Genomic DNA, 57,671 nt, shown 5'->3' on the forward strand with positions numbered 1-57,671 from the left:
TCGGCGACATCTGCAATCTCTACAAACCCGAAGAATGCTGGAATTACTTCAAGGCTGCAGGATATGCACCACATTAACGGCGCGACGCTCTAAGCTCTTTTTTCCTGCAAAAACACTTGCGGTTAAAGTAACATCTGAAAAGAGCCAAAGGTCGTTGCCTTAAGGCTCCCGCATAAATGCATTGCTGCGTTGCACAAAAATCATTTGTGAAACCTTTCCGGACTAGGCAGCATCATTCTTTACTCCAGCACTGATGGTAGCCGTCCATGCCCTTGCCGATTCTCGCCCTTGCCATTGCTTCCTTTTGCATTGGCACAACTGAATTCGTGATCATGGGGCTTTTGCCCGAGGTCGCGGCCGATCTACAGGTCAGTATTCCCCATGCAGGCCTGCTGGTGACTGGCTATGCACTGGGTGTTGTTATCGGCGCACCCATCATTGCCATTGCGACAGCGTCGCTGCCGCGCAAGCCGGTTCTCATTGGCCTCGCGATGCTGTTCGTCATCGGTAATCTGTTCTGCGCTATCGCTCCCAATTACTGGATGCTGATGATCGCCCGCGTGGTTACGGCTTTCGGCCACGGCGCTTTCTTCGGTATCGGCTCTGTGGTCGCTGCCAGCCTCGTGCCGCGCCACAAGCGCGCCAGCGCCATTGCGCTGATGTTTGCAGGACTGACGCTCGCCAACATTCTCGGCGTGCCGGCGGGAACTGCTCTGGGTGAGATCTACGGCTGGCGCTCGACTTTCTATGCCGTCGTTGCCATCGGCGTGGCTGCAGTCATTGCCATTGCACTGCTTGTCCCTGCCGCCAAGGAAGAAGAGAAGGGTGGTGGCATTCTCAGCGAGATCAAGGTTCTCGGTAAATTGCAGGTCTGGCTTGCGATGCTGATCTCGGCGCTTGCGTCCGGCAGCCTCTTTGCCGTCTTTACCTATATCAAGCCGATTCTTACCGATGTCTCCGGTCTGTCCACTTCGTCGGTCACGTGGGTTCTCCTGCTGTTTGGTGCGGGTATGACGATCGGCAATGTCATTGGCGGCAAACTTGCCGACTGGAAGCTAATGCCCACCGTTATCGGCACATTGGTCACTGTGGTCTTCACTCATGCCCTGCTTGCCGAAGTCAGTGGTACGGCGGTGGCAGCGATTGCCGTGGTGTTCCTCTGGGGTGTCCTGACCTTCGTCATTGTACCGCCATTGCAGATGCGAGTCGTCGAGACAGCCAGCGAGGCGCCGAATCTGGCCGCCACGCTCAACCAGGGCGCGTTCAATGCGGGTAACGCCGCGGGCGCATGGGTTGGCGGTGCGGCGCTCACATGGGGTGTGTCCTATCAGAATCTTCCCTTCGTGGGTGCGGTATTGGCTTTGCTTGGGCTCGGTGTGGCTGTCTGGTCGTTGTTGCTCGACCGCAGGGCACAGCGCAGGCAGTTTAATTCCAACGAGGGCGAACGCCTCAGTCTGGAGCCTCTCGCTGGCATCTAGGCGGCTCGTTAATCTTGAGTCAAAAAAGCAGCATTTGTGCTCTGGCACAGGTGCTGTTTTGACGCGCGCGGCATATCTGTGGTTTGCTCTAAATCGGTTATAGGACCGAATGTCGCAGTTCTGAAATCCACGTCGCGAACGAACAGCGCGGCAAGTCACATTAATATCATTCTAAAAAGCGATTCAGGCATGTTTTGTTGATGAAATCAGCTCATAACCTCGATTTTTGTGGCTTTTTGGCAATTGGCGTCAATAAATGACAGTACATAAGTGGAACCGGAGGGACGATTGTTGCACTTGCGCGCATGACGCTAACGCGCTAACCCTCGCCGCATCGTACCGGTGTCAATGCTGGTGCGGTCTGTCGCGTATTGGTGGCAGTCATGTGCATAACATGGCATTCTTGTCAGCCTGAGTTCACAAGGCGGAAAAAGTCGGATCATGAACGAGCTTTTAAGTTCCTACCTGCCCATCGTTATCTTCATCGGGGTAGCGCTGGTAATCGGTTTGGCACTGTTGGTTGCGCCTTTCCTGGTCGCATACAAGTCGCCAGACCCGGAAAAATTGTCGGCCTATGAGTGCGGTTTCAACGCATTCGATGATGCCCGTATGAAATTTGATGTCCGCTTCTATCTTGTCTCGATTCTGTTCATCATCTTCGATCTGGAAGTAGCCTTTCTCTTTCCGTGGGCCGTGGCCTTCAGCAAGATCGGCTGGTTCGGTTTCTGGTCGATGATGATTTTCCTCGGCGTTCTGACAATCGGCTTTATTTATGAGTGGAGAAAGGGAGCGCTGGAATGGGATTGACCGACAGCAACACCACCCTCGTTGCACCGAAACCCAAGGGCATTCTTGATCCCAGCACGGGCAAGCCTATCGGTTCCAATGATGCGTTTTTCGGCGAGATCAACAATGAACTTGCTGATAAGGGATTTCTCGTCACATCCGCTGATGCGCTGGTTACCTGGGCGCGCACCGGTTCGCTGATGTGGATGACCTTCGGCCTTGCCTGCTGCGCGGTCGAAATGATGCATACGTCCATGCCGCGTTATGATGGCGAACGTTTTGGTTTTGCGCCGCGCGCATCACCGCGTCAGTCGGACGTGATGATTGTTGCCGGTACGCTGACGAACAAGATGGCTCCGGCGCTGCGCAAGGTCTACGACCAGATGCCTGAGCCGCGCTACGTCATTTCCATGGGCTCCTGTGCCAATGGCGGCGGTTATTATCATTATTCCTATTCGGTGGTGCGTGGCTGTGACCGGGTTGTGCCGGTGGATATTTACGTGCCGGGCTGCCCGCCCACGGCCGAAGCGCTGCTTTATGGTGTTCTGATGCTGCAGAAGAAAATCCGCCGCACCGGCACGATCGAGCGATAGGAGAGAGCGATGTTTGAAGAAGCATTGAATGAACTCTCCGGCTATGTCAGGGAAAAGCTCGGCACATCGCTGAAATCTGCGGCGCTGGCCTATGGCGACCTGAGCGTTGAAGTCGATGCCACGAAACTGCTGGATGTCCTGACCTTTCTGCGTGACGATGTGCAGTGCCAGTTTATCTCGCTGATCGATATCAGCGGCGTGGACTATCCATCACGCACGCACCGCTTTGACGTGGTCTATCATCTTCTGTCCCCACGCCAGAACCTGCGCATCCGCGTCAAGGTTGCCACGGACGAGGACACGCCTGTACCGTCGGCAACTCCGGTTTACCCTGGTGCCGACTGGTACGAGCGCGAGACCTATGACCTCTACGGTGTACTCTTCTCGGGCCACCCGGATTTGCGCCGCATCCTGACCGACTATGGTTTTGAAGGCCATCCGCTGCGCAAGGACTTCCCGCTGACAGGCTTCGTTGAGGTCCGTTATGATGACGAGGTCAAGCGTGTGGTGTACGAGCCCGTCGAACTGCGTCAGGAATTCCGTAATTTCGACTTCCAGTCGCCATGGGAAGGCACGGATTATGTGCTGCCGGGTGATGAGAAAGCCAAAGCGAATTGAGTGCGTGCGAATACAGACGTGTAAGACGCCAGGAAGCGAACAATGACTGAACACAGCGTCCGCAACTTTAACATTAACTTCGGTCCGCAACATCCTGCGGCACACGGCGTTTTGCGCCTTGTGCTGGAATTGGATGGCGAGGTGGTTGCCCGCGTTGACCCGCATATCGGTCTTCTGCATCGCGGCACTGAGAAGCTGATGGAAGCCAAGACCTATCTGCAGGCCGTGCCCTATCTCGACCGCCTCGACTACGTGGCGCCGATGAATCAGGAACATGCCTATGCGCTGGCTGTCGAGCGTCTGCTCGGTATCGAAGTACCGAAGCGCGGCCAGCTGATCCGCGTGCTTTTTTCGGAAATCGGCCGCATCCTGTCGCATCTGCTCAACGTGACGACGCAGGCCATGGACGTTGGTGCCCTGACGCCGCCGCTCTGGGGCTTCGAAGAGCGCGAAAAGCTGATGGTATTCTACGAGCGCGCTTGCGGTGCCCGTATGCACGCCGCTTACTTCCGTCCCGGTGGTGTGCATCAGGATCTCCCCGACAAACTCGTCGAGGATATCGGCAAATGGTGCGATCCTTTCCTGCAAACCGTCAAGAATCTCGACGACCTGATAACGCCGAACCGTATTTTCAAACAGCGTAACGTCGATATCGGCGTCGTAACGCTGGAAGACGCATGGGCGTGGGGTTTCTCCGGCGTCATGGTGCGTGGATCGGGCGCTGCATGGGATTTGCGCAAGTCGCAGCCCTATGAATGCTATTCCGAAATGGAGTTTGATGTTCCGATCGGCAAGAACGGCGATTGTTACGATCGTTATCTGATCCGCATGGAAGAAATGCGCCAGTCGGTCCGCATCATGCGCCAATGCGTGGATCTCCTGCTCGGCAAGGAGCGGGTAGGACCGGTTTCCAATATGTCCGCCAAGATCGTCCCGCCGAAGCGCGGCGAGATGAAGCGGTCGATGGAAGCGTTGATCCACCACTTCAAACTCTACACCGAGGGCTATCATGTGCCCGCCGGTGAAGTTTACGCAGCTGTCGAAGCGCCGAAGGGCGAATTCGGCGTGTTCCTTGTTTCCGATGGCTCCAACAAGCCGTACCGCGTCAAGCTGCGCGCTCCGGGCTTTGCCCATCTCCAGGCCATGGATTTCCTGTGCCGTGGTCACATGCTGGCCGACGTCTCCGCTGTCCTCGGCTCGCTCGATATCGTATTTGGTGAGGTTGATCGCTAATGTCCGTCCGTCGTCTTGCAGAAGATAGCGTCCAACCAGCAGCGTTTGCGTTCAATCGCGAAAACACTGCCTGGGCCAAACTGACCATCAAGAAATATCCCAAGGGCCGTGAACAGTCGGCTGTTATTCCGCTGCTGATGCGTGCGCAGGAACAGGATGGCTGGGTTACCAGAGCTGCCATCGAGCATGTTGCCATTATGCTCGATATGCCGTTGATCCGCGTGCTGGAAGTGGCAACATTTTACACGCAGTTCCAGCTGCAGCCAGTCGGGACGCGTGCCCACATCCAGATTTGCGGCACGACACCATGCATGCTGCGTGGCGCCGAGGACCTGAAGAAGGTCTGCCAGCACCGTATCCATCATGATCCGTTTCACACCAATGAGTCGGGCACTTTGTCGTGGGAAGAGGTCGAGTGCCTCGGTGCCTGCGTCAACGCGCCGATGATCATGGTGTTCAAGGACACTTATGAGGATCTGACGCCGGAACGTCTCGAAGAAATCATCGATGCCTTCGAAGCCGGCAAGGGTGACACGATCACGCCCGGACCGCAGATCAACCGCCATTTCTCTGCCCCTGAAGGCGGCGCGACATCGCTCATCGAAGGCAATGGCGCAGCCAAGCCGAAACGCGCAGCGAAAAGTGCGGCAGGCGAAAGTGCTGCCATTGCGCCGACCAATGCCGCCAAGCCTGTTACGCACGATGTAACAACCAGCGACGCAATCAGGTCACCATCGAAAGCCAAGGCATCAAAGGTCGTGGAAGATGCGGCATCGAAGCCCGCTGAACCCACGCCGGCTGCCGCCCGCACCATCAAGAATCCGCCGATTGCTGAGGGCTCGCTGGGCGAAAAGCCGCCGGTCCAGACCATCAAGGCTCCGGCAGCTCAATCTGTATCGCTGGAAGACAAGAACCGTCCGGCAGCGATCGAAAAACCAGCCGTCACGGATAATCTCGAACTGATTTCCGGCGTAAGCCCGAAGATTGCGGGCATCCTGCACGAACTTGGCATCTATACATTTGCCCAGGTTGCCAGCTGGAAAAAGGCTGAGCGCGAATGGGTGGACGGCTACCTGAACTTCAAGGGCCGTATCGAACGCGACGACTGGGTGAAGCAAGCCAAGGCCTTGGCCAAGGGCGGTGAAGCCGAGTACATCAAGGTTTTCGGCAAGAAGCCGAGATAAGATCATTGGCGGAAACGATACGCGTTTTCGCTGGAGAATGGACGAAGAGAGTAGGACGGGTGCGAAATGCTCGCTGACAAAGACCGCATCTTCACCAATATTTACGGCCTTTTCGACAAATCGTTGAAGGGTGCGATGTCACGCGGCTGCTGGGATGGCACCGCAGGGATCATTGCCAAGGGCCGTGACTGGATCATCAACGAGATGAAAGCCTCCGGCCTGCGCGGCCGTGGCGGCGCCGGCTTCCCGACGGGTCTGAAGTGGTCCTTCATGCCCAAGGAAAGCGATGGCCGCCCGCATTATCTCGTCATCAACGCGGATGAATCCGAGCCGGGCACCTGCAAGGACCGCGACATCATGCGTCACGATCCGCACACGCTGATCGAGGGCTGCCTGATCGCCGGTTTCGCCATGGGCGCCAACACCTGCTACATCTATGTCCGCGGCGAGTACATCCGCGAGCGTGAAGCGCTGCAGGCGGCCATTGACGAGTGCTACGACGCCAAGCTGCTCGGCAAGAACAACAAGAACGGCTGGGATTACGACATTTATGTCCATCATGGCGCCGGTGCGTATATCTGCGGCGAAGAAACCGCATTGCTGGAAAGCCTTGAAGGCAAAAAGGGCCAGCCGCGCCTGAAGCCTCCATTCCCGGCCAATATGGGTCTCTATGGCTGCCCGACAACCGTCAACAACGTTGAATCGGTTGCCGTTGCTCCGACGATCCTGCGTCGTGGCGCTGCCTGGTTCTCCGGTATCGGTCGTCCCAATAATGTCGGCACCAAGCTGTTCATGATCTCCGGCCACGTCAACCGTCCATGCACGGTCGAGGAAGCCATGGGCATCACGTTCCGTGAACTGGTCGACAAGCATGCGGGCGGTGTTCGCGGCGGCTGGGACAATCTTCTGGCCGTTATTCCTGGTGGCGCGTCCTGCCCCGTCGTTCCGGCTGCTGATATCATCGATTGCCCGATGGATTTCGATGGTCTGCGCAACGTCAAGTCGTCGTTTGGTACGGCGGCGGCGATTGTCATGGACAAGTCCACGGATATTGTTCGCGCCATTGCGCGCCTGTCCTACTTCTTCAAGCACGAGAGCTGCGGCCAGTGCACGCCCTGCCGTGAAGGCACCGGCTGGATGTGGCGCGTCATGGAACGTATGGCAGTCGGCAATGCGCAGAAGCGCGAAATCGACATGCTGCTCGACGTGACCAAGCAGATCGAAGGCCACACCATCTGCGCACTCGGCGATGCCGCTGCATGGCCGGTACAGGGTCTGATCCGGCATTTCCGTCCGGAGATCGAGCGCCGCATCGACGAGTTTACACGCAACGCTTCTTCGGCAAGCCCCGTGCTTGTTGCAGCAGAGTAGGGTTGAAGGGCCATGCCGGATACCAAAACAGACAAAAAACCGGGTGCGGACTGGTCGGCAGTGATGCCGAAGCAGATCGTTCCGGCTGCCAACCTGCTGACGCCGCCCATGGGCGCGATGGCTGCGGCGTCTGTTTTGAGTCTTGGCATTGCCAGTCAGATGTGGGGTCTGTGGGCCGGCGCATTCGCCGGTGTGCTTGATGCCAACACAAAGCTGAAGCCACTGGACATATCGCCGGTGGCTGAGGCGAAGCAAATGCCAGATGTTGCTGAATTGAAGACAATCATACGCGAGAAATCGGCAGAAACTGCACTAAAGACGGTTCCTGTCAAAAAAGCCAAACCAGCTGCGGTTTCAACGGAACCGGTAAAGCCCGTTGCTATCGAAAGGCCCGTCCTATCCGATGATCTGAAACGGATTTCGGGCGTAGGTCCAAAGCTGGAACAGGTTTTGAACGGTCTTGGTATCTACACCTATGCGCAGATTGCAGCATGGTCACCGCGGGAAATTGCCTGGGTCGATGATCATCTGAAGTTTGGCGGTCGTATCGTACGGGATGAGTGGGGCAAACAATCCGCTGCCTTGGCAGGGGGAAAGCCCGTATAAAGCCATGCTGGCTTGGATCGGCATGGAACAATTGAAGGTATTTCAGCGGTATCGCGGGAATGCCAAATGAAAATGCGGAATGTTCCGCGAGGTTGGACAGACGATGGCAAAGATCAAAGTCGACGGTAGGGAAATCGAAGTACCGGATCACTACACGCTTCTGCAGGCTGCAGAAACGGCGGGTGCCGAGGTGCCGCGGTTCTGTTTCCATGAGCGTTTGTCGATCGCCGGCAATTGCCGCATGTGTTTGATTGAAGTGAAGGGCGGGCCACCAAAGCCTGCCGCTTCCTGCGCCATGGGCGTGCGCGATCTGCGCCCGGGCCCGAATGGCGAAACACCTGAAATTTTCACCAACACGCCCATGGTCAAGAAGGCCCGCGAAGGCGTGATGGAATTTCTGCTGATCAACCACCCGCTGGATTGCCCGATCTGCGATCAGGGCGGTGAGTGCGATCTGCAGGATCAGGCGATGGTCTTTGGTATCGGTGCGTCACGCTACAAGGAAAACAAGCGCGCGGTTGAAGACAAGTATATCGGACCGCTCGTCAAGACGGTCATGACGCGCTGCATTCACTGCACACGCTGCGTCCGCTTCACCACGGAAGTTGCCGGTATTTCCGAGCTGGGCCTGATCGGCCGCGGCGAGGATGCCGAAATCACGACCTATCTTGAACAGGCGATGACATCGGAACTGCAGGGCAATGTGATTGACCTTTGCCCGGTCGGCGCCTTGACATCCAAGCCCTATGCCTTCCAGGCCCGTCCTTGGGAATTGACCAAGACGGAATCCATCGACGTGATGGATGCCGTGGGATCCGCCATCCGCGTTGATACCCGTGGCCGTGAAGTGATGCGCGTTCTTCCGCGCGTCAACGAAGCGGTGAACGAGGAATGGATTTCCGACAAGACCCGCTTCATCTGGGATGGACTGCGCACGCAGCGCCTTGACCGCCCCTATGTGCGCAAGGGGGGCCGTCTGGTTCCAGCAAGCTGGCCGGAAGCTTTCGAAGCGATCAAGGCGGCCGTTGCCAAGACGACAGGTGACAGGATCGGCGCGATTGCCGGCGATCTCGCCACCGTCGAGGAAATGTACGCGCTCAAGCAGCTCGTCACATCGCTCGGCTCTGCCAATATTGACGGACGTCAGGACGGAACGGTCCTGAACACGGCCAATGGCCGCGCTTCCTATATCTTCAATCCAAGCATTGACGGTATCGAAGACGCGGATGCCGTTCTGATCATTGGTTCCAATCCACGCTTTGAAGCATCGCTCCTCAATGCCCGTCTGCGCAAGCGCTGGCGCGCTGCCGGAATTCCGATCGCACTGATCGGCGAGCAGGCTGACCTGCGCTTCAACTACGAATATCTCGGCGCCGGTGCGGACACTCTGGCGGAACTCGCCAATGGTTCGCTGAAATTCCACGCGGTGCTGAAGAAGGCCAAGAAGCCGATCATCATCGTCGGGCAGGGCGCTCTCAGCCGTGCGGATGGCAATGCGATCCTCGGTCTCGCTGCCAAGATTGCTGCGGACACCGGTGCACTTGCCGATGACTGGAACGGTTTCGGCGTCATCCACACGGCTGCAAGCCGTGTCGGCGCACTCGATATCGGTTTCGTGCCGGGCGAAGGTGGCAAGTCGGTTGCTGACATGAAGGGCGCAGTTGATGTGCTGTTCCTGCTCGGTGCCGATGAGTTGAACTGGTCTGACAAGGGCAATGCTTTCACGGTCTATATTGGCACTCATGGCGATCAGGGCGCGCACAATGCCGACGTGATCCTGCCGGGTGCGACCTATACCGAAAAGTCCGGTACCTTCGTCAATACGGAAGGCCGCGTGCAGATGACCAACCGTGCTGCCTTTGCACCCGGTAATGCCAAGGAAGATTGGGCGATCCTGCGTGCACTCTCCGATGTGCTCGGCAAGAAGCTGCCATTCGACTCGCTTGCTGCCCTGCGCGCACAACTTTATGCAGAATACCCGCACCTGGCCGTCATCGACGCCATCCAGGCGGGTGATGCTGCCGACATCAAGAAACTGGCCAATGCGTCAGGCACCGTTGAAAAGACGGCCTTCGTATCGCCGGTGCAAGACTTCTACTTGACCAACCCGATCGCCCGCGCCTCAGCCGTCATGGCTGAATGTTCCGCGCTGGCCAAGGGCGGCTTCAAGCAGGCGGCCGAGTAGGCGGGGAAGAGACTGATATGGAAGAAATTTTCGCAACCTACATTGTGCCGCTGCTGATTATCCTCGGAAAGTCAGTGCTGATGCTCGTAGTGATGCTGCTGATCATCGCTTACCTGCTTTACGCGGATCGCAAGATCTGGGCGGCTGTTCAGTTGCGCCGTGGTCCGAACGTGGTGGGCCCGTTCGGCCTGTTGCAGTCCTTCGCCGATCTTCTGAAGTTCGTGGTCAAGGAACCGATCATTCCGTCCGGTGCCAACAAGGGCATCTTCCTTCTGGCACCTCTGGTTTCCTCGGTGCTTGCAATGGCGGCCTGGGCGGTTATTCCGGTCAATGAGGGCTGGGCGATTGCCAACGTCAATGTCGGTATTCTCTACGTGCTCGCCATTTCTTCGCTGGAAGTCTACGGCGTCATCATGGCCGGCTGGGCATCGAACTCGAAATATCCGTTCCTCGGCGCGCTTCGTTCAGCTGCTCAGATGGTTTCCTACGAAGTGTCGATCGGTTTTGTCATCGTCACCGTTCTGCTTTGCGTCGGTTCGCTGAACCTCACGGATATCGTCCTGTCGCAGAAAACAGGTCTCGGTACCATGGTCGGCCTGCCTAACACATTCCTTGATTGGCATTGGCTCGGCCTGTTCCCGATGTTCGTCATTTTCTTCATCTCCGCGCTGGCCGAAACCAACCGCCCGCCTTTCGATCTGGTTGAAGCGGAATCGGAACTCGTTGCCGGTCACATGATCGAGTATTCGTCGACCGCGTTCCTGCTGTTCTTCCTCGGTGAGTATGTTGCCATCACCCTGATGTGCGCGCTCACCACGATCCTGTTCCTCGGCGGCTGGCTACCGCCGGTTGATGTGTGGTTCCTCAATTGGGTACCGGGCATCATCTGGTTCATGCTCAAGCTCTTCTTCGTCTTCTTCATGATCGCCATGGTGAAGGCATTCGTTCCGCGCTACCGCTACGATCAATTGATGCGTCTGGGTTGGAAAGTATTCCTGCCGATCTCGCTCTTCATGGTCATCGCCACCGCGGCGTTTCTTAAAATCACTGGCCTGACACCGTAAGGAGAATCAGCATGGCACAACTCGCACAAGCTGCTAAATCGCTCCTGCTGGCGGAGTTCGTCGGCGCCTTCTTCCTGTCGATGCGGCAGTTCTTCGCGCCCAAGGCGACGCTGAACTACCCCTACGAAAAGGGACCGCTGAGCCCGCGTTTTCGCGGTGAACATGCGCTGCGCCGTTATCCCAACGGCGAAGAACGCTGCATTGCCTGCAAGCTCTGCGAAGCGATCTGTCCGGCACAGGCCATTACCATCGAAGCCGGTCCGCGCCGCAATGACGGAACGCGCCGCACGGTGCGTTATGACATCGACATGGTGAAGTGCATCTATTGCGGTTTCTGTCAGGAAGCCTGTCCGGTGGACGCCATCGTCGAAGGACCGAATTTCGAGTTCGCCACGGAAACCCGTGAAGAGCTCTACTATGACAAGGACCGGCTGCTCGCCAACGGCGATCGGTGGGAACGCGAACTGGCACGGAACATCGCAATGGATGCGCCGTACCGGTAAGAAATTGAGTGGATGGGGCGTCGTCCCGTCCGAGTGCGCGCATGTGTCTTAGGGCAGAGTGCTTCTACCCGCCCGGAACATGCGTTATGAGGCTGCGAATACGCGGAAACTCCGTGAATCGCTTTTAAAATGGCAGAACAGTCTGCCGGAATGGAAATCGGGGGAACCCATGCTGACAGGTATTGCGGCGGCGTTTTTTTACCTATTCGCCTTCATCACCGTCGCCAGTGCGTTCATGGTGATTGCGGCGCGTAATCCCGTGCACTCCGTGCTGTTTCTTATCCTCGCCTTCTTCAATGCGGCGGGACTTTTCCTGCTGACCGGTGCTGAATTCCTGGCGATGATCCTTCTCGTCGTTTATGTCGGCGCGGTCGCGGTTCTGTTCCTCTTCGTTGTGATGATGCTGGACGTGGATTTCACCGAACTGAAGCGCGGCGCGCTGCAGTACGCGCCGATCGGTGCGCTCGTCGGCATCATCCTGGCGGCAGAGCTGATCATCGTTCTTGGTGGCTCGGTCTTCGCACCAAGCATTGGCCGTGTGGTTGTTCAGCCGACGCCTGACATCGCCACGCGCACCAACACTGCTGCGCTCGGCGATATTCTCTACACGGATTACATCTACTACTTCCAGATTGCCGGTCTCGTGCTTCTGGTCGCCATGATCGGCGCGATTGTGCTGACGCTGCGCCACAAGGAAGGTGTCAAGCGCCAGAACATTTCGCAGCAGGTCGGACGGACGCCCGAGACTGCTATCGAGATCAAAAAGGTCGAAACGGGCAAGGGGATTTGATGATGGTAATCGGTATCGCACATTATCTGACAGTTTCCGCGCTGCTGTTCACGATGGGGATCTTCGGTATCTTCCTCAATCGTAAGAACGTGATCGTCATCCTGATGTCGGTCGAATTGATCCTGCTCGCCGTCAACCTGAACTTTGTGGCCTTTTCGGCCGCTCTGGGTGATCTGGTTGGACAGGTGTTTGCATTGTTTGTCCTGACCGTTGCTGCCGCTGAAGCTGCCATTGGTCTGGCTATTCTCGTCGTGTTCTACCGCAATCGTGGATCGATTGCCGTGGAAGACGTCAACATGATGAAAGGTTGACGGGGGCATGCTGTATCTGGCGATTGTCTTCCTTCCGCTGCTCGGCTTTCTGATCGCGGGTCTGTTCGGCTCGTCCATCGGCGCGAAGGCGAGCGAGTATGTCACAACAGGTCTGATGATCGTGGTTGCGGTCCTCTCGTGGGTCGCGTTCACAACCGTCGCACTTGGTCATGGCGAAGCATTCAAGATTCCGGTTCTGCACTGGGTTGAGTCCGGCTCGCTGAGCTTCGACTGGGCCCTGCGCATCGATACGCTGACCGCCGTCATGCTGATCGTCGTCAACACGGTGTCGGCGCTCGTCCATACCTATTCGATCGGCTATATGCATCACGATCCGCATCGGCCGCGCTTCTTCGCCTATCTCTCGCTTTTCACCTTTGCCATGTTGATGCTGGTGACCGGCGACAATCTGGTCCAAATGTTCTTCGGCTGGGAAGGCGTGGGTCTCGCGTCCTACCTGCTCATCGGTTTCTGGTTCAAGAAGCCATCGGCCAATGCCGCTGCAATGAAGGCGTTCATCGTCAACCGCGTCGGCGATTTCGGTTTTCTTCTTGGTATTTTCTCGCTGTTCGTCCTGTTTGATACGGTTCAGTTCGATACGCTGTTCCAGTCCGCTGCCCAGTATCTTCCGGCAGAGGGAGCAGGGGATGGCAAGGTCGTCCTGAATTTCCTCGGCTATGCCCTTGGCAAGCAGGAAGCGATTACGGTTGCCTGTCTGCTCCTGTTCATGGGTGCGATGGGCAAGTCCGCGCAGTTCCTGCTGCACACCTGGCTGCCTGACGCCATGGAAGGTCCGACACCTGTATCCGCGCTGATCCATGCCGCAACGATGGTGACCGCAGGCGTGTTCATGGTTGCCCGCCTGTCGCCAATCTTCGAACTGTCGCATACGGCACTGATCGTGGTTACCATTGTCGGTGCAACGACTGCCTTCTTTGCGGCTACCGTCGGTCTGGTGCAGAACGACATCAAGCGCGTCATCGCCTATTCGACCTGCTCGCAGCTCGGTTACATGTTCGTGGCGCTTGGTCTTGGTGCCTATGGCGCCGCCATTTTCCACCTGTTCACGCACGCCTTCTTCAAGGCCCTGCTGTTCCTTGGTGCCGGTTCGGTCATTCACGCCGTTTCCGACGAGCAGGACATGCGTCACATGGGTGGTCTGCGCAAGCTGATCCCGCAAACCTACTGGATGATGGTTATCGGTACGGTCGCCCTGACCGGCCTCGGTATCCCCGGTACGTCGATCGGTACCGCAGGCTTCTTCTCCAAGGATGCGATTATCGAGTCGGCCTATGCTTCGACAAGCCCGGCTGCCGGCTATGCCTTCATCCTGCTGGTGATTGCAGCATTGTTCACCAGTTTCTATTCATGGCGCCTGATTTTCATGACGTTCCATGGCAAGCCGCGTGCGTCGCACGACGTCATGCATCATGTGCATGAATCGCCTTATGTCATGCTGGTGCCACTGTTCATCCTGGCCATCGGTGCACTGTTTGCCGGTGTCGTCTTCCGCGAATATTTCTTCGGCCATGAATATGCCGAGTTCTGGAAGGGCGCGCTGTTTACAGGCAAGGAAAACGAGATCCTCGAGCTGCATCACCATGTGCCTGCTCTGGTTGCTGCCTCGCCGTTCATTGCGATGCTCGCAGGCTTCATCCTGTCCTGGTACTTCTATATCCGCTCGCCGCAGACACCAGTCCGGCTTGCCGAGCAGCATCGCGGTCTCTACCAGTTCCTGCTCAACAAGTGGTACTTCGACGAACTCTACGACTTCCTGTTCGTGCGTCCGGCCAAGGCTCTTGGCAAGTTCCTTTGGAAGAAGGGCGATGGCTGGCTGATTGACGGCCATGGTCCGGATGGTATTTCGGCGCGGGTCGTGGATATCACCAGCCGCGTGGTGCGCCTGCAGACCGGTTACCTCTATCACTATGCGTTCGCGATGCTCATTGGGGTCGCCGCACTCGTCACGTGGATGATGCTCGGGAGCAACTTCTGATGACCGACTGGCCAATTCTATCGACTGTTACCTTCCTGCCATTGGTCGGTGCATTCCTGATCCTTCTGATCCGGGATGACAGTGAATCCGCGCGGCGGAATATCCGCAACGTGGCACTGTGGACGACAGTCATCACATTCCTGCTTTCCCTGCCGATCTGGTACTATTTCGACAAGGGCCATGCCGGTTTCCAGTTCGTGGAAAAACTAGCCTGGCTCGACTCCGGAATTTCCTATCATATGGGCGTGGACGGCATTTCGATGCTGTTCGTCATCCTGACGACATTCCTCATGCCGCTGTGCATTCTGGCCAGCTGGGAAGCTATCCAGACGCGCGTCAAGGAATACATGATTGCATTCCTTGTGCTCGAAACACTGATGATCGGCGTGTTCTGCGCGCTGGATATCGTGCTGTTCTACGTATTCTTCGAAGCTGTGCTGGTGCCGATGTTCATCATCATCGGTGTCTGGGGTGGCAAGCGCCGCGTTTATGCCAGCTTCAAGTTCTTCCTCTACACGCTTCTCGGCTCCGTACTGATGCTGCTGGCCATCATGGCTATGTACTGGCAGGCTGGCACGACTGACATTCCGACATTGCTCGCGCATTCTTTCCCTGTTTCCATGCAGACATGGTTGTGGCTGGCATTCTTCGCGTCCTTTGCCGTGAAGATGCCGATGTGGCCGGTTCATACCTGGTTGCCGGATGCGCACGTGGAAGCACCGACGGCTGCGTCGGCCATTCTGGCAGGCATTCTGTTGAAGCTCGGCGGCTATGGTTTCCTGCGCTTCTCGCTGCCGATGTTCCCGGTCGCGTCAGCGGACTTCGCGCCATTGATCTACACCCTTTCGGTTGTTGCCATCGTCTACACGTCGCTGGTTGCGCTGATGCAGGAAGACATCAAGAAGCTGATCGCTTACTCCTCTGTCGCCCACATGGGCTACGTGACCATGGGTATTTTCGCGGCCAACGAGCAGGGTATTCAAGGCGCGTTGTTCCAGATGCTGTCGCACGGTCTTGTTTCAGCCGCACTGTTCCTTTGCGTTGGCGTTGTCTATGACCGGACTCATACCCGTGAAATCTCTGCCTATGGCGGCCTTGTGAACAATATGCCGAAATATGCGGTGGTGTTTCTGATCCTGACGATGGCCAATGTCGGCCTGCCGGGCACATCGGGCTTCATCGGTGAATTCCTGACCTTGCTCGGTGTCTTCCGGGTCAACACCTGGGTTGCGCTGTTTGCAACAACAGGCGTGATTTTCTCGGCCGCCTATGCGCTGTGGCTCTATCGCCGCGTCGTGTTCGGTTCACTGGACAAGGAAAGCCTGAAGTCACTTCTGGATATGTCGCCGCGCGAAAAGCTGGTCGTCTACCCCTTGGTGATCCTTACGATTTTCTACGGTGTTTATCCGATGCCCGTTTTCGATGCGACGGCGAGCTCGGTTCACGCCCTTATCAATCAATACAATAACGCGCTGTCCGCAGCCGCCACGCTGGCGCTGAAATAGCAGGAAGAGGCCAAGGCCGATGCAGACCGACATGATTGCCAACTTGACGCTTATGGCTCCTGAACTGCTCATCGCAGTGGGAGCTTTGGCTCTACTGATGATCGGGGCCTTCTCCGGTGAACGGGCGAATTCCGTGGTCAACGGGCTGGCGGTTGCCGTGCTGCTTGCAGCATTGGCGCTCGTTGTCCTGTTCCCGCATGATGGCCATGTCTTCGGCCGCGCCTTTGTCTCGGATCCGTTCTCGCGCTTCATGAAAGTGCTGACACTGGTCGGTTCCATTGTGACGCTTGTTATGTCGGTGGGCTTTGCCAAGGCAGAAAAATTCGACAAGTTCGAATTTCCGATCCTCATCCTGCTGTCGACGCTTGGCATGCTGCTGATGATCTCGGCCAACGATACGCTGTCGCTCTATCTCGGCCTCGAGCTGCAGTCCCTGGCGCTTTACGTTATCGCTGCAATCAACCGCGACAGTGCACGTTCGACAGAAGCTGGCCTGAAGTATTTCGTGCTCGGCGCGCTGTCATCAGGCATGCTGCTCTACGGTATTTCGCTTGTTTACGGCTTTACTGGCCACACCGGCTTTGAAGGTATCGCACAGGCGCTGGCGGGCGGTGAGCGTCAGCTCGGTGTTGTGTTTGGTCTCGTGTTCATCTTTGCCGGCCTTGCTTTCAAGATTTCCGCCGTGCCGTTCCACATGTGGACGCCTGACGTTTACGAAGGGGCACCAACCCCGGTTACAGCCTTCTTTGCGACTGCGCCAAAGATGGCAGCCATGGCGTTGCTGACCCGCGTTGCCGTCGAAACATTCCAGCCGATCACTCATGACTGGCAGCAGATCATCGTTTTCATCGCCATAGCGTCGATGGTTCTGGGGGCATTCGCTGCCATCGGCCAGCGCAACATCAAGCGCCTGATGGCCTATTCCTCGATCAGCCACATGGGCTATGCGCTTGTTGGCCTGGCTGCGGGTACGCAGGTCGGTGTGCGCGGCGTCGCGATTTACATGCTGATCTATCTGATCACGACACTGGGTGTGTTTGCCTTCATTCTGGCCATGCGCCGCAAACACGGCAACGTTGAACTGATCGAGGATCTGGCAGGACTGTCCCGGACCAATCCGATCATGGCGACGATCTTCACCATCCTGATGTTCTCGCTGGCCGGCATTCCGCCGCTCGCCGGGTTCTGGGGCAAGTGGTACACGTTCCTTGCGGCGATGCAGGCCAATCTTTATGCGCTTGCTATCATCGGCATCGTCGCTTCGGTTGTGGGCGCGTTCTATTATCTGCGCATCATCAAGATCATGTGGTTCGATGAACCGGTCGGCGAATTCGTGCCGGTTGCCGGTGAACTGCGTCTCGTGCTTGGTGTTTCAGGTCTGCTGACACTGCTCTATGTCCTTATCGGCGGACCAGTCAGCACCTATGCGGAAGCTGCCGCCAAGACGTTCTTCTGAGGCCGGGAACCCTGATCAATGGGATTCTCGCTCTCGCCACTGGCGCAGCAAAACGGTTTCAGGCTTGAGGCTTTTGACACGGTCGGCTCGACCAATGCCATTGCTCTGGAGCGTGCCCAGTCGGGCGATCCCGGTCGGCTGTGGATTGTTTCCAAGAAGCAGGAAAGCGGGCGCGGCCGTCGCGGCCGTGCCTGGGCTACGTCCCACGGTAACCTTGCGGCGTCATTGCTCGTTGTCGGCAGTTTCGAACTGAAGACGGCGGCAACGCTTGGCTTCGTCGCCGGGCTTTCCCTTGCGGACGCGCTTGACGCGGTTTGCCCGCAGGCCAATATTGCCGTCGGCGTGGATGGTGCAGGCTCCCGTAAAGAGCCCATGCAGATCGAGTTGAAATGGCCGAACGATGTTCTGGCCAATGGTGCAAAACTCTCCGGTATTCTGCTTGAATCGACCCAATTACCCGATGGTCGCTTTGCCATCGTGATTGGCATTGGCGTCAACGTGGTTGCTTACCCCGAGGATGTGCCGTATCCCGCAACGTCGCTGGCTAAGCTGGGCGCTACCTGCGACGCGGAGACATTGTTTCTGGCTCTGTCCGATGCGTGGGAAGAAAACAGCCGAATCTGGAACGAGGGGCGGGGTCTTGCGGATATTCGCAAGCGCTGGCTCAAGCGGGCGGCAGGAATTGGCAGCGAAGTTGCCGTACGTGTCGACGGCGCAGTGTTGCGTGGTATATTCGAAACAATTGACGAAGACTGCCGTTTCGTCATACGCGATAATGATGGAGAACGGGTGAAGATTGCTGCCGGCGATGTTCATTTCGGAGCAGTTGCATCGGCAAGTGCCGGATAGCCGGTTGTAAGGAGTATAAATGGCAAATTCCGATCAGGCGGAGCTTGTGTTCCTGCCTTTAGGCGGTGTTGGTGAAATCGGGATGAATCTGGCCTTGTATGGCTATGGCCCCGGGCACAAACGCGAATGGGTCGTCGTCGATATGGGCGTCACCTTTGCCGGACCGGATCTTCCAGGCGCTGATCTTGTGCTTCCCGATATCCGTTTTCTGCAGGCTGAACGGCATAATCTCAAAGGCATTGTGATCACACATGCCCACGAAGACCATTACGGCGCGCTGCTCGACCTGTGGCCGATGCTGAATGTGCCTGTCTACGCAACGCCGTTCACCGCCGGATTGCTCGACGCAAAACGCCAGTCGGAACCGGGGGCGCCGGATATTCCGGTCACGATTTATCGCGCCGGAGAGAAATTCAACGTTGGCCCCTTCGAGTTCGAAGCGCTCGCGGTCACCCATTCGATCCCTGAACCGGTCTCATTGGCGATAAAGACGCCGCTGGGCACCGTGATTCACACGGGTGACTGGAAGATGGACCCTGAACCATCATTGGGACCGTTGATCGACGAAGCACGTTTCCGTGCACTCGGCGATGAAGGCGTTCTGGCCATGATGTGCGATTCCACCAACGCGCTGCGCGAAGGTGAATCGCCCTCTGAACGCGAAGTCGGAGACAGCCTGCGGGATATCATCGAGAATGCCCGTGGCCGCGTGGCGATCACGACGTTCTCGTCCAATGTCGGGCGTATCCGTTCCATTGCGATTGCCGCACGCGATGCCGGGCGTCAGGTTCTGGTGCTCGGCCGGTCGATGAAGCGCATGATCGATGTGGCCAGCGAACTGGGTTATCTCGACGGTATTCCGGAATTCCTGTCGGAAGAGGACTACGGGTTCATTCCCCGTGAGAACATCGTCATTATCCTCACCGGCAGCCAGGGCGAGTCCCGCGCCGCGCTTGCCAAACTTGCCCGCGATGAGATGCGCAATGTGGCGCTGTCGGCAGGCGACACGGTCATTTATTCCTCGCGCACGATCCCCGGCAACGAAAAGCCCATCATCGAGACGAAAAATCTCCTGATCGAGCAGGGCATTCATATCATCTCCGATGATGATCAGCTGGTGCACGTCTCGGGCCATCCCCGCCGCAACGAGCTGAAGCGCATGTATGAATGGGTGCGCCCGCGCATTCTCGTGCCTGTTCACGGCGAGGCCGCCCATCTCGTGGCACAGGGTTCACTTGCCGCTATGGCGGGAATTCCCGAGGTGCCGCAGGTGCGCAATGGCGATATATTGCGGCTGGCACCGGGCAGGGCGGAAATCATCGATCAGGCCCCCTTTGGTCGTTTGATCAAGGATGGCAAGCTGATTGGCGACGAGGAAGAAATCGGCATCGTTGACCGCCGCAAATTGTCCTACGTTGGCCATGTCGCCGTGTCGATGCTGCTGGACGCCAAGTTCAATATCGTTGAAGACCCCGAAGTGGTGCCAGTCGGTCTGCCGGAGAACGATCGCGAGGGCGAACTGATTGAAGATCTGCTGTACGATGCGGCCGTTGGTGCGGTGCAGAGCATTCCACGCGAAAAGCGCAAGGATCTGGCGATGGTCCGCGAGGCGGTTCGCCGCGCCGTCCGTGCTGCCTCAAACGAGGTGTGGGGTAAGAAGCCGATCGTCACCGTGTTCGTAACCCGTACGTGAGGTAAGCGATGCTTGGCCGCCTGAACCATGTCGCTATCGCTGTACCGGATCTCGCCGCAGCGTCTGCGGTCTATCGCGATACGCTCGGTGCCAAACTCACGGAGCCGCAGGTTCTGCCGGAGCATGGAGTGACGGTTGTTTTCATCGACGTCGGGAACACCAAGATCGAGCTTCTCGAGCCTTTGAATGCGGATTCGCCGATCGCGGCTTTTCTTGCGAAAAACCCGTCTGGCGGCATGCATCACGTCTGCTACGAAGTGAACGATATTCTTGCGGCGCGAAATCAGCTAAAACAGCAGGGTGCCCGTATTCTGGGTGATGGCGAACCCAAAATTGGCGCCCACGGCAAACCGGTTCTCTTTCTTCACCCGAAAGATTTCAACGGGACGCTGATCGAACTGGAGCAAGTCTGACATGCCTATCGCGACTGGAATGGCGATCTATTTCATCTTCTGGTGGCTGACCCTGTTCACCGTTCTTCCGATTGGTCTGCGCACCCAGGCTGATGAAGACGACGTTACGCTTGGCACCACAGCCAGCGCCCCGCATAAACATCGCATGGGGCGGGTGTTTGTAATCACCACGCTTATCTCAGCCGTTATCTTTGCGATCTTCTACATCGTGAACCAGAAACTCGGTTTTGGTGTCGATGACATTCCGGTTTTCTTTCCGAAACTCGATTAAATTGTGCCCAAAATCGACTTTTGCTCGTATAGGCATTCCGCTTGGTGCGTGGTTCGACAAGCTCACCACGAGGGAGAGTGAGGATTGCAGGGTGCTATATTCTGCAATGCATCCGATTGCATGCAGCCGCCCAAGTTCCTCATGGAGAGCCACCACTCTCCCTCATGGTGAGCTTGTCGAACCACGCACCATGCTGATGCCAACGGGAAACTTCTCCAGCATTCACCGTTCAACCTTCAAGATCCCGTCGTATGCCGGTAATGCGATGATGTCTTGCCAAGACATCCCTGGCAGATGCCGGCAATACTGCCCATGCAGGATGCGAGACGGATAAGCGCTTCACTCGGGATGAACGGCGCGGTGATGGCATAGCTGCAAAGCTTGAAAATTCTCCCGGCAAGTGAGCCGGGAATGCGCAACACCGTCGCCGCCCGGCGATGGGCGAGTTTGGCGCAGGTCTCAACCGCGCTGTTGTCCCGATTCCGGCAGAAATGATAATGCAGCGTCAGGCGGTCCATGGGCACGGTCTCGTAGGCGATGGCATGCGGCGTCCAGCCGGTTCTTGCACCACGCTTCAGCGCCTCCCTGTACAGGCGCCAATCCTCGCCGCCAGCCAGACCAAGTGTGTTGTCAAAGCGCAGGCCGGTACGCCGGAAGAAGTCGAGGTTGCCCATCCAGCTTCCTGTTGCCAGCAGTATTTTATGCGCTTCGTTTCTTCCACGGCGCCAAAGGGCCTTCCGCTCGCTGTGCTGGTTGCGCCGGTCAAGGCCCGCCCAGACCAGTTTTGCCGAAAAAGAGGAATCGGGAGCAATAGGTGCACAACGCACCGGCGAGCCGACGATATCCAGATCGGATCTGTCCCGTTCGGCGAGCAACTCAATCAGCCAGCCCGGTTCAACCTGCTCATCGTCATCGGCGAAGGTCATCACGTCGTGATTGCCGACCAGTGCACATTCCAGTGCGCGATTGCGGGCGGACGCAATGCCCAACCGCGGTTCGACCTCATACTGAACGGATCGATCCGGCACGGCCGAACGAAAATGCTCGACAATGGCCTGAAGTGTGGCTTCCCCGTTGTTTTCAACGATGAGAAAATGCAGGTCCACCCCTTCTGGAACGCGCATTGCTGCATAGGAGGTCAGGAGGTTCTGCAGCATGCGCGGGCGATTACGCGTGATCGTGCTGACGCATATGCTGCGCTTGCGGGGCGTGACCGCGCCGTGTCTGTCTTCTGCCATGGTTCGTCCCCGAACAGTGAATGTCGCAGACGCGCCAATCCCCACGAATGGCGCACTGATCCTGCAGCGACGATTTAGCAGACGAACCTGAGCTGAACATTACGGCACCAGTCGTGTGCCGCTTCATAATGATGAAATGCTGCGAATCAAGATGGGGACCCGGCGGTGCGGTTTCTGCAGTTTTGGATTCATTAGTCTGGACACAGAAAATCAAATCCTCAACGGAAATCGCCAGTGTGGAGGATGTATGGGGTGCGCAAGTAGTTCGAAGATAGCATCGTAATAGTCTGATCAAGAATAGCTGTATAATAATTCAAGTTTAAAATCGTTTGGTAACCCGTTGTATTCTCACGACAAGACAAAAAAAATGCAAGGCTTTCGCCTTGCATTGTTAGATCGCGTCTGACCCTATTCCACTTGCGTGGTGGCTGCGTATTACCGCGCCAGGGTCACATCCTCCCAAGACTTTGACCGCGCTGGAAAGCAGAATTATTCTTACTTTCTCATTATGATTAAAAAAATAGCGGACTGCCTTCGAAATGTCACGAAAAATATTCGATACAGTCATTTTTTGCTTACAAATCTGGCAACGTAACAAAAGTGTCACAAATCTGAGGCGTGTCATTTGGCGTTGGCGGGTTCCCAACCCGCCGTTAAGCCGCTAAGAAACATTGCTGCGTCGCGGATTCACAAGGGTTGTGCTGGGCGCAACGACACTTGTGGTGGCGCATGATCCTTTCCGGAAATCAGCGACGATTTTTGGATTATACGCTAACTTTGCACTTGGTTTTGCCTGATTCTTCAAGCATTCAGGCTGTGTTTCAATTTGGTGATCTCAATGCGGCTTTCCCGTTATTTTCTGCCTATCCTGAAAGAGAATCCTAAAGAGGCGGAAATCGTCTCGCACCGGCTGATGCTGCGTGCCGGCCTGATCCGTCAGGAATCGGCCGGCATCTATGCCTGGCTGCCGGCAGGGCTGCGTATTCTCAATAAGGTATCCAATATCATTCGCGAGGAACAGAATCGTTCCGGCGCGATCGAATTGCTGATGCCGACGATCCAGTCCGCTGATCTGTGGCGTGAAAGCGGCCGTTATGACGCCTATGGCGACGAGATGCTGCGCATCAAGGATCGTGGCGACCGCGAAATGCTGTTCGGCCCGACCAACGAGGAAATGATCACCGAGATTTTCCGCGCTTACGTGAAGTCTTACAAGGACTTGCCGCTCAATCTTTATCATATCCAGTGGAAGTTCCGCGACGAGCGCCGTCCGCGCTTCGGCGTCATGCGTTCACGCGAATTCCTGATGAAAGATGCCTATTCCTTCGATCTGGATTTCGAAGGGGCGAAGGCGGCCTATAACCGCATGTTTGTGGCTTACCTCAGGACGTTCTCGCGTCTCGGCATCAAGGTCATCCCCATGCGGGCCGATACGGGACCCATCGGCGGCGACCTTAGCCATGAATTCATTATTCTGGCAGAGACAGGTGAAAGTCAGGTCTATTGCGACCGTGCTTATCTCAATCTGCCGGTTCCCGGTGCGGATACCAATTTCGATGATGACGCGCAGATCGCCGATATCGTGACCAAATGGACGGCGCCCTATGCGGCGACGGACGAAATGCACGATGAAGCAGCCTGGGATAAGGTTGGCTCATCCGAGCAGCTCGCCGCACGCGGCATCGAGGTTGGCCATATTTTCCATTTCGGCACCAAGTATTCCGAGCCCATGGGTGCCAAGGTCACCGGCCCTGATGGCAAGGAACATATGGTTTCCATGGGGTCCTATGGTATCGGACCGTCGCGTGTCATCGCGGCGATCATCGAGGCTTCCCATGACGAGAACGGCATCATCTGGCCGAAATCCGTTGCACCGTTCGGCGCGGGTATCGTCAACATGAAGCCGGGTGACGAAGGTTGCGATGCGGCGTCCGCCAAGATCTACGAAGCCTTGACCAATGCCGGTCTTGAGCCTCTCCTCGACGATACCGAGGACCGGCCGGGTGCGAAGTTTGCCAAGATGGATCTGATCGGCCTGCCGACGCAGGTGATCGTCGGTCCGCGCGGTGTTGCTGCCGGCGAAGTCGAAATCAAGGATCGCGCAACGGGTGAGCGTGAAACCCTGAGCATTGAAGCTGCAATCAACAAGCTTGCAGGCCCCACTGACATTCAGGCTGGAACTCTATGACTGAACCGGCCGTCACTGCTGTACAACCGGGTCCCAGGCCGTTCTCTGCCTATGAACGGATGATCGCGTGGCGCTATCTGCGCGCCCGCCGCAAGGAAACGTTTATTTCGGTGATTGCCGGTTTCTCCTTTACCGGCATCATGCTGGGCGTGGCGACGCTCATTATCGTCATGGCTGTGATGAACGGCTTCCGCAGCGAACTGCTGACACGTATTCTCGGCATCAATGGCCATGTCATCATGCAGCCCATGGATCGGCCGCTTGACGATTATGACAACGTGATCAAGCGCATCGATGCGGTCCCGGGCGTTTCCTTTGCCATCCCTGTCATCGAGGGGCAGGTGCTTGGACAGGGCAATGTCGGGCAGGGCACCGGGACGCTCGTGCGCGGCTTGCGTGAAGAGGATATCAACAAGCTGCAACTCGTCGCAAAGAACGTCAAACAGGGTACGTTTGCCAATTTTGACAAGGCAGGCGGCGTAGCCATCGGCACGCGTATGGCGGAAAATCTGGGCTTGGGCATTGGTGATAAGCTGACGCTGATGTCGCTGGACGGTGACGTGACGCCGCTCGGTGTTTCGCCTCGTGTCAAATCCTATCCCGTTGTGGCCATTTTCCAGATCGGCATGTCCGAATATGACGCGTCGATCGCGTTGATGCCGCTGGATGAGGCCCAGCTTTATTTCAATCAGGAAGGCAAGGTCCAATCCATCGAGATCTTTGCCAATAACCCTGACAATGTCGACGCGTTGAAAAAACCCATCGAGGATGCTGCACAGCGTCCATTGATGCTCACCGACTGGCGCCAGCGCAATGTGACGTTCTTCTCGGCACTCCAGGTCGAGCGCAATGTCATGTTCATGATCCTGACGCTGATCGTATTGGTCGCGGCCCTCAATATCATTTCCGGCCTGATCATGCTGGTGAAGGACAAGGGACGCGATATCGCCATTCTACGTACCATGGGCGCGACGCGAAACTCCGTTTTGCGTATCTTCCTGATGACGGGCGCAGCGATCGGTGTCACCGGCACGATTGCCGGCGTGGCCCTCGGTGTCCTCGTTTGCCTGAACGTCGAGCGTATCCGGCAGTTCTTCTCGTGGTTGTCTGGTACGACCCTGTTCAACCCTGAACTTTATTTCCTGAGCACATTGCCCGCCAAGATGGATTTCAACGAAACCTTCACGGTTATTCTGATGGCGCTTGTCCTTTCATTTCTGGCAACGCTTTTCCCCGCCTGGCGTGCAGCCAAGCTCGATCCTGTTGAAGCCTTGAGGTACGAATAATGTCAGCCGGGCCTATTCTTCAGCTGACCAGTGTCGGCCGCCGGTACAATGAGATCGACCGGGAACTCGTTATCCTCGATGATGCCAATTTTTCCCTCGGCAAGGGTGAAATGGTGGCACTTGTCGCCCCATCAGGTGCCGGCAAGTCGACGCTTCTGCACACGGCGGGTCTGCTTGAACGGCCTGATAATGGCGACGTGATTCTGGACGGCCGTGCCTGTGGTTCGCTGTCCGATGAAGAGCGCACGGCCATTCGCCGCAATGATGTCGGTTTCGTCTATCAGTTTCATCATCTCCTGCCGGAATTTTCCGCGCTTGAAAATGTGATGATGCCGCAGATGATTCGTGGCATGAAACCGCGTGTCGCGTCCGAACGGGCCCAGCAATTGCTTGACTACATGAAGGTGGGGGCACGCGCCTCGCATCGCCCGTCCGAACTCTCCGGTGGTGAGCAGCAGCGCGTGGCTATCGCTCGCGCGGTTGCCAACGCCCCGCTTGTGCTGCTCGCAGACGAACCTACCGGCAATCTTGATCCGGTGACGTCCTCCTATGTGTTTGAGGCGTTGGAGGCACTCGTGCGCCAGTCCGGCCTGTCAGCGTTGATCGCCACGCACAATCAGGAACTTGCCCGCCGTATGGATCGCCGCGTTACACTGAAAGACGGCAAGATCGTCACGGTCTCCTGACCCTGATGCAGCGGACGCAGCCTAAGGCTGCGTCCGCTTGCAGGCTGTATCCTGGGCCGTCCCGCGTCTGTTTTACCCTCTGTTAAGAAATCAACAACCATAGCGCTGATGGTGTGTTTTGCACGCTTGACTTTGGAACAAAAAAAGAACAAAACAGAGACATAGAGCAAACGAAGAAGGGTTTTACCGATGAGCGAACTTTTCCAGGATGTCATGTCATTCGTTACAGTCAGTCTGTTTATTGCGACATTCGCAATGTGGGTCAGCGTTATCTAGAAAAATCGGGATCGTGACGGCGCGATCGGCGATCCCGGTCTTTCTACCCGTGCTTATGTATGGTTCCATCTGCGAACGACCGGTTCAGTCAGATCGTGTTCATAGCCGAGAACGCTGACGCTGGCGGTATCCAGAACGAAAAGCGAGCCGCCTTCGGGCGGCAAGCCCAGCCAGCGGGCCGCAAGGACGCGCAGGAAATGCGAACTTGAAAAGATAAGAATTCTGCCATTGGCGTCGCGGATCTCTTTGATGATCCGGTCGGCACGTGCCCCGACATCCCGGGCGGATTCGCCATCGGGACAGCCGTCGCGAAACAGCTGCCAGCCGGGGCGTTCTGCAAGAATTGCCTTGGTCGTGATGCCCTCATAGGCACCATAATCCCACTCCGCCAGATCATCCTTGACGATGCGGTCTGAACCGAATCCGGCGAGGGCGCAGGTTTTCGATGCGCGTTGTGACGGGCTCGACCATACGGCCGAAAAGGAAAGGTCGTGCAGGCGGCCCGCAAGCGCGCGTGCTGCCGCTTCGCCGGCAGGCGTCAGCGGTATGTCGGTCCTGCCCGTATGTTGGCCGGAAAGGCTCCATTCGGTTTGACCATGCCGGACCAGATATATTTCGGGATATGCGTTGCTCATTCACAGGCCTTTCGCTAGCGCATGACAGGTTGTTCACAGTCGCACGATCCAGTCACCAAAGTATAGGTGGACACTCCTGGGTGGTTGCCCGAGAATGCGCGGGTGGTGAATCAGCGCGTTCACCGGAATTTCTGGAGATAGATACAGTGGCAGACGGACAGGGCAGACTCGGCGAAGGCAACGCGGAAAAGCTGGCGCTTCGTTTCGTCCATCTGCGGGTGCATTCCGCCTATTCCCTGCTGGAAGGCGCGCTGCAGGTCGCCAAGGTCATTGATCTGGCCGTTGCCAACAAAAGTCCCGCCATTGCCATTACCGATACCAACAATCTGTTTGGTGCGCTCGAATTTGCCCAGAAGGGCTCGAAATCAGGTTTGCAGCCGATTATCGGCTGCCAGCTCGATATCGCCTTTCACGATCAGGCCGAGGAAAGCCGCAGCGCCAACCGGCGCGAAGCGCTTGGCCTTGCGCCGCTTGTGCTGCTGGCTGCAACAGAGGCAGGTTATGCCAATCTCGTCAGGCTTGTCAGCCGTGCCTATCTGGAAACACCTGCCGGTGATCCGGTGCACGTTGCGGCATCCTGGCTGCCGGGGCTTTCCGATGGAATCATTGTGCTCTCAGGCGGTCCTGAGGGGCCGATCGCCAAGGCAATCAAGGATGACCGTATTGATCGCGCACGCCAGCGCCTGATCCTTCTGCGCTCGCTCTACGGCGACCGGCTTTATGTCGAGTTGCAACGCCATCGTGGTTATGACCGCGCTTTGGAAGCGACGCATATCGAGCTTGCCTATGAGCTTGGACTGCCTCTGGTTGCCACCAATGACGTGTTCTTTTCCAAGAGCGCGGATTATGAGGCACACGATGCGCTGCTTGCCATTGCGGCCGGTTCGTTGCTTTCCATCGATGATCGCCGCCGACTGACACCGGACCATTATCTCAAGACTGAAGACGAGATGGTTGCGCTGTTTGCCGATTTGCCCGAGGCTTTGGAAAATACGGTCGAAATCGCACTGCGCTGCTCCTACTATCCGAAGAACCGTGCGCCGATCCTGCCGCGCTTCACCGGAGAAAGCGACGATCCCGAAGCCGCCCTCCAGGAAGAAGCCGACGAACTGGCCCGGCAGGCCCGGGAAGGCCTGGCAAGCCGCATCGCAACGCTTGGCATGGCCGATGGCCACACGGCCGAAGCATATGCCGAACGTCTGGAATACGAGATTTCGATCATCACCCGGATGAAATATCCGGGCTACTTCCTTATCGTTTCCGACTTTATCAAATGGGCGAAAGCCCATGATATTCCTGTGGGTCCGGGCCGTGGCTCCGGTGCGGGCTCCCTTGTCGCCTATGCGCTGACGATCACCGATGTGGACCCTCTGCGCTTTTCCCTGCTGTTCGAACGCTTCCTCAATCCCGACCGCGTTTCGATGCCCGACTTTGACATCGATTTCTGTCAGGAGCGGCGCGACGAGGTCATCCGCTATGTTCAGGCCAAGTACGGCCGCGATCAGGTGGCGCAGATCATCACCTTCGGAACACTGCAGGCGCGCGCCGTGCTGCGCGACGTCGGACGCGTGCTGGAGATGCCCTATGGACAGGTGGACCGCCTGACCAAGATGGTTCCGGCCAATCCGGCCAATCCGGTCACGCTGGCAAAAGCCATCGAGGACGAGCCACGTTTGCGCGAAGAGCGCGACAAGGAGCCGGTTGTCGAGCGCCTCCTCGACATCGCGCTGAAACTGGAAGGGCTTTACCGCCACGCCTCGACCCACGCCGCCGGTATCGTCATCGGTGACCGTCCGCTGTCCGAACTGGTGCCGATGTACCGCGATCCGCGTTCCGACATGCCGGTGACGCAGTTCAACATGAAGATGGTGGAAGAGGCCGGACTGGTCAAATTCGACTTTCTCGGACTGAAAACTCTGACCGTGCTGCAGACCGCCGTCAATCTGGTCAAACGGCGCGGCATTGTCGTGGATTTGTCCAATCTGCCGCTGGATGACAAGCTCAGCTACGAAATGCTGTCGCGCGGCGAGACTGTCGGCGTGTTCCAGGTGGAAAGTACCGGCATGCGCAAGGCGCTGATCGGCATGAAACCCGACCGGATCGAGGACATTATCGCGCTTGTAGCGCTGTATCGTCCGGGCCCGATGGAAAACATCCCGACCTATAATGCGCGCAAGAACGGCGACGAGGAGATGGCGTCGATCCATCCGAAGATCGACCATCTCGTCAAGGAAACCCAGGGCGTCATCATCTATCAGGAACAGGTGATGCAGATCGCGCAGGAAATGTCCGGCTATACGCTGGGCGAAGCCGATCTTCTGCGCCGCGCCATGGGTAAGAAAATCCGCGCGGAAATGGACAAGCAGCGCGAGCGCTTCGTCGATGGTGCTGTGGAACGCGGTGTGACCAAGCCGCAGGCCAACTTCATTTTCGACCTGCTGGCCAAGTTCGCCGACTATGGCTTCAACAAGTCGCACGCCGCCGCCTATGCGATCGTATCATTCCAGACTGCCTATATGAAGGCGCATTATCCGGTTGAGTTCCTCGCCTCATCGATGACCTACGATATGGCGAACACGGACAAGCTCAATGATTTCCGCCGCGAAGCGCTGCGTCTGGGCATCGAAGTCGTTACGCCTTCGGTCAATACTTCCTTCCGCCTGTTCGAAGTGGGTGATAACCGCATTTTCTATTCGCTGGCCGCCATCAAGGGCGTCGGCGAGGCGGCGGTTGATCATATTGTCGAGAAACGCGGCGACACGGCCTATGCCAGCCTTGAGGATTTTTGCGAGCGCATTGATCCGCGCGTCGTCAACAGGCGCGTCTTTGAAAGCCTGATAAATGCCGGGGCGTTCGATTGTTTCGGACGCGAAAGACCAGCTCTTATCGCCGGTCTCGACCGTATCATCGGCCATGCACAGCGCACCCAGGAAGACAGTGTGAGCGGGCAGGCGGATATTTTCGGCGGCATGGCATCAGGCGGATCGCAGGGATTGCAGCTTCCCAACGCGGCACCATGGCTTTCGGCGGAGAAACTGCGGCGCGAATTTGAAGCGGCAGGTTTTTATCTCTCCGCCCATCCGCTGGATGAATACCGGCCGATTCTCGAAAAGATGCGGGTTCAGAGCTGGGCCGAATTCTCCGCCGCAGTCAAACGCGGTGCCAATGCCGGACGCCTTGCCGGAACCATCACGGCCAAGCAGGAACGCAAGACAAAAACCGGCAACAAGATGGGCATCATCCAGTTTTCGGATGCGTCAGGTCAGTTTGAAGCCGTGCTCTTTTCCGAGGCTTTGGCCCAGTATCGCGATCTCCTGGAGCCGGGTCGTTCCGTTGTGGTAACTGTCGGGGCCGAAGACCGGCCGGAGGGCATCAGCCTGCGTATCCAGACGGCCCAGTCGCTTGAGGATGAAGCCACGCGCATGCAGAAGGCCTTGCGGCTTTACATGCGCTCCAGCGAGCCGCTGAACGCCATTACACCCTATCTCGCCCCGCAGAATGACGGCCAGATCGTCTCACTCATCCTGATCAAGGAGAACGGCGCGAGCGAGGTAGAGATCGAATTGCCGAAGCGCTACCGCGTCGGTCCGCAGGTCGCCAGCGCCATGAAGGCTATTCCCGGCGTGGTTGACGTGGAGATGGTGTAACCGCTTTACGCCAGCTTGCATCGATATTACGCGCGGTTCGTGGTTCGACAAGCTCACCATGAGGGAGGAGGCGCACTCTCCCTCATGGTGAGCTTGTCGAACCACGAACCACGAGCCAATGGCTTTGCAGCAGGACCGGATTCAATCTCTTAAACAAACCCAGCAAATACCTGAATCAAATCACTCAATCTCGTCCGGAACCGGCCTTGTCCGTTGCTTGATCTTGCCGAAAGTGTAGCCTGTCTCGACGGCATTGTTGCCGAATTTTCCACGCAGCTTGTCGATTGCCGTCTCCGCGACAGCACGCTTTGTTGCCTGCACATCGACAAGATCAAGCGGATCAGCACGTCCGTCGTCGCTGAGATCGCTCACGCCGATACCGAGCAGGCGAAACCGTGTGCCGTCAATTTCCTTTTCCAGCAGTGCCAATCCCGTACGGAAAATCCGGTCGGCGAGTTGTGTCGGATCGGCCAACTGGCGATTGCGGGTTTTCAGTTTGAAATCGCTCGACTTGAGCTTGAGAACCACTGTCCTGCCGGCAATATCGGCTGCCTTCAGGCGGCGCGAAACCTTTTCGGAAAGCGAGCGCAGGATCGGAACAAGTTCTTCCAGCCTGCCGATATCCTCGTTAAACGTCGTTTCCGCCGAAACGCTCTTGGATTCGCTGTCGGGTTCCACCCGGCGCGTATCGATGCCGCGTGACAACTGGTAGAGCCGTTGACCCATGGTGCCGTAAGCGCCCATCAGCGCGCCGAGTTCCATGGTCTGCAACTGGCCGATGGTACGAATCCCATCCTTTTCCAGCGTGGCAGCAAATACTTTCCCGACGCCCCAGATCATGGTCACCGGCTTGTCACGCAGAAAATCGGGCGTTTCTGCCTCGCCGATAACAGAAAAGCCGCGCGGCTTGTCAAAATCCGAGGCGATCTTTGCCAGAAACTTGCAATAGGAGAGGCCAACCGAAACTGACAATCCCATTTCCTTCTCCACCCGGTTGGAAAACTGCGCCATCACACGCACAGGCGGATCATGGTGCAGGCGCTGCGTGCCGGACAGATCGAGAAATGCCTCGTCGATCGACAGTGGCTCAACCTGTGGTGTCAGATCGCGCATCATCTGGCGAATCTCGCGCCCGACGCGTACATATTTTTCCATGTTCGGGCTGATGACCACCGCATGGGGGCAGGCTTCCAGCGCCTTGAACATCGGCATGGCGGATTTCACGCCATGAATGCGCGCGACATAGCAGGCTGTTGAGACAACACCGCGCTTGCCACCGCCAATGATAACCGGCTTGTTGCGCAGTTCCGGGTTATCCCGCTTCTCGACCGAGGCGTAGAATGCGTCACAGTCCACATGCGCAATGGAGAGCCTGTATAGCTCCGCGTGGCGAAGCAGGCGGGGGCTGCCGCATTGCTGGCATCGGCGCCCGGCAGACGCCTGCGCTGTCAGACAGTCGCGGCAGAATCCAAATTCAGGATCGTTGAGGGGTGCCATGATGCTCGGAACATAAATAGAACATACCGAACTTACTGAAGAGACACGCCTCTTGCAAGCCGTTTACGCCTCAATACACATCCTCCTGCCGTCCGCCCGGCAACTGCCGCAACGCTTCCTGAACCTGCGCAGGGGCGGTTTGCGTTGCCTCGCAGTAGCGCATCAGCGTTGGCTCATGCGCAAGGTAGAACTGCAGCACGCCAGCCAGAAAACCGGGCTCCTGTGCGGCCTCTCGAATTTGATCCGCGGTAATGCCCGTGAGGGCAAGAAAGCGTGGAAGCAATTCATTATCCTGTGCCAGAAAGACCAAAGAATTGATCGCAAGGTCCTGCGCATCCTCAAGGCTCATTTGCTGTTTCATTCTGCCTGTCAGTCCCGAAATGTGTGTTCATCAGAACACCCTTGAAAAACAATATTCACATTTGATGTCTTGTAGAGCCCCCATTGCAAGCAAAGGGCTTAATGACCAATTGAATCTCTACAAAAGAAGATGTTCAATAAAGCCTTGGTTAAACATGATCTGCAGCATTTTTTGACTGGTATGAAGAGTTACCTTTTCATCAATCAAAACACGCTATCACATGCATCCATTCAATGATGCTGCGGTGGGAGCCTTGTCAAGGCGGCAATCCCACACCACGCATGATCAACGGGAAGTGGCCAATGGTGAAGAAAGTTATGATCGTCGAGGACAATGAGCTCAACATGAAGCTCTTCCGCGACCTTATCGAAGCCAGCGGCTATGAAACCATCCGGACACGCAATGGCCTCGAGGCGCTCGACCTGGCGCGCGAACATCGCCCGGACCTGATCCTCATGGACATCCAGTTGCCTGAGGTCTCCGGGCTTGAAGTCACCAAATGGCTCAAGGCCGATGACGACCTGCATGTCATCCCCGTCATCGCCGTCACTGCTTTTGCCATGAAGGGCGATGAGGAACGTATCCGGCAGGGCGGGTGTGAAGCCTATATATCCAAGCCGATTTCCGTGCCGAAATTCATCGAAACCATTAAGTCCTATCTTGGTGATGCATGACCCGTCTGTTTTCCCGGAGAAGTGAACTATGACGGCCCGCATACTTGTCGTGGATGATGTCCCAGCCAACGTGAAGCTTCTCGAAGCGCGGCTGAGCGCCGAATATTATGAAGTCGTCACCGCCTCGAACGGCTATGAAGCGCTCGAGTTCTGTGAGAACAACAGCGTCGATGTCATCCTTCTCGACATCATGATGCCGGGTATGGACGGGTTTGAGGTCTGCCGCCGGCTGAAGTCCCAGCCCGACACCGCGCATATTCCGATTATTCTGGTGACGGCGCTCGATCAGGATATGGACCGGATCACCGGCCTGAATTTTGGCGCGGATGATTTTCTGACCAAGCCGGTCAATGATCTCCAGCTGCTCGCCCGGGTGAAGAGCCTGGTGCGTTTGAAAAACCTGACTGACGAACTGCGTTTGCGGGTGGCAACCACCCGCGACGTCGGTCTTGAATCCATCCTGCGTTTTCCCAGCGGTATCGAAGCCATAGGCCGGGATGCCAAGGTATTGCTGATCGACGAGCGGCCTGCCAGTGTCGAGCGAATCAGAACGGTGCTGGCTGACGAATGCACTGTCGATGTTCAAACCGACCCACAGACAGGTTTTTTCGACGCCATTCAGGGCAATCATGACTGCCTTATCATTGCTTCGAGCTTTACCGATTACGATCCTTTGCGAATTTGTGCGCAGTTGCGCTCACTCGACAATACACGGTCGATGCCGATCATATTCGTTGCGGATCAAGGCGAGGAGCCGAAGATCCGGCGCGCGCTGGAACTTGGTGTCAATGATTACGTGGTTCGTCCGCTCAATTCCAACGAATTGCTGGCTCGCTTGCGCACGCAACTGCGGCGCAAAGCCTATCATGACGGCCTGCGCGCCAGTGTGGTCAAAACCTACGAGATGGCCGTCACCGACAGCCTGACCGGTCTGCACAACCGGCTCTATCTGGAGACGCACCTTGCAACCCTGTTCAAGCGTGCGGTGGACCGCCGCCGGCCGCTGTCGATCCTGATGACGGATATCGACCGGTTCAAGCTGATCAATGACACCCATGGACATGATGGCGGGGATGAGGTTTTGCGCGAGTTTGCCCGCCGTCTGCGCCGCAATGTGCGCGGCAGCGACCTTGCCAGCCGCTATGGCGGGGAAGAATTCTTTATCGTCATGCCCGATACGGATCTGACCATGGCGGCCATCGTCGCCGAGCGTATCCGGCGGGAAGTGGCCTCGACGCCGTTCTTTGTCGATGACGGTATCACCAGCGTACCGGTGACCATCAGCATCGGCATTGCCAGTGTGCAGTCGAAGGATGATACGGTGCAGAATATGCTGAAGCGTGCCGATGAGGCGCTCTACGGTGCCAAGGCATCCGGACGCAACAAGGTTGTATCCGAGGCCGCGTAGGGCGGGTTGATTCAAAGAGAACCTCTGAAGCAAATTCGTCCAGATAAAATCGCGTTTTGCGAACGAGCCGGATCAAATCCCCAAGGCGCATCAGGCGGGAAGAGGGCGAATCGAATTGCCAACCCGGAAACAAAAATGCCGCCCGAAGGCGGCATTCTGATCGTGCGGGAAAATCCAGGATTACTTGATCTTGGTTTCCTTGAATTCAACGTGCTTGCGTACAACAGGGTCGTACTTGCGGAAAGAGAACTTCTCTGTCTTCGTACGGCTGTTCTTGCTCGTTACGTAGAAGAAACCGGTATCAGCGGTCGACAGAAGCTTGATCTTGATATTTGCAGCCTTAGCCATTTTCAGTTTACCTGTCTTTATTAGAAGAGGACCGCCGTTCAGTCCAACAACGTGGCTATAAGCGGAAATTCAGGCGGACATGTACCAACACCCGCCGAAAAGTCAAGCTAGTTCCTGCGTCTTATCAGCCGCGAGCCGACCAAAAGCGCGTACCCGGCGAAGAATATTGCCAGCGACACGGCGAATCCGCCGGGACCCATCGCATCCATACCAAGGCCCAATGCCTGCGGGCCGACGAGCATGCCGACAGCATAGCAGAAGACGAAAGCAGCATTGGCCGAGGCGAGTTCGCGCCCGGTGAGCTGTGAGCCCAGATGCGCGAGGCCGACCGTATAGAGCCCGGCAACGACGCCGCCCCAGATGAAGAACAGCCCGGCCACCAGATACCAGTTCGCGGTAATGAACGGCAGGATGCACATGCCCGCCAGTCCCACCAGCGCGCAGACCAGTAGGATCTTGCGGCGATCCTGCACATGATCGCTCAACAGGCCGATGGGTATCTGCATCAGCACATTGCCAAGACCGATCGTGGTCAGGAGCAGGGCGGCATCCGCCTCGCTGTAGCCGATGCGTGCGCCGTAGACGGGAAACAGCGCAAAGCCGCCGGTTTCCACGGCGCCGAAGACGAACACGGCCGCCGTTGCCGTCGGCACGGCCCAGATGAACGGCGCGAAGGGAACGTGCTCTTCTTCGTGAAAGTCAGGACTCTCCTTCCACGCGAGCAGGACAGGCAGCATGGCAAAGATAATAATACCGAAGCCGACGGCGAACGGAGTGATGCCGGTGCTGCCGATGCGCGAAAACAGCCATGGCCCAAGTGCAAAACCCATGGACAGCACCGTTGCATAGACCCCGAGCACCAGCCCGCGCTTTTCCGGCGGGGCAGCGGTGTTGATCCAGTATTCCGACAGGATGAACAGCATGGTCAGGGCAAAATGCAGGAAGACGCGCAGGACAACCCAGACCCAGAAATCGCTGAAGACGTAAAAGCCGAAGAAGGAACAGGCGCCGATCAGAAGCATGATCAGCAATGTCGGAACAACCCCGAGCCGTGCGGCTATGGAGGCGGCGAAGGGGGCCGCAACGATCGAGGCGATACCGGCGACCGCCGCGTTCAGACCGATCATCGTGGCGGAGTGGCCGCGATTTTCCAGGATGACGCTAAGCAGCGGAATGCCAAGACCGATGGCGACACCGACGGCGCTGATCGTGGCGATGGCCGCAACAAGGGCGCGCCACGATGACCGGACGACGATCGTGTCCGTTGATTGCTGCATGGAATCCACTAGAAAACCTCTCGGACGAAGCGCCCGTATTTCATGGCGTACTGAACGACGGTATGGCCGGGTTGCAGCGTGGGATTGGCTTCGAGAACCACCTGCGCTTCCTGGATAATGGCGCGGGTGATCGTCGGAATGTCCAGTTTCAGGGCTTCATTGAAGGGGAGCCAGCACAGTTCCTCAAGCTCAAGCGACGGTCCCGTTCCCTCGGGCAGGCTGTCGGCCACCGCGTCGCGGAAGGCCATGAAGAAGCGGGTATCGAAGCGGCGCGTGCGGCCGGGCGGCGTGGTGGCCCGGGCGAAATAGCGCAATGCGGAAAGATCAGGCAGGATGCCGCGCTCGACGAAGGCGGCCCAGTCAGGGTAATTGATCGTGGCGGCAGGCGCGCGTTTGCCGAGGAACAGCCCGGCTTCCTCATAGGTCTCGCGAATGGCCGAGAGGGCGAGGGCGCGGCAGCGCTGGATGCTGGGGCGTGTGCCCATGCCTTTCAGCAGATTGCGCTCGTCAGCCGGTGTCAGCTCGCCGATCGCGGCAATCCGGCCATCGGCACGTTCCGTGCGCCCGCCGGGAAAAACGAACTTCCCCGGCATGAAGACATGGCGCATGTGACGGCGGCCCATGAGAATGCGCACATCCTTGCCCGAGCGGTCAATGAGCAGAAGCGATGCGGCATCGCGCGGCCGCAGACGGACATTTGTCTTTGCAGCCTCGTCAGACGCGGATTTGTCGAGATCACTCAATGGCATCATGTCACCGTTCCGGCGGTTCCAGTTCATCGGTTTCGCCGCCGAAACCATGCATGTAATTGGCCCATTGCAATCCAATGATAGCGCCCTTTATGGGTTGAAGCAGAGCAATTGACATGATCACTGTCAGCGGAGCCCAAATTGCCAGATGCACCCACATGGAGAGCAGGACGAGCGTTTCCACCGCAAGGAATCCACCCAGCACAATATGGCCTACAATTGTGATGGTTATATAAGCAGGAAAATCATCAGCTTGCTGATGGGTATAGTCTTCGCCGCAGACGGCACACCGGTCGACTGATTTGACGAAAGCGCGGAACAGTTTGCCTTCACCGCAATGGGGGCAGCGGCCGCGAAAACCGCGCCACATGGCCTGACCCACCAGACGTTTGGGTCTTGCCGGGGCAGTATCTGCGCCAAAAATCTGTTCCGTCATCCCTTGCCTCTTCGCCCGCCGCGGGAAAACCCGCCAGGACGTTTCTGGTTGCCGCGCGTAAACCGCTTGGCCTTGTGGTGCGAGCGAACACCGCTTGGAACGTCGTGCGGTTCGGTCAGCATCTCGAAACGCAATGCGCCCGCTACCGGCAGGGCTTCGATCAGGCGCACATCGACGATATCGCCCAACCGGAAGCCTTTGCCGCTTCTTTCACCCGAAAGGGCATGGTTGGTTTCATCGTAAAGATAGTAATCATCGCCGAGAGTTGAAATGGGAATAAAGCCATCGGCACCATATGTCGCAAGCGCAACGAACAGCCCGGCCTTGGTCACACCTGATATGCGGCCCTGAAAACTGCTGCCAACCTTGTCTGCCAGATGATGGGCGATCAGCCGGTCGACCGTATCGCGTTCGGCCGCCATGGCGCGCCGTTCTGAGGTGGAAATCAGCGCGGCGATTTCAGGCAGGTCTTCCTCTTCCTTGTGGGTGATCCCGTCAGGTCCAAGGCCCAGTGCCGTGATCAGCGCGCGGTGCACGATCAGATCGGCATAGCGGCGGATCGGCGAGGTGAAGTGCGCATATTTCTGCAGGTTGAGGCCGAAGTGGCCAATATTTTCAGGGTTGTATTCAGCCTGGGATTGCGAACGCAGGACAACCTGATTGACCAGCTCCTGCTGGTCGCTGCCTTCGACGCGTTTGAGAATATGGTTGAACTGGTTCGGGCGCAGCTCCGCGCCCCGTGCCAGGGAAATATCCAGCGTGCGCAGGAATTCGCGCAGTATTTCCTGCTTGGCCAGCGAAGGCGTATCGTGAATGCGGAAAATCAGCGGCTGGCGTTTACGCTCCAGCGTTTCGGCGGCAGCGACATTGGCCTGGATCATGAATTCTTCGATGAGCTTGTGCGCATCGAGCCGTGGCGGAATCACCACCTTGTCCACTTTGCCTTCCGGCGTCAGCAGGATCTTCTTTTCCGGCAGGTCAAGTTCCAGCGGCTCACGCGCATCGCGTCCGCGCTTCAGCACCGCATAGGCAGCCCAAACCGGCTTCAGGATGCTGTCGAGAATGGGCGCCGTCTTGTCGTCGGTCGTGCCGTCAATGGCCGCCTGCGCCTGCGGATAGGAAAGGCGCGCATGGGAGCGCATCATGATGCGGTGGAAGGTGTGCGAGATCTTGCGGCCATCGGCACCGAACGTCATGCGCACGGCGAGGGCCGGGCGGTCGACCAGTTCCTTTAGCGAGCAGAGATCGTTGGAAATACGCTCGGGCAGCATCGGCACGACACGGTCGGGGAAATAGACCGAATTGCCTCGCTTCAGCGCTTCCCGGTCCAGCGCTGACTCCGGCGTGACATAAGCCGCAACGTCGGCGATGGCCACGGTTGCGATAAAGCCGCCGGGGTTCTTGTCGTCCGTATCGGGTTCCGCATAAACGGCATCGTCATGATCCTTGGCGTCGGCCGGATCGATGGTGACGAGCGGCATATGCCGCCAGTCCTCCCGGTGCGCCATGGTGGCAGGCTTGGCCTTTTCCGCCTCGGCAATCACGCTGTCAGGAAACACGTGCGGGATTTCGTGCTCGTGGATGGCAATCATCGACAGGGCGCGCTCGCTGGCGACGGAGCCGATGATCTGGCTGATTCTGGCCAATGGCAGTCCGTAGCGGCCGATCTTGGTCACCTCAACTTCAACGAGGTCGTTTGCCTTGGCATTGTTCAGCTGGTTGGGATCGACGGAAAGCTCCGCCTGCCGCCGTTCGACCGGTTCGATCCGCCATTCGCCATTGTCGAGATGGCGCAGCACGCCAAGCACTGCATCCTTGCGATGCTCGATACGCTTGATGATACGTGCCGTATAGGCCGGACCGCTCGAATCGGCGCTCTGGAAGATACGCGCGAGAACGCGGTCGCCGACACCGGGTGTCGGACCCTTCTGGTTGCGCGAGGCACGGATGAAAACCGTGGGTGGCCGGTCCTCGTGATCGGCCGGCCATTCGGCCGGCTTGGCAATCAAACCGCCATCGCCATCGCGTCCGGTAATATCGAGAACCGCAACACTGGGCAGGCTGCCGGGAACGGCAAGGCGCTTTGCCCGCTTCTCTACGAGGCCATCATCCGCCAGATCGCGCAGGATATCTTTCAGGCCGATACGCGCATCACCCTTGAGATTGAAAGCCTTGGCAATATCGCGTTTGCCCGCGCGGTCCGGATTCTCCTTGATGAACTGGAGAATTTCCTCGCGGCCCGGCAGATAGGGCTCGCGCCCGGTTTCTGCGGAACTGGCAGGCCGCTTTTTTCCTTTGGGTGGAGAGATACGGCGTGCCAATCGATATGTCCTTAACTAGCTTTTTTCGCTGCCGCTTTTTTGGCGGCTGGTTTCTTCGCGGCGGGCTTTTTTGCCGCGGCCTTGCGGGCAGGAGCTTTCTTGGTGCCCTTTGCCCCGGCCTTTTCAGTGATCAGAAGCAGGGCTTCCTCGACGGTGACGGTTGCCGGATCCTTGCCCTTCGGCAGGGTCGCATTGACCTTGCCCCAGTTGACATAGGGACCATACTTGCCGTCACGCACCGTGATCGGTCCGCCGTCTGGATGTTCGCCCAGATCCTTCAGTGCCGCCGGTGTGCCACGCCCGCGACCCGGTCCCTTGGCCAGCTTTTCAGCCAGCACCGTGACGGCGCGGTTGAGGCCGATGGAGAACACATCTTCCGCGCTTTCCAGATTGGCATAGGTGCCGTCGTGGGAAAGATAGGGACCGTAACGGCCGATACCGGCCGAAATCATCTTGGTTGTCTCAGGGTGCTGGCCCACGTCACGTGGCAATGACAGAAGCGCCAGCGCCTTTTCATGATCCATGGCTTCGATGGTCCAGCCCTTCGGCAGGCTGGCGCGCTTGGCTTCCTTGCCATCGCCGCGCTGGACATAGGGTCCGAAACGGCCGTTGCGCACGCTCACGTCCTCGTCCGTATACGGGTCCTTGCCGAGAACCTTCGGCTCGTCGCCATTGCCGTTCTCGCCGGAGGCTTCGCTGCCGCCGAGCTGACGGGTGAACTTGCATTCTGGATAGTTCGAGCAACCGACAAAAGCGCCGTACTTGCCGAGCTTCAGGGAAAGATTGCCCGTTCCGCAAACCTGACAGATGCGCGGGTCGCTGCCGTCATCGCGCGGCGGGAAAACCAGCGGTCCGAGCTGTTCATTCAGCGCATCGAGAACATTGGTGACGCGCAGTTCTTTGATCCCATCGACGGAACCGAAGAAATCGGTCCAGAAGTCGCGCAGAACATCCTTCCACCGCAGCTTGCCATCGGAAATTTCGTCGAGCTTCTCTTCGAGATCAGCGGTGAAATCATATTCCACATAGCGCTTGAAGAAGCTTTCGAGGAAGGCGATGACCAGCCGGCCCTTGGCTTCAGGAATAAGCTTGCGCTTGTCGATCGTGATGTATTCACGGTCGCGCAGGGTTGCCAGCGTCGCCGCATAGGTGGAAGGACGACCGATGCCGAGCTCTTCCATCCGCTTGATCAGCGTGGCTTCCGAATAGCGTGGCGGCGGTTCGGTTGAATGCTGGGTCGCATTGATCTTTTCGCGGGCGAGGGCTTCACCGGCACGGATCTCGGGGAGGCGGGCACCGTCCTCGTCGACATCCTCTTCCTCGCGGTGATCCACATAGGCGCCTAGGAACCCGTCAAACTTTACCACGGAGCCATTGGCCCGCAGCTGCGCGACGCTCGATCCATTTTGTGCGTCGATGTCCACGACGGTCCGTTCGATATCGGCCGACTGCATCTGGCTGGCGATGGCGCGCTTCCAGATCAGTTCGTAGAGCCGTGCCTGATCGGCATCAAGGAACTGGCGGACATCTTTCGGATGACGGTTGAAATCCGTCGGGCGGATGGCTTCGTGCGCTTCCTGGGCGTTTTTCGCCTTGGTCGAGTAGAAGCGCGGCTTCTCCGGTACATATTTTTCGCCGAACACCTTGCTGATCGTCTGACGTGCAGCCTGAACGGCTTCCGGTGCCATCTGCACGCCGTCCGTACGCATATAGGTGATCAGACCGGCAGTTTCGCCGCCAAGATCCATACCTTCATACAGGCGCTGGGCGACCTGCATGGTGCGCGAGGCCGAGAATCCGAGCTGACCGGATGCCGCCTGCTGCAATGTGGATGTGGTGAAGGGTGGTCCGGGATTGCGCTTGGTTGGCTTGGCCTCAACCGAAGCTGCCTTGAAGCTTGCACCCTCAAGCATGGTGCGCAGCGCACCGGCCTGTTCGGCATTCTTGATATCGAGCTTGGCAAGCTTCTTGCCATCGACGGAAACAAGCCGCGCTTCGAAGCCGTCATTGCGCGGTGTCTTCAACAGCGCTGCAATGTTCCAGTATTCTTCGCGTATGAAGCGTTCAATTTCCGCTTCGCGGTCGGCAACAAGCCGCAGGGCGACCGATTGCACGCGGCCGGCGGAGCGGGCGCCGGGCAATTTGCGCCAGAGGACGGGCGATAGCGTGAAGCCGAAGAGATAGTCGAGCGCGCGCCGGGCCAGATAGGCATCCACCAGCGGCATGTCGATGTCGCGCGGATTGGCCATGGCGTCGAGCACGGCGCTCTTGGTGATCGCATTGAACACCACGCGTTTGACCGGCTTGGTGCCGATGGCCTTTTTCTGCCGCAGCACTTCCAGCACGTGCCAGGAAATTGCTTCACCCTCGCGATCCGGATCGGTTGCGAGAATGAGGCCGTCACTGTCCTTCAATGCCTTGACGATATCGCCGAGACGTTTGGCCGATGCACCATCGACTTCCCACGACATGGCGAAATCTTCGTCCGGTCGTACGGAACCGTCCTTGGCGGGCAGATCACGGACGTGACCGAACGAGGCCAGAACCGTAAAGCCTGAACCCAGATATTTGTTGATTGTTTTAGCCTTGGCGGGCGATTCGACGACGACAACGTTCATTATTGAATTGAGCTTTCCTGCTCTTGTCACATTACAAAAGCACAGTTTTCACTTCGAAACAGGTCTGTGAAATGAACAGGCTTGCTCGGAACGTCAAGGGCTGCGCGTGAAAAATCGTTAAATGCAACTTAAAGTTGCTATTTGTAAAAATGCAATTAATGATATTTTTCTCGTGTCTTGAGCGTTATATTGAGATGGGCAGCGAGTCCTGCCTTTTTAAAGAGGGCGAATCACTATTGACTGATTTTGTGGAGGTTCAGACTGACAAACTGTCAAATCCGCGGGATTAAAGAGCTGCATAATATAATTAGACCTATTTCAGTATAAATGCGTATTTAAGGACGAAGTCATGGGTGAAAATAAATTCAGTCGGACGGAAAATATTAAATATATTCAGCAAATGTTGGGCGAATTGCGCAGTATGGCCAAGTTGAATGATCTCGACATGTTGGCCTATCTGATTGAGATCGCCTATATCGAAAGCAATGATCTCCTGGCCAAGGAGACAAACACTGTCTCATCCATAAAGAAGCGAAACATATCCCCCTGAGTGGCGTTGCAGCCGTCCGGCCAGATCAAGTTCGAGCAGAATCAGGCTCATGGTTGCGGGATGAAGTCCGCTTGTCCTGATGAGATCGTCAATGTCGACCGGTGCAGGACCCAGCAGCGTAATGATGCGGTCACGGTCTGTCTCGTCAGGTTGGGCAACGGATGGAAAGACCGCATCCGGGGCAAGGAACGCAGTATCATCAACGGCCGGCCGGTCCAGAAGCGGGCCGATGGCCGATAGTATGTCTGCGGTTTCGGTGACAAGGATTGCGCCGTTCTTCAGAAGGGCGTTGGTGCCCTTTGCCCTTGGATCGAGCGGTGAACCGGGAATGGCAAAGACGAGACGACCAAGCTCACCGGCAAACCGGGCGCTGATCAGCGATCCCGAACGTTCGGCGGCTTCGACCACGAGAAGCCCGAGAGAAAGCGCTGCAATGATCCTGTTGCGACGTGGGAAATCACGCGCGCGGGGTTCCCAGCCAAACGGCATTTCGCTGATGACAGCGCCGCGGTGTTCCGGAATTGCCCTGAAGAGCTCGATATTGTCAGGCGGGTAGGGCCGGTCGAGGCCACCCGCCATGACTGCAACCGTTCCGCCATCAAGGCTTGCCTCATGAGCTGCCTTGTCGATGCCCCGGGCGAGCCCTGATATAACGGCATAACCCGCTTCGCCGAGTTCGCGCGCAATGATACGGGCAAATTTGATCCCGACCAGCGATGCATTGCGGGCCCCGACAATGGCAACCGCCGGAAGGCGGAACACCGCCGGATCGCCTTTGACAGCGACCAGAGGCGGCGGGTTGTCGGAGTGGCGCAGGTAGCGCGGATAATCCGGTTCGCCGACGCCGACGAAAACGGCGCCCATCCGCGCAGCCGCGACCATTTCGCGTTCCGCATCAATCAGGCTGGTGATCTTGATAGGGCGGCGGCCGCCGCCACGCCGGACAAGTTCCGGCAGCATATCCAGGGCGTCGGTAGCCGAGCCGCAATGGGCGATCAATTGACGAAAGGTAACGGGGCCGACATTTTCACTGCGGATTAACCGGAGCCAGCTCAGTCGCTGGCTGTCAGAAAGGCGGATGCCTTTCTGCTCTTCCGTCATCCCTTGGATCCGATCTTGCCTTCGGTTCCGGCTAGAAGCCGCTCGATATTGGTACGATGCTTGATGAAAACAATGACCGTCAGAACCAGAAAGAGCAGCGCAATCTGATGGTAGCCCATGAAATAGAGAATGATGGGGCTGGCGACCGCAGCGATGAGCGCCGCAAGCGATGAATAGCGGGTCGTGTAGGCGATGATCAGCCAAATGGCGGCAAATATCAGTGCCACCTGCCAGACGAGGCCAAGCAGAACGCCGAGATAGGTCGCAACACCCTTGCCGCCCTTGAATTTCAGCCAGACCGGAAAGATGTGTCCGAGGAAAGCGCCGAGACCGGCCACGATAGCCGCCTGCGGGGTGATCGCGGCACCGATCAGAACGGCTGCAGTGCCCTTCAGCATATCGAGCAGCAATGTTGCGGCAGCCAGTTTCTTGTTGCCTGTCCGCAGAACATTGGTGGCACCAATGTTACCTGACCCAATGTTTCGCACATCGCCCAGCCCTGCAAGCCGCGTGAGGATCAGGCCAAACGGGATGGAGCCGAGCAGATAGCCAAGAACCAGCGCGGCAAAAAGAATTCCCGCCTGCCCATCAATGAACTCCGCCATGCTCTGTACCCCGATTGATCGTCAGATGGTGAAAACCGACTTGCCTGCCACGAAAGTCTGAACGACGCGCCCCTGAAAACGTGCGCTTTCAAAACAGCTGTTTTTGGAGCGTGAACGCAGATCTTCTTCCTTCACAATCCATGGCTCGTCAAGATCGACTATGGTCATATCCGCCCGGGCGCCCGGCTTGAGGGTGCCTGCATCCAGCCCGAAAATTCTGGCGGGTCCGCTGGAGAGCGCCTCGACAATCCGGATCAATGGCACATCGCCATTGTGATAGAGCCGCAGGGCGGCGCCGAGCAGGGTTTCAAGGCCGATGGCACCGGCCGCCGCATCGGCAAACGGCAGGCGTTTGGTATCGACATCCTGCGGATCGTGCGACGAAACGATGATGTCGATGGTGCCGTTGCGCAGCGCCTCGACCATGGCGAGCCGGTCTTCCTCGAGCCGCAGCGGCGGCTGCAGGCGGAAGAAGGTGCGGAACTCGCCAATATCATTCTCGTTGAGCGAAAGATGGTTGATCGAGACGGCCGCCGTGGCGTTGATGCCGTTCTGCTTGGCCCGCGCCACCACTTCAGCTGACATGGCCGTCGAGACCTGTGCGGCATGATAGGTGCCATTGGTCAGGGCCGTGAGGCGCAGGTCGCGTTCAAGTGGAATGACTTCCGCTTCGCGCGGGCTGCCGGAAAGGCCGAGCCAGCTGGCATAAAGCCCTTCATTCATCACGCCCGTGATGCCGAGATAGGGATCCTGCGTCTCGTGCGACAGGACAACCCCGAAATCCCTGGCATAGGTGAGGGCGCGGCGCATCAGTTGCGTATCGGCGATGGAATTGCGCCCTTCCGTGATCGCGACGGCGCCTGCTGCGCGCAGGAGGCCGATTTCGGTCATTTCCTGACCATGCAATCCCTTGGTGACCGCTGCGGCCGGATAAACATTGATCACTGCCGTATCACGCGCGGTGCGCCGGACGAATTCGACCAGCGCGACATTGTCGATCACCGGATCGGTATCCGGCATCATGATGATTGAGGTCACGCCGCCAGCCGCCGCCGCGTGACTGGCCGATGCGATGGTCTCGCGGTGCTCGGCACCGGGTTCGCCGATAAAGACGCGGGCATCAACAAGGCCTGGCAGCACGGCTTTCCCTGTACAATCGATAACCGTCGCGCCGTCGGGGGTTCCCTGATTGCGGGCATTGGCGCCGCTGGCGGCGATGATGCCGTCTTTGACGATAATCGTTCCGGTTTCATCGAGACCGCGCGAGGGATCGACGATCCGGGCATTGTGCAGAACAGTCGCGCTCATCCGGCAACTCCTTCCGGATTACGGCGTGGATCGAGCAGCGCTTCCATCACCGCCATGCGCACGGCAACGCCCATTTCAACCTGTTCCTGAATGACGCTCTGCGAGCCGTCGGCCACATCCGAAGCGATCTCGACGCCGCGGTTCATCGGGCCGGGATGCATGACGAGTGCGTCCGGTTTGGCATGTTTGAGTTTTTCGCGATCAAGCCCGTGATAGTGGAAATATTCACGCACCGACGGCACAAAGGCACCCGCCATACGCTCACGCTGCAGGCGCAGCATCATCACCACATCGGCGTCCTTCAAACCTTCTTCCATCGAGTTGAAAACCTCGACGCCCATCTGGCTGATCCCTGCAGGCAGGAGAGTTGACGGGGCAATCACCCGCACCCGCGCGCCGAGCGCATTCAGCAGGAGGATGTTGGAGCGGGCAACCCGCGAATGCAGCACGTCGCCGCAGATGGCGACGATCAACCGCGCAACCTTGCCCTTGGCGCGCCGGATGGTCAGCGCATCGAGCAGGGCCTGTGTCGGGTGTTCATGGGCGCCATCACCGGCATTGACCACGGAGCAGCCCACTTTCTGCGCGAGCAGTGCAGCAGCGCCGGCGGAACTGTGCCGGATGATCAGGATATCCGGCCGCATCGCATTCAGCGTCATGGCCGTATCGATCAGCGTTTCGCCCTTTTTCACCGAGGAATTGCCGACCGACATGTTCATCACGTCGGCGCCGAGCCGCTTTCCGGCCAGTTCGAACGATGACTGTGTCCGGGTCGACGCCTCGAAGAACAGGTTGATCTGCGTTCGTCCGCGCAGGACACTCTTTTTCTTCTCCGACTGGCGTGAAACCGCCACCTCGCTGTCGGCAAGGTCGAGAAGAATATTGATGTCTTGGGGAGAAAGGTTCTTGATGCCAAGCAAATGGCGGTGGGGAAACAGGAGGGGGAGCGTTTTTGATGTCATATCAAGTCCCCCCTATAGGCTTGATGCCGCCGCGTCGCAAGCGTCCGGTATGATATATACCCGTGTTCCCCCAATAAAATCCCCGTTCTTATACGTTAATGGTGCTGCATGGACATCGTGTGTGGTTCGTGGTTCGACAAGCTCACCATGAGGGAGAGGGAGGCTGCAAGGCTAATCGGGAGCATTGCAATAATGCCGCTTCCATTCATCTATCTCGTAAAACTCCTCCCTCTCCGTCATCCTCGGGCTTGACCCGAGGACCCATGGCTGAGGAGCACTGAATCCACCGCTCGCACAAATGCATTCCAGTAAGTTGTTGGCTCAATGAAGCGACGCGGTATCTTGATCAATCGAGATTTTGAATTCGGTCTGCGCTTCTTTGCCGTGGGTCCTCGGGTCAAGCCCGAGGATGACGGAGAGAGCGGACCTCTCTAAGAGTGATCGCAAAACCAAACCACGCACGATGCGGATGCAGCGATGCTTAATGCGCTTCCGCCGCCAGAATGGCCTCGCTGCGGATTTCTTCCGTCAGTTTCAGCCGCATGTCGGTGAATTCGGGGCTGGCCTTCACCGTATAATGCCGGGGATGGCCGAGCGGTACGGGCATGATGGATTTGATCCGGCCCGGACGCGCCGACATGGTCACCACGCGTGACGCCATGAAGATCGCTTCCTCGATATCGTGGGTGACGAAAATCACGGTTTTCTGCTCGTGTTCCCATATGCCGAGCAGAAGCTCCTGCATCAATCCGCGCGTCTGGTTGTCGAGCGCACCGAAAGGTTCGTCGAGCAGCAGGATTTTCGGATTGTTGGCCAGCGCCCGGGCAATCGCCGTGCGCTGCTGCATGCCACCCGAAAGCTGTTTCGGCCAATGGTTTTCGAAACCGCGCAGACCCACCTTGTCGATATAGGAGGCAACGATGTCGCGCTTTTCCTTTTCGGCAACGCCGCGTTCACGCAGGCCAAAGCCGATGTTCTGCTCGATGGTCAGCCACGGAAACAGCGTATAGGACTGGAACACCACGCCGCGATCGGCACCGGGGCCTTTGACCTCCTGCCCATCGAGCGTCACGGTGCCGCTGGTTGGCCGGTCGAGCCCGGCGACAATGCGCAGAAGCGTGGACTTGCCGCAGCCCGACGGTCCGAGGATCGAGACGAAATCGTTGTGCGCAACGGTGAGATCGGTAGGTTGCAGGGCCTGTGTCGGCTTGCCGCCGTGAACACCGGGAAATATGCGGCTGACGCCCTTGATGACGAGCGTGCTCATGCGAGCCTCCAGGCGAAAAGCCAGCGATTGACGGATTTGAACAGGAAGTCGGAAATCAGGCCGATCACACCGATGACAATAATGCCGAAAATGATCTGTCCAGTAGCCATCAGTGCCTGGCTGTTGATGATCATGTAGCCAATACCTGAGGAAGCCCCGATCATTTCAGCGACGATGACATAGGTCCATGCCCAGCCGAGCACCAGCCGCAACGTTTCGGCGATATCGGGCGCATTGGCCGGAATGAGAACGCGCTTGACGATACCACTGTCATTGGCACCGAGCGTATAGGCGGCTTCGACCAGATCGCGGCGCGTATTGGCGACGGCTACGGCCACCATCAGGATGATCTGGAATACGGCACCGATGAAAATCACCAGCAGTTTCTGCATTTCGCCGATACCCGCCCACAGGATCAGGAGCGGAATGAAGGCTGATGCTGGCAGGTAGCGGGCAAAGGAGACGAAGGGCTCCAGCATGGCTTCGATGGGCTTGTAGGCGCCCATGGCGATGCCGAGGGGAACGGCAATCACGGCAGCGATGACAAAACCGCCGACAACCCGCCAGATGGTCATGCCGATATCATAGAGAAAGTTCTGCTCAGACAACAGGAACCAGCCGTCATGCAGCATGGTCAGGGGATCGGCCAGGAATGTGCTCGACACGAAGCCGCCAAAGGTGGCGATGGACCACGCGGCGATGAACAGAACGAAGAAGAGTATGCCAAGCAGGATGCGTGACGTGGCCCCGATCGGCTGGAGAGGTTGAACCATGGATGTTCCGATACGAAAGAGAAAGGAGAACGCAGGATTGTCCGCGTTCTCCTGAAAATCAGCTGATTACTTGATAAAGCTGGTGTCGACGATGGTGCTGATATCCGGCTTTTTCTTGATGATGCCGATTTCAAGCAGGAGGTCAGCAGCCTCGTCAGAGAATTTGGCAAAGTCCTTCTCGAAGAAGACCTGATTGGCCGCCTTGTCCTGCCAGCGCAGATATTGTGCTGAATTACCAAACACTTCTGCGGTTTGTTTCACATCGGCGCCCATGATCTCGTAGGCCTTGTTTTTGTCGGCCGCGATCAGGTCCAGCGCTTCGAAATAGCTCTTGGCGAAAGCCTTGGCGGCTTCCGGGTTTTTCTCGAGGAACGCATTGGTGCAACCGAACGTGTCCATCACAACCGGATAATCCAGCGTGGTGGCAATGATCTTGCCCTTGTCGGGAGCAGCGCGCACGGTCGAGAGATAGGGCTCATAGGTCATTGCCGCATCATTCTGACCGGCAACGAAAGCCTGAGCCGCTGGTCCCGGTTCGAGATTGACGACTTTCACGTCCTTCAGGGTCAGGCCATTGTGCTTCAATATCCAGGCGAGGACGAAATAGGGCGATGTACCCGGGGCTGATGCCGCGATGGCCTTGCCCTTGAGATCCGAAATCTTGGCAATGTCGGCGCGTGCGACCAGACCGTCGGCGCCGAAAGACTTGTCCATCTGGAAAATCTGCTTGGTGGCGACGCCATTGGCGTTCCAGGCGATCCAGGTCTCAACCGTGGTGGCTGCGCACTGCACATCGCCCGATGCCAGCGCCAGATGGCGGCTTGCCTGCGGAATCTTTGTCAGCGTGACATCAAGGCCGTTCTTCTTGAAGATGCCGGCCTGCTTGGCCAGCGTCAGCGGGGCAAAGCCGGTCCAGCCGGACAGGCCGACGGAAACCGCCGTATCCGCCTGTGACGGAGCGACGGAGGCCAGAACCGCTGCCAGTGCAGCGCCGATATGCCATTTGAATTTCATGTGAGGACCCCTTTGTTTATTTTTTCGGCACGATGAATATAGAGGCATGATAGGCAGGCAGATTTTCTTTTGTCTAGACATAAGCAGATGCAGAATGGCAGAAAATCAGACCTGAGACATTTTGCATCGGCGCCGTCATTCGGTTAGAAGATGTATCGGTTAACCGCTTGTCAGAACCTTCATTCCATAAATGCGCGACTCATGATTGCGGCGCGGACTTGTTCGGATGAAACAGGCCATGCCGTAAAGACAGTAAATATTTGATCAGGACATTTTCTTGAAAACCCACGACGTTCTCAACCAGACGCCCCCCATGACCGGCCTCAACGCCTATCTCGGCGACCCGTTATTGATGCAGATCACCAAACGGTTTCCGCAGGCGACCCGGACGGAGCTGGAGCAAGGCGGACGGTTTGTCCTGTCTGGCGATGCCCAGGATCTGGCCCGGCTGGCCAACACGGAAACACCCAAGCTGCGCACCCATGACCGGCAGGGCAATCGAATCGACGTGGTGGATTACCATCCGGCCTATCACGCGCTGATGCGCCGTTCCGTGGCACAGGGTCTGCATTCATCAATATGGGAAGACGGCCCGACCGAAAACGGCCTGCGGCATCAGGCGCGTACGGCACGGTTCTATTTGACGGCACAGCTGGAATGCGGACACCTTTGCCCGATCACCATGACCAATGCGTCGCTGGCGGCACTCATGGCATCGCCCAGTCTCTATCGCGAATGGTCGCCGCTGGTTCTGCCGCGCAAATATGATTCCAGCAACAAATCACCGGCCAAGAAGGCAAGCCTGACGCTCGGCATGGGTATGACCGAGAAACAGGGCGGCACGGATGTGCGCACCAATACGACGCGCGCCGAACCCGCCGGCAGCGGCTTCTACCGGATTACCGGCCACAAATGGTTCATGTCGGCGCCGATGTCCGACGCGTTTCTGGTGCTGGCACAGGCGAGGGAGGGCTTGTCCTGTTTCCTCGTGCCGCGCATCCTGCCGGACGGTTCATCCAACGGTTTCCGCTTCCAGCGGCTGAAGGACAAGCTCGGCAATCGCTCCAATGCATCGTCGGAAGTCGAATTTGACAATGCGCTTGGCCAGATGGTCGGCGGTCCCGGCGACGGCGTCAAAACCATCATCGATATGGTGACATTGACACGGCTGGACTGCGCCATTGCGTCCGCCGGGATGATGCGCGCTGGCCTCGCCGAGGCTGTGCACCATGCGCGCCATCGTATTGTTTTCGACAGCCCGCTCATCGATAAGCCGCTGATGCTGCGGGTCATGGCCGACATGGCACTGGATGTGGCCGGCGCTACAGCGCTGACATTCCGGTTGGCCCGTGCCTTTGACAACGCGGCGCAGAATCGTGGCGAGGCGGCTTTTGCCCGGGTGATGACCCCGGTGGTGAAATACTGGGTCGCCAAGATTGCCCCGGCCATGCTGTACGAGGCGATGGAATGCCTCGGCGGCAACGGCTACATCGAGGAGGGCAATCTTGCCCGCCATTACCGCGAGGCCCCGGTCAATGCGATCTGGGAAGGCTCCGGCAATGTCATGGCGCTCGACGTTCTGCGCGTGCTCAAGCGCGGTCCACAACTGTTCGACGAAGTGCTGAACTGGATCGGAGCGCAACTCGGGCGCGGCGGGCAGGGCACGGTCGAGGTACTGCGTGCCGCCATGCGCGTTGCGGAAAATGACGAGGGCGCCGCGCGTATCCTGACCGAACAGCTGGCGCTGGCTGCAGCGGGCGCGGAACTGCGGCACCTGCACTCGGAAGATATCGCCGATGCCTTCATTGAAACCCGGCTCGGCGGACAATGGCGCACGACCTACGGCATGCTCGACGCCCGTCATAACGCCAAGAGCATCGTGAATTCGCTGTTTCCTCCCGCCAATTGAGGTTTAATTCCTGTTTGCATTACCATTGTACGTGGTTCGCCCTTCGACAAGCTCACTGTTCCTGCAGATGTAAGCTGCAGAGCGCCGAGCTGTTCGATAGGCAAGGTGATGGCACAACCATACTGCTTGGTTCGACAAGCTCACCATGAGGGAAATGGTAGCTGCAAAGCCAATCGGAAACATTGCAGAGGCTATTCACCTTCTTTGCAGAACTTGACTCCCTGCAATCCTCACTCTCCCTCATGGTGAGCTTGTCGAACCACGCACGTTGGTGATGCCAAGGTCAACGGTTCTCTAATCCCTCCGCTTTTCAGCACGCCCAACACCGCTTTTGTCAAATAATTGCAGCAGCCTGAAATCAATGGCTTCGGCAGCCCGAAAACCGCCCTCGCTAATACCTTCAATTTTAATAAAATTTTTTGAAATTAACCTTAACAAACAGTTTACGTTGCGCCTAAAGTCTTAGCAGATATCAATGTGATTCGAAAATACCTCATAAATTCACGGGGTTACACGACTCACTCTGTTCTTCCCCGCTAGGAGAAATGAATGCGCAGCTTCCTGATATTCTGGGCAGGCCCGTTAAGCTTTCTGTGGGGGTGGTATTTTCTTTCCTACTACGATCTGAGCATGGGGATGTACTTCTTCAGCCGTGAAATGCACGATCTGGTCTTCACCATTTACGGGAATATCCTGGGTATTGCGCCGGAGAGCATTCCGCCGCTGGTCGCCCGTGCATGCATCGTCGATACGGGGCTGGTTTTCTGCCTGATCGCCTTCCGCCGCCGCAAGCAGATCATCGCCTGGGTCAAGGTATGGCGGGCAAACCGTGCGGTTGCTGCTGCCACGGCGTCGGTCAATACGGCGCTGGCCTATTCGAAGGAATTGCCGTCCGCGTCCTGACGCAGGCTCTGCAGGCGGTCCAGCGCTCCCTGCAGAATGAAAGCTGCCGCAGCGGAATCGATCCGCTCGGCGCGTTTTTGCCGTGATACATCCATACCGATCAGCGCACGTTCCGCTGCAACCGTCGACAGTCGCTCGTCCCAGTAGATGAAGGGCAGGTCGGTGAGCTTTTCCATGTTGCGGACAAAGGCGCGCGTTGCCTGCACCCGTGGGCCTTCGCTGCCATCCATGTTGACCGGCAGCCCGATGACAATGGCACCGACATTGTCGCTCTTGAGTGCTTTCAGAAGATCCTGCGCATCATGGGTAAACTTGCTGCGCCTGAGCACGGGGCGCGGATTGGCGAATGAAAAACCCCGGTCTGAAATGGCAATGCCGATTGTTTTCGTGCCAAGGTCGAGGCCAGCTACCGTTTGGCCGCCGGCGACATGATCTTCGAGCTGTTCAATGGTCAGAACCGTCAAGAGTTAATTCCTGCACTTGAATTGGCCAGCAAAAGGCCGTTGTAATTCGAACAAATGTCACATAGCTGCAATAGACGGTTGTGGCGAGCAAAGACTGAAAACAAGGGAAGAACACATGAAGATTACCTGGCTTGGCCATTCGGCCTTTCGCATTGAAACTGCCCAGAGCACGATTCTGATTGATCCCTTCCTCAACGGAAATCCGGGTGCACGCGGTGTTGATCCCAAAGAAGCGGCAAAGGGTGCCACGCATATCATCCTCACGCACGGTCATGGCGACCATGTGGGTGATGCGGCTGCCATCGCCAAGGATACGGGCGCTGTTGTGATCGGCAATGCCGATCTGGTGACCTGGCTGGCCAATCGCGGCGTTGCCCGGGTCGATCCGACGAATACCGGCGGTACCGTTTCGCACACGGGTTTCACCGTGACCTACGTCAACGCCTTGCACTCATCGGCGCAGATCACCGAGGACGGTGTTTCGCATTCGTTGGGTTCGGCCAATGGTGTCGTCCTGCATTTCGAAGGTGAACCGACGCTCTACCACATGGGTGATACGGATATATTCTCCGACATGGCGCTCATCAATGAATTGCATCAGCCGGATATCGGGATCATACCCATCGGCGATCGCTTTACCATGGGCGGTGCCGTGGCTGCGCTGGCGACCCGCCGCTATTTCAAGTTCGCCAAGGCTATACCGTGCCACTATGGATCCTTTCCGATCATCGACCAGACGCCGGATAAATTTGTCGCGGGAATGGACGGAAGCGAGACACAAGTCTTTGTCGCCAAGACAAATGACCCGTTTACGGTTTGAGTTTGGGTTGCTAAAGCCATTTTCTCACACCGCAAAGTCGTCGCCACGACGATAGACTGAATTACTGGAGGTATTGTGCGTAAACTGTTGCTGATGTCCTGCGTTATGGCGTTTTCGTCGCCAGCTTTCGCACAAACGATCGATGCCAAGGGTGCCGATCAACTTGCCAATACTTTGTCGAAGTATTTTGGCAAGACGGCTCTGAAGAAGGGCATTCTCAAGGTAACGCCAGATGCCGATGCCTATCGCATTACCTTCAGCACCGATGCCTTCCTCAAATCCATGCCGAAGCAGGATTACTTCAAGGGCAATTTTGGTGATTACAGCATCCTGACCAAGCCGCTGGCTGACGGGACATGGAATGTGACGTCGGCGGCCATGCCGGCCGGGTCTTTTGAGGTCAACGGTCCCAAGGGTCCGGAATCGTTCCAGTGGTCAATCGGCAATGGCAACTGGACCGGCGTATTCGATCCAAAAATCGGCACATTCGCCAAGTCGAACTTTTCCTACGACTCGTTCAAGCTGACGGCCACGACGCCTGAGCAGGATATTGACGCAAGCGCCACCGAATCGAAGGGCGAAATGATCGCCAGCGCGGCCGCCACGGGCGGCATCGATCTCAACATGACGCAGACGGCCAAGAACTTCAGCGAAACCATCTCGACGAAGCTTCCAACGGCAGAAACTGCGCCTGAAGACGAGTCTGCCACACCCAATCCACTGGCCACGGGTGAGCCGATCAAGATTGTCGTGCGCGGCGGCGAAGTTGGTACCACGGCCGAAAGCAAGGGTTTCCGCAACAACGAGTTCATGGATCTCTGGACGTTCTTCATCGCCCATTCGGACGAGAAGAAGCTGAAGAAGCCTGAACAGGTTGAGCTGAAAAAGAAACTGTCGGCGCTGCTGCCCCTGTGGGAGAAGCTCAAGGGCGAGTACCACTTCAAGGATTTCGCGGTTGAAACGCCGATGGGCAACTTTGCGGCGCAGAATATCTCGCAGGATATGACATTTGACGGCATCAGCAAGAATGGCGCTTATCATTATGCGGTTCGCACCAATGGCCTGAAATACCCGCCGCTACCAATCCCGGAATGGGGCGTGCCGTTCCTGCCAACCGACGTGGAATTGACCATCGGCACCACAGGTGTCGATCTTGATACGGTGGTCAAAGGTGCGATCGAGGACATGGATCTCGAGCGCGAGAAAGTGCTTTCCGAGGAATTTGAAACCAGAACAGCGGCCCAGTTCCTGATGGCGCCGCCCAAGTTAGTGATTTCAAAGAGCCTGGTGCGCACTGCCGATGCAGAGCTCACGGTCGAGGGCGAAGTGACCTTTACCGGATTGAAGCCCGAGAGCCACACCACCTGGGAAATGGCCGGGTTTGACAAGGTTGTCGAACGCTTGAACAAGGCGGCGGAAACCGATGAGGATATCAAGAACTCTATCGTCTTCGTCAAGCTGGCGAAGGATTTCGGCACGCCGATCGATGGCGGCAAGATCCAGTGGATTGTTGACCAGAAGGCTGATGGTTCGGTTGCGATCAACGGTAATCCCGTGAAAGGCCCGGATCCGGTGGTCGAACCCGGCTCGGATGATGCCATCGACTCCACGGCTCCGGAAGGCGAGGATGAAGATCCGGATGCAGGTGCCGATACGGCGCAGTAAAGGCACCTTCCGCGCTGACTTGTCCGTTGCGCTTGGTCGCAACGGACACTATAGCTGCATGATCAAGATTTGAATTTCGGGAATCCCAATGTCTGTCGATATTTCCACCGTCAAACGCGTTGCGCGTCTTGCCCGTATTGCCGTGAGTGAGGACGATGCAGCACGCATGACCGGCGAACTGAATACTATCCTTGGCTTCGTCGAACAGTTGAATGAAGTGAATGTGGATGGCGTGGAGCCTATGACATCGGTCACGCCCATGGCCATGAAAAAGCGTCAGGACGTCGTTGACGACGGCAACAAGGCTGCTGATATCGTTGCCAATTCACCTGTTACCGAAGAGAATTTCTTCGTCGTTCCGAAAGTGGTGGAGTAGGCGCAGCCATGACGATCACGGTTGCCGTCGAGACGCCTCTGCAGGATGACGTTCGCGCGCTCGTGGACGCATTGAATGCGCATCTGCTGCCGCTGTCGCCGGTCGAATTCCAGTTCAAGATGACCGTGGAAGAGATGGCTGGCAACGATACCACGGTTTTCATTGCCCGCGATGAAACCGGTCATGCGATCGGCTGCGGCGCTTTGAAGGAACACGACGCAGCGACCGGCGAGATCAAGCGCATGTTCACCCTGCCATCCGTGCGCGGCAAACGCGTGGGCTCGCATCTGCTTGAGGCCGTTACAAAGCTTGCGGCGGAGAAGGGCATCACCCATCTTGTGCTTGAAACCGGCGTTGGCCCCGGCTTTGATGCGGCATGGCGGCTGTATGAACGCTCCGGCTTTACCCGTTGCGGCGCATTTCTCGACTATCCGGATTCGGAACACAGTGCATTTTACGAAAAGCGGCTCGCTCTCGCGCCAGCCCAATAAACAGGACTTGATATGACCGATCTGACCGCTCTCACCATTGCCGAGGCGCGCGACCAGCTGAAAGCCAAGGCGTTCACCGCCACCGAGCTGACCAGTGCCTATCTCAAGGCAATCGAGACCGCGAATGAGGCCTTGAATGCCTATATCGCCGTCACGCCTGAAAAGGCGCTTGATATGGCCAAGGCATCGGATGCCCGTCTGGGCGCAGGCAGTGCCGGTGCACTGGAAGGCATTCCGCTTGGGATCAAGGACCTGTTCGGCACCGAAGGCATTCACACGCAGGCCTGCTCGCACATTCTCGATGGTTTCAAGCCGCATTACGAATCCACTGTCACGTCCAATCTGTGGGCCGATGGCGCTGTCATGCTGGGCAAGCTCAACATGGACGAGTTTGCCATGGGTTCGTCGAACGAAAGCTCCTACTACGGACCGGTGAAAAATCCCTGGCGCGCCCACGGCTCCAATGCCGATCTCGTGCCCGGTGGTTCATCCGGTGGCTCCGCTGCGGCCGTTGCTGCCCGTCTGTGCGCCGGTGCAACGGCAACCGATACCGGCGGCTCTATCCGGCAGCCTGCAGCCTTTACCGGTACAGTCGGTATCAAGCCGACCTACGGCCGCTGCTCGCGCTGGGGCATTGTCGCCTTTGCCTCATCGCTGGATCAGGCTGGTCCGATCGCCCGTGACGTGCGCGACGCTGCGATCCTGCTCAAATCCATGGCGTCGGTCGATTCCAAGGATACGACATCGGTCGATATCGTTGTTCCCGATTACGAATCCATCATCGGCAAGCCATTGACGGGACTCAAGATCGGCATTCCCAAGGAATACCGTGTCGACGGCATGCCGGAAGAGATCGAAAAGCTCTGGCAACAGGGGATTGCCTGGTTGAAGGATGCCGGAGCATCTATCGTCG

At 57.4% G+C, this 57,671-nt stretch carries 51 protein-coding genes (1 of these 51 running past the window's edge); 33 read left to right on the forward strand and 18 right to left on the reverse strand.

Annotated features, from left to right (window positions below):
* Window positions 1–266: 266 nt before the first annotated feature.
* From FHW16_RS18990 to FHW16_RS19085, 20 genes are all read left to right on the forward strand, one after another.
* Window positions 267–1,478, forward strand: coding sequence for an MFS transporter (locus tag FHW16_RS18990; protein WP_182550864.1), 1,212 nt, complete (start codon window positions 267–269; stop codon window positions 1,476–1,478).
* Between the two features lie 441 nt (window positions 1,479–1,919).
* Window positions 1,920–2,285, forward strand: a complete 366-nt coding sequence (locus FHW16_RS18995) for an NADH-quinone oxidoreductase subunit A (RefSeq protein WP_182550865.1) — start codon at window positions 1,920–1,922, stop codon at window positions 2,283–2,285.
* Window positions 2,276–2,857, forward strand: coding sequence for a NuoB/complex I 20 kDa subunit family protein (locus FHW16_RS19000; RefSeq protein WP_182550866.1), 582 nt, complete (start codon window positions 2,276–2,278; stop codon window positions 2,855–2,857). Before FHW16_RS18995 ends, FHW16_RS19000 begins: the two co-directional genes overlap by 10 nt.
* Window positions 2,858–2,866: 9 nt before the next feature.
* Entirely contained in the window at window positions 2,867–3,475 is a 609-nt protein-coding gene (locus FHW16_RS19005; protein WP_182550867.1) for an NADH-quinone oxidoreductase subunit C, read from the forward strand.
* A gap of 42 nt (window positions 3,476–3,517) precedes the next feature.
* Window positions 3,518–4,708 (forward strand): NADH-quinone oxidoreductase subunit D, encoded by a 1,191-nt coding sequence (locus FHW16_RS19010; protein ID WP_091883774.1) that lies wholly within the window; start codon window positions 3,518–3,520, stop codon window positions 4,706–4,708.
* Entirely contained in the window at window positions 4,708–5,892 is a 1,185-nt protein-coding gene (locus tag FHW16_RS19015) for an NADH-quinone oxidoreductase subunit E (protein ID WP_182550868.1), read from the forward strand. The genes FHW16_RS19010 and FHW16_RS19015 overlap by 1 nt, the downstream gene beginning before the upstream one ends.
* Window positions 5,893–5,958: 66 nt before the next feature.
* Window positions 5,959–7,263 carry an NADH-quinone oxidoreductase subunit NuoF gene (gene nuoF / locus FHW16_RS19020; RefSeq protein WP_182550869.1) on the forward strand — a complete coding sequence of 435 codons (1,305 nt, stop codon included), beginning with the start codon at window positions 5,959–5,961 and terminating at the stop codon, window positions 7,261–7,263.
* Window positions 7,264–7,275: 12 nt separating this feature from the next.
* Entirely contained in the window at window positions 7,276–7,869 is a 594-nt protein-coding gene (locus FHW16_RS19025) for an NADH-ubiquinone dehydrogenase (RefSeq protein WP_182550870.1), read from the forward strand.
* A gap of 103 nt (window positions 7,870–7,972) precedes the next feature.
* Complete coding sequence (gene nuoG, locus FHW16_RS19030) at window positions 7,973–10,054, forward strand: NADH-quinone oxidoreductase subunit NuoG (RefSeq protein WP_182550871.1); 2,082 nt, start codon at window positions 7,973–7,975, stop codon at window positions 10,052–10,054.
* Between the two features lie 17 nt (window positions 10,055–10,071).
* Window positions 10,072–11,118: an NADH-quinone oxidoreductase subunit NuoH gene (gene nuoH, locus FHW16_RS19035; protein ID WP_182550872.1), complete on the forward strand. Its 1,047-nt coding sequence runs from the start codon at window positions 10,072–10,074 to the stop codon at window positions 11,116–11,118.
* Between the two features lie 11 nt (window positions 11,119–11,129).
* The gene (nuoI, locus tag FHW16_RS19040) at window positions 11,130–11,621 is read left to right on the forward strand and encodes an NADH-quinone oxidoreductase subunit NuoI (RefSeq protein ID WP_091883764.1); all 492 of its coding nucleotides are present in this window, start codon (window positions 11,130–11,132) and stop codon (window positions 11,619–11,621) included.
* 169 nt (window positions 11,622–11,790) lie between these two features.
* Window positions 11,791–12,411: an NADH-quinone oxidoreductase subunit J gene (locus tag FHW16_RS19045; protein ID WP_182550873.1), complete on the forward strand. Its 621-nt coding sequence runs from the start codon at window positions 11,791–11,793 to the stop codon at window positions 12,409–12,411.
* 2 nt (window positions 12,412–12,413) lie between these two features.
* Window positions 12,414–12,722 carry an NADH-quinone oxidoreductase subunit NuoK gene (gene nuoK, locus FHW16_RS19050; RefSeq protein ID WP_091883761.1) on the forward strand — a complete coding sequence of 103 codons (309 nt, stop codon included), beginning with the start codon at window positions 12,414–12,416 and terminating at the stop codon, window positions 12,720–12,722.
* Window positions 12,723–12,729: 7 nt separating this feature from the next.
* Complete coding sequence (nuoL, locus tag FHW16_RS19055; protein WP_182550874.1) at window positions 12,730–14,718, forward strand: NADH-quinone oxidoreductase subunit L; 1,989 nt, start codon at window positions 12,730–12,732, stop codon at window positions 14,716–14,718.
* Entirely contained in the window at window positions 14,718–16,223 is a 1,506-nt protein-coding gene (locus tag FHW16_RS19060; protein ID WP_182550875.1) for an NADH-quinone oxidoreductase subunit M, read from the forward strand. Before nuoL ends, FHW16_RS19060 begins: the two co-directional genes overlap by 1 nt.
* Before the next feature lie 19 nt (window positions 16,224–16,242).
* Complete coding sequence (nuoN, locus tag FHW16_RS19065) at window positions 16,243–17,679, forward strand: NADH-quinone oxidoreductase subunit NuoN (protein ID WP_182550876.1); 1,437 nt, start codon at window positions 16,243–16,245, stop codon at window positions 17,677–17,679.
* Window positions 17,680–17,697: 18 nt separating this feature from the next.
* A complete protein-coding gene (locus FHW16_RS19070; RefSeq protein WP_182550877.1) occupies window positions 17,698–18,528 on the forward strand; it encodes a biotin--[acetyl-CoA-carboxylase] ligase in 831 nt (276 codons plus the stop codon).
* A gap of 19 nt (window positions 18,529–18,547) precedes the next feature.
* Window positions 18,548–20,221: a ribonuclease J gene (locus FHW16_RS19075; RefSeq protein ID WP_182550878.1), complete on the forward strand. Its 1,674-nt coding sequence runs from the start codon at window positions 18,548–18,550 to the stop codon at window positions 20,219–20,221.
* A gap of 8 nt (window positions 20,222–20,229) precedes the next feature.
* Complete coding sequence (mce, locus tag FHW16_RS19080) at window positions 20,230–20,634, forward strand: methylmalonyl-CoA epimerase (protein WP_182550879.1); 405 nt, start codon at window positions 20,230–20,232, stop codon at window positions 20,632–20,634.
* 1 nt (window position 20,635) lies between these two features.
* Window positions 20,636–20,905: a DUF1467 family protein gene (locus tag FHW16_RS19085; protein ID WP_182550880.1), complete on the forward strand. Its 270-nt coding sequence runs from the start codon at window positions 20,636–20,638 to the stop codon at window positions 20,903–20,905.
* Window positions 20,906–21,141: 236 nt separating this feature from the next.
* Here the strand turns inward: FHW16_RS19085 and FHW16_RS19090 are convergent, their stop codons facing one another.
* Window positions 21,142–22,143, reverse strand: a complete 1,002-nt coding sequence (locus FHW16_RS19090; RefSeq protein WP_182550881.1) for a glycosyltransferase — start codon at window positions 22,141–22,143, stop codon at window positions 21,142–21,144.
* Between the two features lie 838 nt (window positions 22,144–22,981).
* On the opposite strand from FHW16_RS19090, the gene proS reads away from it, so the two are divergent.
* Genes proS through FHW16_RS19105 form a run of 3 tightly spaced genes read left to right on the forward strand, consistent with a single transcriptional unit; the run spans window position 22,982 to window position 26,303 of the window.
* A complete protein-coding gene (gene proS, locus FHW16_RS19095; protein WP_182550882.1) occupies window positions 22,982–24,331 on the forward strand; it encodes a proline--tRNA ligase in 1,350 nt (449 codons plus the stop codon).
* The gene (locus tag FHW16_RS19100) at window positions 24,328–25,617 is read left to right on the forward strand and encodes a lipoprotein-releasing ABC transporter permease subunit (protein WP_182550883.1); all 1,290 of its coding nucleotides are present in this window, start codon (window positions 24,328–24,330) and stop codon (window positions 25,615–25,617) included. The genes proS and FHW16_RS19100 overlap by 4 nt, the downstream gene beginning before the upstream one ends.
* Entirely contained in the window at window positions 25,617–26,303 is a 687-nt protein-coding gene (locus tag FHW16_RS19105) for an ABC transporter ATP-binding protein (protein WP_182550884.1), read from the forward strand. The genes FHW16_RS19100 and FHW16_RS19105 overlap by 1 nt, the downstream gene beginning before the upstream one ends.
* A 329-nt stretch (window positions 26,304–26,632) precedes the next feature.
* On the opposite strand, the gene FHW16_RS19110 is transcribed toward FHW16_RS19105, so the two are convergent.
* A complete protein-coding gene (locus FHW16_RS19110; RefSeq protein WP_182550885.1) occupies window positions 26,633–27,214 on the reverse strand; it encodes a histidine phosphatase family protein in 582 nt (193 codons plus the stop codon).
* A 146-nt stretch (window positions 27,215–27,360) separates the two neighbouring features.
* On the opposite strand from FHW16_RS19110, the gene dnaE reads away from it, so the two are divergent.
* The gene (dnaE, locus tag FHW16_RS19115) at window positions 27,361–30,861 is read left to right on the forward strand and encodes a DNA polymerase III subunit alpha (protein ID WP_348643906.1); all 3,501 of its coding nucleotides are present in this window, start codon (window positions 27,361–27,363) and stop codon (window positions 30,859–30,861) included.
* 180 nt (window positions 30,862–31,041) lie between these two features.
* Here the strand turns inward: dnaE and FHW16_RS19120 are convergent, their stop codons facing one another.
* Both FHW16_RS19120 and FHW16_RS19125 read right to left on the reverse strand, forming a co-directional pair.
* Window positions 31,042–32,358, reverse strand: a complete 1,317-nt coding sequence (locus tag FHW16_RS19120; RefSeq protein WP_182550886.1) for a DNA polymerase IV — start codon at window positions 32,356–32,358, stop codon at window positions 31,042–31,044.
* A gap of 70 nt (window positions 32,359–32,428) precedes the next feature.
* Window positions 32,429–32,719, reverse strand: coding sequence for a DUF3572 domain-containing protein (locus FHW16_RS19125; protein ID WP_182550887.1), 291 nt, complete (start codon window positions 32,717–32,719; stop codon window positions 32,429–32,431).
* Window positions 32,720–33,021: 302 nt separating this feature from the next.
* Between FHW16_RS19125 and FHW16_RS19130 the strand changes: the two genes are divergently transcribed.
* Window positions 33,022–33,393, forward strand: a complete 372-nt coding sequence (locus FHW16_RS19130; protein ID WP_182550888.1) for a response regulator — start codon at window positions 33,022–33,024, stop codon at window positions 33,391–33,393.
* A 28-nt stretch (window positions 33,394–33,421) separates the two neighbouring features.
* Window positions 33,422–34,801 carry a PleD family two-component system response regulator gene (locus FHW16_RS19135; RefSeq protein WP_182550889.1) on the forward strand — a complete coding sequence of 460 codons (1,380 nt, stop codon included), beginning with the start codon at window positions 33,422–33,424 and terminating at the stop codon, window positions 34,799–34,801.
* Between the two features lie 180 nt (window positions 34,802–34,981).
* Here the strand turns inward: FHW16_RS19135 and rpmG are convergent, their stop codons facing one another.
* From rpmG to FHW16_RS19200, 13 genes are all read right to left on the reverse strand, one after another.
* Window positions 34,982–35,149, reverse strand: a complete 168-nt coding sequence (gene rpmG / locus FHW16_RS19140) for a 50S ribosomal protein L33 (RefSeq protein WP_105735448.1) — start codon at window positions 35,147–35,149, stop codon at window positions 34,982–34,984.
* A 107-nt stretch (window positions 35,150–35,256) separates the two neighbouring features.
* Window positions 35,257–36,426 carry an MFS transporter gene (locus tag FHW16_RS19145; protein WP_182550890.1) on the reverse strand — a complete coding sequence of 390 codons (1,170 nt, stop codon included), beginning with the start codon at window positions 36,424–36,426 and terminating at the stop codon, window positions 35,257–35,259.
* An 8-nt stretch (window positions 36,427–36,434) separates the two neighbouring features.
* A complete protein-coding gene (locus tag FHW16_RS19150) occupies window positions 36,435–37,178 on the reverse strand; it encodes an NUDIX hydrolase (RefSeq protein ID WP_246711857.1) in 744 nt (247 codons plus the stop codon).
* Between the two features lies 1 nt (window position 37,179).
* Window positions 37,180–37,611 carry a DUF983 domain-containing protein gene (locus tag FHW16_RS19155; RefSeq protein WP_182550891.1) on the reverse strand — a complete coding sequence of 144 codons (432 nt, stop codon included), beginning with the start codon at window positions 37,609–37,611 and terminating at the stop codon, window positions 37,180–37,182.
* Window positions 37,608–39,932 carry a ribonuclease R gene (gene rnr / locus FHW16_RS19160; protein ID WP_182550892.1) on the reverse strand — a complete coding sequence of 775 codons (2,325 nt, stop codon included), beginning with the start codon at window positions 39,930–39,932 and terminating at the stop codon, window positions 37,608–37,610. Before rnr ends, FHW16_RS19155 begins: the two co-directional genes overlap by 4 nt.
* 11 nt (window positions 39,933–39,943) lie before the next feature.
* Window positions 39,944–42,550, reverse strand: coding sequence for a type I DNA topoisomerase (gene topA, locus FHW16_RS19165; protein WP_182550893.1), 2,607 nt, complete (start codon window positions 42,548–42,550; stop codon window positions 39,944–39,946).
* A 517-nt stretch (window positions 42,551–43,067) separates the two neighbouring features.
* Window positions 43,068–44,201, reverse strand: a complete 1,134-nt coding sequence (dprA, locus tag FHW16_RS19170; protein WP_182550894.1) for a DNA-processing protein DprA — start codon at window positions 44,199–44,201, stop codon at window positions 43,068–43,070.
* On the reverse strand, window positions 44,198–44,806 hold the full coding sequence (gene plsY, locus FHW16_RS19175; protein ID WP_182550895.1) for a glycerol-3-phosphate 1-O-acyltransferase PlsY: 609 nt from the start codon (window positions 44,804–44,806) through the stop codon (window positions 44,198–44,200). Before plsY ends, dprA begins: the two co-directional genes overlap by 4 nt.
* A 21-nt stretch (window positions 44,807–44,827) precedes the next feature.
* Window positions 44,828–46,114, reverse strand: coding sequence for a dihydroorotase (locus FHW16_RS19180; RefSeq protein ID WP_182550896.1), 1,287 nt, complete (start codon window positions 46,112–46,114; stop codon window positions 44,828–44,830).
* Window positions 46,111–47,076, reverse strand: a complete 966-nt coding sequence (locus tag FHW16_RS19185) for an aspartate carbamoyltransferase catalytic subunit (protein ID WP_182550897.1) — start codon at window positions 47,074–47,076, stop codon at window positions 46,111–46,113. Before FHW16_RS19185 ends, FHW16_RS19180 begins: the two co-directional genes overlap by 4 nt.
* Window positions 47,077–47,557: 481 nt before the next feature.
* The gene (locus tag FHW16_RS19190) at window positions 47,558–48,343 is read right to left on the reverse strand and encodes an ABC transporter ATP-binding protein (RefSeq protein WP_182550898.1); all 786 of its coding nucleotides are present in this window, start codon (window positions 48,341–48,343) and stop codon (window positions 47,558–47,560) included.
* Window positions 48,340–49,116, reverse strand: coding sequence for an ABC transporter permease (locus FHW16_RS19195; protein WP_182550899.1), 777 nt, complete (start codon window positions 49,114–49,116; stop codon window positions 48,340–48,342). The genes FHW16_RS19190 and FHW16_RS19195 overlap by 4 nt, the downstream gene beginning before the upstream one ends.
* Window positions 49,117–49,182: 66 nt before the next feature.
* A complete protein-coding gene (locus FHW16_RS19200) occupies window positions 49,183–50,130 on the reverse strand; it encodes an ABC transporter substrate-binding protein (RefSeq protein WP_182550900.1) in 948 nt (315 codons plus the stop codon).
* Between the two features lie 277 nt (window positions 50,131–50,407).
* Here FHW16_RS19200 and FHW16_RS19205 point away from each other — a divergent pair, with 277 nt between their 5' ends.
* Both FHW16_RS19205 and FHW16_RS19210 read left to right on the forward strand, forming a co-directional pair.
* A complete protein-coding gene (locus FHW16_RS19205; protein ID WP_182550901.1) occupies window positions 50,408–52,039 on the forward strand; it encodes an acyl-CoA dehydrogenase family protein in 1,632 nt (543 codons plus the stop codon).
* Between the two features lie 549 nt (window positions 52,040–52,588).
* Entirely contained in the window at window positions 52,589–52,942 is a 354-nt protein-coding gene (locus FHW16_RS19210; protein ID WP_182550902.1) for a DUF6105 family protein, read from the forward strand.
* Here the strand turns inward: FHW16_RS19210 and ruvX are convergent.
* Complete coding sequence (gene ruvX / locus FHW16_RS19215; protein WP_182550903.1) at window positions 52,912–53,406, reverse strand: Holliday junction resolvase RuvX; 495 nt, start codon at window positions 53,404–53,406, stop codon at window positions 52,912–52,914. The genes FHW16_RS19210 and ruvX overlap by 31 nt on opposite strands.
* A gap of 115 nt (window positions 53,407–53,521) precedes the next feature.
* On the opposite strand from ruvX, the gene FHW16_RS19220 reads away from it, so the two are divergent.
* The 5 genes from FHW16_RS19220 to gatA form a co-directional block, all read left to right on the forward strand.
* The gene (locus tag FHW16_RS19220; RefSeq protein WP_182550904.1) at window positions 53,522–54,226 is read left to right on the forward strand and encodes a metal-dependent hydrolase; all 705 of its coding nucleotides are present in this window, start codon (window positions 53,522–53,524) and stop codon (window positions 54,224–54,226) included.
* Window positions 54,227–54,301: 75 nt separating this feature from the next.
* Window positions 54,302–55,891 (forward strand): hypothetical protein, encoded by a 1,590-nt coding sequence (locus FHW16_RS19225; protein WP_182550905.1) that lies wholly within the window; start codon window positions 54,302–54,304, stop codon window positions 55,889–55,891.
* 88 nt (window positions 55,892–55,979) lie between these two features.
* Window positions 55,980–56,267 carry an Asp-tRNA(Asn)/Glu-tRNA(Gln) amidotransferase subunit GatC gene (gatC, locus tag FHW16_RS19230; protein ID WP_182550906.1) on the forward strand — a complete coding sequence of 96 codons (288 nt, stop codon included), beginning with the start codon at window positions 55,980–55,982 and terminating at the stop codon, window positions 56,265–56,267.
* Between the two features lie 8 nt (window positions 56,268–56,275).
* Window positions 56,276–56,758, forward strand: coding sequence for a GNAT family N-acetyltransferase (locus tag FHW16_RS19235; protein ID WP_182550907.1), 483 nt, complete (start codon window positions 56,276–56,278; stop codon window positions 56,756–56,758).
* A gap of 12 nt (window positions 56,759–56,770) precedes the next feature.
* Window positions 56,771–57,671, forward strand: partial view of an Asp-tRNA(Asn)/Glu-tRNA(Gln) amidotransferase subunit GatA gene (gene gatA, locus FHW16_RS19240; protein ID WP_182550908.1) — the 5' portion only. 581 nt of this gene lie beyond the right edge of the window; only the first 901 of its 1,482 coding nucleotides appear in the window; its start codon is at window positions 56,771–56,773; the stop codon falls past the right edge of the window.

Source organism: Phyllobacterium myrsinacearum (genome assembly GCF_014138285.1).
Taxonomy (GTDB): Bacteria; Pseudomonadota; Alphaproteobacteria; order Rhizobiales; family Rhizobiaceae; genus Phyllobacterium; species Phyllobacterium myrsinacearum_A.

Excerpts from the sequence above, each read along its gene's own strand:
- FHW16_RS18990 (WP_182550864.1), top strand. The coding sequence starts at position 267 with ATGCCCTTGCCGATTCTCGCCCTTGCCATTGCTTCCTTTTGCATTGGC.
- FHW16_RS18995 (WP_182550865.1), top strand. The coding sequence starts at position 1,920 with ATGAACGAGCTTTTAAGTTCCTACCTGCCCATCGTTATCTTCATCGGG.
- FHW16_RS19000 (WP_182550866.1), top strand. The coding sequence starts at position 2,276 with ATGGGATTGACCGACAGCAACACCACCCTCGTTGCACCGAAACCCAAG.
- FHW16_RS19005 (WP_182550867.1), top strand. The coding sequence starts at position 2,867 with ATGTTTGAAGAAGCATTGAATGAACTCTCCGGCTATGTCAGGGAAAAG.
- FHW16_RS19010 (WP_091883774.1), top strand. The coding sequence starts at position 3,518 with ATGACTGAACACAGCGTCCGCAACTTTAACATTAACTTCGGTCCGCAA.
- FHW16_RS19015 (WP_182550868.1), top strand. The coding sequence starts at position 4,708 with ATGTCCGTCCGTCGTCTTGCAGAAGATAGCGTCCAACCAGCAGCGTTT.
- nuoF (WP_182550869.1), top strand. The coding sequence starts at position 5,959 with ATGCTCGCTGACAAAGACCGCATCTTCACCAATATTTACGGCCTTTTC.
- FHW16_RS19025 (WP_182550870.1), top strand. The coding sequence starts at position 7,276 with ATGCCGGATACCAAAACAGACAAAAAACCGGGTGCGGACTGGTCGGCA.
- nuoG (WP_182550871.1), top strand. The coding sequence starts at position 7,973 with ATGGCAAAGATCAAAGTCGACGGTAGGGAAATCGAAGTACCGGATCAC.
- nuoH (WP_182550872.1), top strand. The coding sequence starts at position 10,072 with ATGGAAGAAATTTTCGCAACCTACATTGTGCCGCTGCTGATTATCCTC.
- nuoI (WP_091883764.1), top strand. The coding sequence starts at position 11,130 with ATGGCACAACTCGCACAAGCTGCTAAATCGCTCCTGCTGGCGGAGTTC.
- FHW16_RS19045 (WP_182550873.1), top strand. The coding sequence starts at position 11,791 with ATGCTGACAGGTATTGCGGCGGCGTTTTTTTACCTATTCGCCTTCATC.
- nuoK (WP_091883761.1), top strand. The coding sequence starts at position 12,414 with ATGGTAATCGGTATCGCACATTATCTGACAGTTTCCGCGCTGCTGTTC.
- nuoL (WP_182550874.1), top strand. The coding sequence starts at position 12,730 with ATGCTGTATCTGGCGATTGTCTTCCTTCCGCTGCTCGGCTTTCTGATC.
- FHW16_RS19060 (WP_182550875.1), top strand. The coding sequence starts at position 14,718 with ATGACCGACTGGCCAATTCTATCGACTGTTACCTTCCTGCCATTGGTC.
- nuoN (WP_182550876.1), top strand. The coding sequence starts at position 16,243 with ATGCAGACCGACATGATTGCCAACTTGACGCTTATGGCTCCTGAACTG.
- FHW16_RS19070 (WP_182550877.1), top strand. The coding sequence starts at position 17,698 with ATGGGATTCTCGCTCTCGCCACTGGCGCAGCAAAACGGTTTCAGGCTT.
- FHW16_RS19075 (WP_182550878.1), top strand. The coding sequence starts at position 18,548 with ATGGCAAATTCCGATCAGGCGGAGCTTGTGTTCCTGCCTTTAGGCGGT.
- mce (WP_182550879.1), top strand. The coding sequence starts at position 20,230 with ATGCTTGGCCGCCTGAACCATGTCGCTATCGCTGTACCGGATCTCGCC.
- FHW16_RS19085 (WP_182550880.1), top strand. The coding sequence starts at position 20,636 with ATGCCTATCGCGACTGGAATGGCGATCTATTTCATCTTCTGGTGGCTG.
- FHW16_RS19090 (WP_182550881.1), bottom strand. The coding sequence starts at position 22,143 with ATGGCAGAAGACAGACACGGCGCGGTCACGCCCCGCAAGCGCAGCATA.
- proS (WP_182550882.1), top strand. The coding sequence starts at position 22,982 with ATGCGGCTTTCCCGTTATTTTCTGCCTATCCTGAAAGAGAATCCTAAA.
- FHW16_RS19100 (WP_182550883.1), top strand. The coding sequence starts at position 24,328 with ATGACTGAACCGGCCGTCACTGCTGTACAACCGGGTCCCAGGCCGTTC.
- FHW16_RS19105 (WP_182550884.1), top strand. The coding sequence starts at position 25,617 with ATGTCAGCCGGGCCTATTCTTCAGCTGACCAGTGTCGGCCGCCGGTAC.
- FHW16_RS19110 (WP_182550885.1), bottom strand. The coding sequence starts at position 27,214 with ATGAGCAACGCATATCCCGAAATATATCTGGTCCGGCATGGTCAAACC.
- FHW16_RS19120 (WP_182550886.1), bottom strand. The coding sequence starts at position 32,358 with ATGGCACCCCTCAACGATCCTGAATTTGGATTCTGCCGCGACTGTCTG.
- FHW16_RS19125 (WP_182550887.1), bottom strand. The coding sequence starts at position 32,719 with ATGAAACAGCAAATGAGCCTTGAGGATGCGCAGGACCTTGCGATCAAT.
- FHW16_RS19130 (WP_182550888.1), top strand. The coding sequence starts at position 33,022 with ATGGTGAAGAAAGTTATGATCGTCGAGGACAATGAGCTCAACATGAAG.
- FHW16_RS19135 (WP_182550889.1), top strand. The coding sequence starts at position 33,422 with ATGACGGCCCGCATACTTGTCGTGGATGATGTCCCAGCCAACGTGAAG.
- rpmG (WP_105735448.1), bottom strand. The coding sequence starts at position 35,149 with ATGGCTAAGGCTGCAAATATCAAGATCAAGCTTCTGTCGACCGCTGAT.
- FHW16_RS19145 (WP_182550890.1), bottom strand. The coding sequence starts at position 36,426 with ATGCAGCAATCAACGGACACGATCGTCGTCCGGTCATCGTGGCGCGCC.
- FHW16_RS19150 (WP_246711857.1), bottom strand. The coding sequence starts at position 37,178 with ATGATGCCATTGAGTGATCTCGACAAATCCGCGTCTGACGAGGCTGCA.
- FHW16_RS19155 (WP_182550891.1), bottom strand. The coding sequence starts at position 37,611 with ATGACGGAACAGATTTTTGGCGCAGATACTGCCCCGGCAAGACCCAAA.
- topA (WP_182550893.1), bottom strand. The coding sequence starts at position 42,550 with ATGAACGTTGTCGTCGTCGAATCGCCCGCCAAGGCTAAAACAATCAAC.
- dprA (WP_182550894.1), bottom strand. The coding sequence starts at position 44,201 with ATGACGGAAGAGCAGAAAGGCATCCGCCTTTCTGACAGCCAGCGACTG.
- plsY (WP_182550895.1), bottom strand. The coding sequence starts at position 44,806 with ATGGCGGAGTTCATTGATGGGCAGGCGGGAATTCTTTTTGCCGCGCTG.
- FHW16_RS19180 (WP_182550896.1), bottom strand. The coding sequence starts at position 46,114 with ATGAGCGCGACTGTTCTGCACAATGCCCGGATCGTCGATCCCTCGCGC.
- FHW16_RS19185 (WP_182550897.1), bottom strand. The coding sequence starts at position 47,076 with ATGACATCAAAAACGCTCCCCCTCCTGTTTCCCCACCGCCATTTGCTT.
- FHW16_RS19190 (WP_182550898.1), bottom strand. The coding sequence starts at position 48,343 with ATGAGCACGCTCGTCATCAAGGGCGTCAGCCGCATATTTCCCGGTGTT.
- FHW16_RS19195 (WP_182550899.1), bottom strand. The coding sequence starts at position 49,116 with ATGGTTCAACCTCTCCAGCCGATCGGGGCCACGTCACGCATCCTGCTT.
- FHW16_RS19200 (WP_182550900.1), bottom strand. The coding sequence starts at position 50,130 with ATGAAATTCAAATGGCATATCGGCGCTGCACTGGCAGCGGTTCTGGCC.
- FHW16_RS19210 (WP_182550902.1), top strand. The coding sequence starts at position 52,589 with ATGCGCAGCTTCCTGATATTCTGGGCAGGCCCGTTAAGCTTTCTGTGG.
- FHW16_RS19220 (WP_182550904.1), top strand. The coding sequence starts at position 53,522 with ATGAAGATTACCTGGCTTGGCCATTCGGCCTTTCGCATTGAAACTGCC.
- gatC (WP_182550906.1), top strand. The coding sequence starts at position 55,980 with ATGTCTGTCGATATTTCCACCGTCAAACGCGTTGCGCGTCTTGCCCGT.
- FHW16_RS19235 (WP_182550907.1), top strand. The coding sequence starts at position 56,276 with ATGACGATCACGGTTGCCGTCGAGACGCCTCTGCAGGATGACGTTCGC.